General features: G+C 68.2%; 51 protein-coding genes and 2 pseudogenes. 23 read left to right on the forward strand and 30 right to left on the reverse strand.

Annotated features, from left to right (window positions below):
• Positions 1 to 133: 133 nt before the first annotated feature.
• Positions 134 to 475, forward strand: a complete 342-nt coding sequence (locus tag G6034_RS16730; RefSeq protein ID WP_343038125.1) for a MerR family transcriptional regulator — start codon at positions 134 to 136, stop codon at positions 473 to 475.
• Positions 476 to 1,493: 1,018 nt separating this feature from the next.
• On the opposite strand, the gene G6034_RS16735 is transcribed toward G6034_RS16730, so the two are convergent.
• A complete protein-coding gene (locus G6034_RS16735) occupies positions 1,494 to 2,099 on the reverse strand; it encodes a cation efflux transmembrane domain-containing protein (RefSeq protein ID WP_343038126.1) in 606 nt (201 codons plus the stop codon).
• A gap of 283 nt (positions 2,100 to 2,382) precedes the next feature.
• Between G6034_RS16735 and G6034_RS16740 the strand changes: the two genes are divergently transcribed.
• Together G6034_RS16740 and G6034_RS16745 are read left to right on the forward strand one after the other, a co-directional pair.
• Complete coding sequence (locus G6034_RS16740) at positions 2,383 to 2,598, forward strand: SRPBCC domain-containing protein (RefSeq protein ID WP_176636253.1); 216 nt, start codon at positions 2,383 to 2,385, stop codon at positions 2,596 to 2,598.
• A gap of 181 nt (positions 2,599 to 2,779) precedes the next feature.
• Positions 2,780 to 3,820, forward strand: a complete 1,041-nt coding sequence (locus tag G6034_RS16745; RefSeq protein ID WP_176636254.1) for an NAD(P)-dependent alcohol dehydrogenase — start codon at positions 2,780 to 2,782, stop codon at positions 3,818 to 3,820.
• Positions 3,821 to 3,921: 101 nt separating this feature from the next.
• On the opposite strand, the gene G6034_RS16750 is transcribed toward G6034_RS16745, so the two are convergent.
• The 5 genes from G6034_RS16750 to G6034_RS16770 form a co-directional block, all read right to left on the reverse strand.
• Complete coding sequence (locus G6034_RS16750; RefSeq protein WP_176636255.1) at positions 3,922 to 4,431, reverse strand: hypothetical protein; 510 nt, start codon at positions 4,429 to 4,431, stop codon at positions 3,922 to 3,924.
• A 4-nt stretch (positions 4,432 to 4,435) separates the two neighbouring features.
• A complete protein-coding gene (locus tag G6034_RS16755; RefSeq protein WP_176636256.1) occupies positions 4,436 to 5,767 on the reverse strand; it encodes an RNA polymerase sigma factor in 1,332 nt (443 codons plus the stop codon).
• A complete protein-coding gene (locus tag G6034_RS16760; protein WP_176636257.1) occupies positions 5,764 to 6,141 on the reverse strand; it encodes a YciI family protein in 378 nt (125 codons plus the stop codon). The genes G6034_RS16755 and G6034_RS16760 overlap by 4 nt, the downstream gene beginning before the upstream one ends.
• Before the next feature lie 287 nt (positions 6,142 to 6,428).
• On the reverse strand, positions 6,429 to 7,079 hold the full coding sequence (locus G6034_RS16765) for an alpha/beta hydrolase (protein WP_176636258.1): 651 nt from the start codon (positions 7,077 to 7,079) through the stop codon (positions 6,429 to 6,431).
• Between the two features lie 148 nt (positions 7,080 to 7,227).
• On the reverse strand, positions 7,228 to 7,491 hold the full coding sequence (locus G6034_RS16770; RefSeq protein ID WP_176636259.1) for a hypothetical protein: 264 nt from the start codon (positions 7,489 to 7,491) through the stop codon (positions 7,228 to 7,230).
• Between the two features lie 166 nt (positions 7,492 to 7,657).
• Between G6034_RS16770 and G6034_RS16775 the strand changes: the two genes are divergently transcribed.
• Together G6034_RS16775 and G6034_RS16780 are read left to right on the forward strand one after the other, a co-directional pair.
• Positions 7,658 to 8,215 carry a hypothetical protein gene (locus tag G6034_RS16775; protein WP_176636260.1) on the forward strand — a complete coding sequence of 186 codons (558 nt, stop codon included), beginning with the start codon at positions 7,658 to 7,660 and terminating at the stop codon, positions 8,213 to 8,215.
• A gap of 2 nt (positions 8,216 to 8,217) precedes the next feature.
• Positions 8,218 to 10,425: a bifunctional polysaccharide deacetylase/glycosyltransferase family 2 protein gene (locus tag G6034_RS16780; protein WP_343038128.1), complete on the forward strand. Its 2,208-nt coding sequence runs from the start codon at positions 8,218 to 8,220 to the stop codon at positions 10,423 to 10,425.
• A 19-nt stretch (positions 10,426 to 10,444) separates the two neighbouring features.
• Here G6034_RS16780 and G6034_RS16785 read toward each other — a convergent pair whose 3' ends face one another.
• The gene (locus G6034_RS16785; RefSeq protein ID WP_176636261.1) at positions 10,445 to 10,891 is read right to left on the reverse strand and encodes a VOC family protein; all 447 of its coding nucleotides are present in this window, start codon (positions 10,889 to 10,891) and stop codon (positions 10,445 to 10,447) included.
• Positions 10,892 to 10,993: 102 nt separating this feature from the next.
• Positions 10,994 to 11,698 (reverse strand): FadR/GntR family transcriptional regulator, encoded by a 705-nt coding sequence (locus tag G6034_RS16790; protein ID WP_176636262.1) that lies wholly within the window; start codon positions 11,696 to 11,698, stop codon positions 10,994 to 10,996.
• A 157-nt stretch (positions 11,699 to 11,855) separates the two neighbouring features.
• Here G6034_RS16790 and G6034_RS16795 point away from each other — a divergent pair, with 157 nt between their 5' ends.
• Genes G6034_RS16795 through G6034_RS16805 form a run of 3 tightly spaced genes read left to right on the forward strand, consistent with a single transcriptional unit; the run spans position 11,856 to position 15,189 of the window.
• Positions 11,856 to 13,175, forward strand: coding sequence for an MFS transporter (locus G6034_RS16795; protein WP_176636263.1), 1,320 nt, complete (start codon positions 11,856 to 11,858; stop codon positions 13,173 to 13,175).
• The gene (locus G6034_RS16800) at positions 13,172 to 14,389 is read left to right on the forward strand and encodes a CaiB/BaiF CoA transferase family protein (protein WP_176636264.1); all 1,218 of its coding nucleotides are present in this window, start codon (positions 13,172 to 13,174) and stop codon (positions 14,387 to 14,389) included. The genes G6034_RS16795 and G6034_RS16800 overlap by 4 nt, the downstream gene beginning before the upstream one ends.
• Positions 14,386 to 15,189, forward strand: a complete 804-nt coding sequence (locus tag G6034_RS16805; RefSeq protein ID WP_176636265.1) for an enoyl-CoA hydratase-related protein — start codon at positions 14,386 to 14,388, stop codon at positions 15,187 to 15,189. The genes G6034_RS16800 and G6034_RS16805 overlap by 4 nt, the downstream gene beginning before the upstream one ends.
• A gap of 188 nt (positions 15,190 to 15,377) precedes the next feature.
• Here G6034_RS16805 and G6034_RS16810 read toward each other — a convergent pair whose 3' ends face one another.
• Positions 15,378 to 15,674, reverse strand: a complete 297-nt coding sequence (locus G6034_RS16810; RefSeq protein WP_176636266.1) for a hypothetical protein — start codon at positions 15,672 to 15,674, stop codon at positions 15,378 to 15,380.
• Between the two features lie 269 nt (positions 15,675 to 15,943).
• Here G6034_RS16810 and G6034_RS16815 point away from each other — a divergent pair, with 269 nt between their 5' ends.
• The 3 genes from G6034_RS16815 to G6034_RS16825 all read left to right on the forward strand — a co-directional run bounded on the left by G6034_RS16815 (position 15,944) and on the right by G6034_RS16825 (position 17,828).
• Positions 15,944 to 16,561: a nucleotidyltransferase domain-containing protein gene (locus G6034_RS16815; RefSeq protein ID WP_176636267.1), complete on the forward strand. Its 618-nt coding sequence runs from the start codon at positions 15,944 to 15,946 to the stop codon at positions 16,559 to 16,561.
• Positions 16,558 to 16,965, forward strand: coding sequence for a hypothetical protein (locus G6034_RS16820; protein WP_218064007.1), 408 nt, complete (start codon positions 16,558 to 16,560; stop codon positions 16,963 to 16,965). Before G6034_RS16815 ends, G6034_RS16820 begins: the two co-directional genes overlap by 4 nt.
• 77 nt (positions 16,966 to 17,042) lie before the next feature.
• Entirely contained in the window at positions 17,043 to 17,828 is a 786-nt protein-coding gene (locus tag G6034_RS16825) for an isocitrate lyase/PEP mutase family protein (RefSeq protein ID WP_176636269.1), read from the forward strand.
• 62 nt (positions 17,829 to 17,890) lie between these two features.
• Here the strand turns inward: G6034_RS16825 and G6034_RS16830 are convergent, their stop codons facing one another.
• The 7 genes and pseudogenes from G6034_RS16830 to G6034_RS16855 form a co-directional block, all read right to left on the reverse strand.
• On the reverse strand, positions 17,891 to 18,292 hold the full coding sequence (locus tag G6034_RS16830) for a cupin domain-containing protein (RefSeq protein ID WP_176636270.1): 402 nt from the start codon (positions 18,290 to 18,292) through the stop codon (positions 17,891 to 17,893).
• A gap of 521 nt (positions 18,293 to 18,813) precedes the next feature.
• Entirely contained in the window at positions 18,814 to 18,969 is a 156-nt protein-coding gene (locus tag G6034_RS16835; RefSeq protein WP_176636271.1) for a type II toxin-antitoxin system Phd/YefM family antitoxin, read from the reverse strand.
• Positions 18,970 to 19,048: 79 nt separating this feature from the next.
• Positions 19,049 to 19,597 carry an aldo/keto reductase gene (locus G6034_RS20350; RefSeq protein ID WP_343038129.1) on the reverse strand — a complete coding sequence of 183 codons (549 nt, stop codon included), beginning with the start codon at positions 19,595 to 19,597 and terminating at the stop codon, positions 19,049 to 19,051.
• A gap of 58 nt (positions 19,598 to 19,655) precedes the next feature.
• Positions 19,656 to 20,033: pseudogene (locus G6034_RS20355) on the reverse strand (aldo/keto reductase); the annotation flags it as partial.
• Positions 20,000 to 21,472: an MFS transporter gene (locus G6034_RS16845; RefSeq protein WP_343038130.1), complete on the reverse strand. Its 1,473-nt coding sequence runs from the start codon at positions 21,470 to 21,472 to the stop codon at positions 20,000 to 20,002. The gene G6034_RS16845 and the pseudogene G6034_RS20355, both read right to left, overlap by 34 nt.
• A gap of 598 nt (positions 21,473 to 22,070) precedes the next feature.
• Positions 22,071 to 22,928 (reverse strand): aldo/keto reductase, encoded by an 858-nt coding sequence (locus G6034_RS16850; protein ID WP_176636272.1) that lies wholly within the window; start codon positions 22,926 to 22,928, stop codon positions 22,071 to 22,073.
• A 130-nt stretch (positions 22,929 to 23,058) separates the two neighbouring features.
• Positions 23,059 to 23,310: a hypothetical protein gene (locus G6034_RS16855; protein ID WP_176636273.1), complete on the reverse strand. Its 252-nt coding sequence runs from the start codon at positions 23,308 to 23,310 to the stop codon at positions 23,059 to 23,061.
• 306 nt (positions 23,311 to 23,616) lie between these two features.
• Here G6034_RS16855 and G6034_RS16860 point away from each other — a divergent pair, with 306 nt between their 5' ends.
• Positions 23,617 to 23,769 (forward strand): hypothetical protein, encoded by a 153-nt coding sequence (locus G6034_RS16860; RefSeq protein WP_176636274.1) that lies wholly within the window; start codon positions 23,617 to 23,619, stop codon positions 23,767 to 23,769.
• Between the two features lie 288 nt (positions 23,770 to 24,057).
• On the opposite strand, the gene G6034_RS16865 is transcribed toward G6034_RS16860, so the two are convergent.
• Both G6034_RS16865 and G6034_RS16870 read right to left on the reverse strand, forming a co-directional pair.
• Positions 24,058 to 25,770, reverse strand: coding sequence for an ABC1 kinase family protein (locus G6034_RS16865; protein ID WP_176636275.1), 1,713 nt, complete (start codon positions 25,768 to 25,770; stop codon positions 24,058 to 24,060).
• 5 nt (positions 25,771 to 25,775) lie between these two features.
• The gene (locus G6034_RS16870) at positions 25,776 to 26,318 is read right to left on the reverse strand and encodes a PadR family transcriptional regulator (RefSeq protein WP_176636276.1); all 543 of its coding nucleotides are present in this window, start codon (positions 26,316 to 26,318) and stop codon (positions 25,776 to 25,778) included.
• 214 nt (positions 26,319 to 26,532) lie between these two features.
• Here G6034_RS16870 and G6034_RS16875 point away from each other — a divergent pair, with 214 nt between their 5' ends.
• Positions 26,533 to 27,336: a hypothetical protein gene (locus G6034_RS16875; RefSeq protein ID WP_176636277.1), complete on the forward strand. Its 804-nt coding sequence runs from the start codon at positions 26,533 to 26,535 to the stop codon at positions 27,334 to 27,336.
• Here G6034_RS16875 and G6034_RS16880 read toward each other — a convergent pair.
• Both G6034_RS16880 and G6034_RS16885 read right to left on the reverse strand, forming a co-directional pair.
• Positions 27,251 to 28,456, reverse strand: coding sequence for an MFS transporter (locus G6034_RS16880; protein ID WP_343038132.1), 1,206 nt, complete (start codon positions 28,454 to 28,456; stop codon positions 27,251 to 27,253). The two genes, G6034_RS16875 and G6034_RS16880, sit on opposite strands and share 86 nt — an antisense overlap.
• A gap of 35 nt (positions 28,457 to 28,491) precedes the next feature.
• A complete protein-coding gene (locus G6034_RS16885) occupies positions 28,492 to 29,094 on the reverse strand; it encodes a Chromate resistance protein ChrB (protein WP_343038131.1) in 603 nt (200 codons plus the stop codon).
• A 38-nt stretch (positions 29,095 to 29,132) separates the two neighbouring features.
• On the opposite strand from G6034_RS16885, the gene G6034_RS16890 reads away from it, so the two are divergent.
• The 5 genes and pseudogenes from G6034_RS16890 to G6034_RS16910 all read left to right on the forward strand — a co-directional run bounded on the left by G6034_RS16890 (position 29,133) and on the right by G6034_RS16910 (position 31,554).
• Positions 29,133 to 29,669 carry a DUF2127 domain-containing protein gene (locus G6034_RS16890; protein WP_176636279.1) on the forward strand — a complete coding sequence of 179 codons (537 nt, stop codon included), beginning with the start codon at positions 29,133 to 29,135 and terminating at the stop codon, positions 29,667 to 29,669.
• A gap of 46 nt (positions 29,670 to 29,715) precedes the next feature.
• A pseudogene (locus G6034_RS16895) lies at positions 29,716 to 30,381 on the forward strand (hypothetical protein); the annotation flags it as partial.
• A 197-nt stretch (positions 30,382 to 30,578) separates the two neighbouring features.
• On the forward strand, positions 30,579 to 30,740 hold the full coding sequence (locus G6034_RS16900; RefSeq protein ID WP_176636280.1) for a hypothetical protein: 162 nt from the start codon (positions 30,579 to 30,581) through the stop codon (positions 30,738 to 30,740).
• A 40-nt stretch (positions 30,741 to 30,780) separates the two neighbouring features.
• Positions 30,781 to 31,032: a DUF305 domain-containing protein gene (locus G6034_RS16905; RefSeq protein ID WP_176636281.1), complete on the forward strand. Its 252-nt coding sequence runs from the start codon at positions 30,781 to 30,783 to the stop codon at positions 31,030 to 31,032.
• 114 nt (positions 31,033 to 31,146) lie between these two features.
• The gene (locus G6034_RS16910) at positions 31,147 to 31,554 is read left to right on the forward strand and encodes a beta propeller repeat protein (RefSeq protein WP_176636282.1); all 408 of its coding nucleotides are present in this window, start codon (positions 31,147 to 31,149) and stop codon (positions 31,552 to 31,554) included.
• Between the two features lie 173 nt (positions 31,555 to 31,727).
• On the opposite strand, the gene G6034_RS16915 is transcribed toward G6034_RS16910, so the two are convergent.
• The 3 genes from G6034_RS16915 to G6034_RS16925 are packed head-to-tail and all read right to left on the reverse strand — an operon-like array spanning position 31,728 to position 34,330.
• Positions 31,728 to 32,495 carry an amino acid ABC transporter ATP-binding protein gene (locus G6034_RS16915; RefSeq protein ID WP_281375514.1) on the reverse strand — a complete coding sequence of 256 codons (768 nt, stop codon included), beginning with the start codon at positions 32,493 to 32,495 and terminating at the stop codon, positions 31,728 to 31,730.
• On the reverse strand, positions 32,492 to 33,424 hold the full coding sequence (locus tag G6034_RS16920) for an amino acid ABC transporter permease (RefSeq protein ID WP_425485539.1): 933 nt from the start codon (positions 33,422 to 33,424) through the stop codon (positions 32,492 to 32,494). The genes G6034_RS16915 and G6034_RS16920 overlap by 4 nt, the downstream gene beginning before the upstream one ends.
• A 3-nt stretch (positions 33,425 to 33,427) precedes the next feature.
• Complete coding sequence (locus tag G6034_RS16925) at positions 33,428 to 34,330, reverse strand: ABC transporter substrate-binding protein (protein WP_176636283.1); 903 nt, start codon at positions 34,328 to 34,330, stop codon at positions 33,428 to 33,430.
• A gap of 323 nt (positions 34,331 to 34,653) precedes the next feature.
• Between G6034_RS16925 and G6034_RS16930 the strand changes: the two genes are divergently transcribed.
• On the forward strand, positions 34,654 to 36,057 hold the full coding sequence (locus G6034_RS16930; protein ID WP_176636284.1) for a mycothione reductase: 1,404 nt from the start codon (positions 34,654 to 34,656) through the stop codon (positions 36,055 to 36,057).
• A 159-nt stretch (positions 36,058 to 36,216) separates the two neighbouring features.
• Here the strand turns inward: G6034_RS16930 and G6034_RS16935 are convergent, their stop codons facing one another.
• Complete coding sequence (locus G6034_RS16935; RefSeq protein ID WP_176636285.1) at positions 36,217 to 36,756, reverse strand: gluconokinase; 540 nt, start codon at positions 36,754 to 36,756, stop codon at positions 36,217 to 36,219.
• A gap of 107 nt (positions 36,757 to 36,863) precedes the next feature.
• On the opposite strand from G6034_RS16935, the gene G6034_RS16940 reads away from it, so the two are divergent.
• Both G6034_RS16940 and G6034_RS16945 read left to right on the forward strand, forming a co-directional pair.
• Entirely contained in the window at positions 36,864 to 39,455 is a 2,592-nt protein-coding gene (locus tag G6034_RS16940; protein WP_176636286.1) for an excinuclease ABC subunit UvrA, read from the forward strand.
• Between the two features lie 120 nt (positions 39,456 to 39,575).
• Positions 39,576 to 40,121, forward strand: a complete 546-nt coding sequence (locus G6034_RS16945; RefSeq protein ID WP_176636287.1) for a YceI family protein — start codon at positions 39,576 to 39,578, stop codon at positions 40,119 to 40,121.
• Positions 40,122 to 40,281: 160 nt separating this feature from the next.
• Here the strand turns inward: G6034_RS16945 and G6034_RS16950 are convergent, their stop codons facing one another.
• The 6 genes from G6034_RS16950 to G6034_RS19580 form a co-directional block, all read right to left on the reverse strand.
• Positions 40,282 to 40,869 carry a TetR/AcrR family transcriptional regulator gene (locus tag G6034_RS16950; protein ID WP_176636288.1) on the reverse strand — a complete coding sequence of 196 codons (588 nt, stop codon included), beginning with the start codon at positions 40,867 to 40,869 and terminating at the stop codon, positions 40,282 to 40,284.
• Positions 40,870 to 40,920: 51 nt separating this feature from the next.
• Entirely contained in the window at positions 40,921 to 41,226 is a 306-nt protein-coding gene (locus G6034_RS16955; protein ID WP_176636289.1) for a hypothetical protein, read from the reverse strand.
• A gap of 10 nt (positions 41,227 to 41,236) precedes the next feature.
• Entirely contained in the window at positions 41,237 to 41,668 is a 432-nt protein-coding gene (locus tag G6034_RS16960; protein ID WP_176636290.1) for a hypothetical protein, read from the reverse strand.
• Between the two features lie 474 nt (positions 41,669 to 42,142).
• The gene (locus tag G6034_RS16965) at positions 42,143 to 42,355 is read right to left on the reverse strand and encodes a hypothetical protein (protein ID WP_218064008.1); all 213 of its coding nucleotides are present in this window, start codon (positions 42,353 to 42,355) and stop codon (positions 42,143 to 42,145) included.
• 25 nt (positions 42,356 to 42,380) lie between these two features.
• The gene (locus G6034_RS16970) at positions 42,381 to 42,710 is read right to left on the reverse strand and encodes a hypothetical protein (protein ID WP_176636292.1); all 330 of its coding nucleotides are present in this window, start codon (positions 42,708 to 42,710) and stop codon (positions 42,381 to 42,383) included.
• Positions 42,711 to 42,900: 190 nt separating this feature from the next.
• A complete protein-coding gene (locus G6034_RS19580; RefSeq protein WP_218064009.1) occupies positions 42,901 to 43,059 on the reverse strand; it encodes a zinc-binding dehydrogenase in 159 nt (52 codons plus the stop codon).
• Between the two features lie 189 nt (positions 43,060 to 43,248).
• Here G6034_RS19580 and G6034_RS16980 point away from each other — a divergent pair, with 189 nt between their 5' ends.
• Together G6034_RS16980 and G6034_RS16985 are read left to right on the forward strand one after the other, a co-directional pair.
• Complete coding sequence (locus tag G6034_RS16980; RefSeq protein ID WP_176636293.1) at positions 43,249 to 43,527, forward strand: ArsR/SmtB family transcription factor; 279 nt, start codon at positions 43,249 to 43,251, stop codon at positions 43,525 to 43,527.
• Positions 43,524 to 43,916 carry a VOC family protein gene (locus G6034_RS16985; RefSeq protein ID WP_176636294.1) on the forward strand — a complete coding sequence of 131 codons (393 nt, stop codon included), beginning with the start codon at positions 43,524 to 43,526 and terminating at the stop codon, positions 43,914 to 43,916. Before G6034_RS16980 ends, G6034_RS16985 begins: the two co-directional genes overlap by 4 nt.
• Positions 43,917 to 44,591 lie beyond the last annotated feature (675 nt).

Consider the following 44,591-nt stretch of genomic DNA (forward strand, 5'->3'; position numbering starts at 1 on the left):
TCTGGTGTTCAGTTCTCGCATGCCCGCCACGACCTATCGTGACTGGCATAGATTTTTTATAACACGACAGGCATACTGATGCAAGGGGCATTTCTTCCAGCAATCAAGGATGGCAACTAAGGAGCGGACTATCGTGGCACTCAATCCGAACACAGGTGGCGTGTATGCGATCTCCGTCGCGGCAGAACTCGTCGGCACAGGCCAGCAAAACCTCCGGCTCTACGAACGCAGGGGGCTGCTGGAACCGGGGCGCACCGAAGGCGGCACGCGCCGCTACAGCGAGGAGGACCTGGTGACCCTGCGACGGATCGCGGAACTGCTCGGCCAAGGGCTCAACCTCTCCGGCATCCGCCTCGTCCTGAGCCTGGAGGCCGAAAACCAGGCACTCCGGGCAAAACTCTCGAACACGACCGCCAACCCCGGGGCCGCGCCACGGCAAACCCGGAACAAGACAGGCAACCCTGCGCTCCAATAATGGCCCGGCCAGTGGCCAAAGCCGGGGAAAACGTGTCCACATGGTGATGCGCCAGTGCGCCACATTCCGGTGGCGCGGGAAACTTGGCCCGCGAAGGGGCCACGGTCATGCTCAGCCACCCCGCCGGGGTCGGGACCTTCAGGCAAGATCCTTCGTCGTCGATGTTCAGTGTCGTCGATGTTCAGTCTTGAATGGCTGCAATGGCTGCCATAAACGTGGGAGTGACCTCCGCATCCCGGACGACATGCCCGTAGAAGCTGTCACACTTGGTGCAGAAGTAGTCAACGTCCCAGAAGCCCTCCCCGCGGCGCATACGCCACCGGGCTCGCTCAACGAGAATAAACTCGTCTGTACCGCACCTCAGACACCAGATCCGATCAACAGGGGATTCCTCGACCTTTCCCAGAAATTTCGGATCCACCTTTGAAGAGCATCGATTGTCCATTTTGACTCACCCCTTGCATCAGGCCGCGCAGTCCAAAACAGAAGATGAAAAGATGCCCCATAGTGTAATTCCGGCATCGTCAATCGTCCAGCAACCGATCGGCATATCAAGCCCGAGGCTTCATCGACATCATTTGCTCCCAGGGCCCACGACCACCCACGGGTAAACGACGGATTTCGACGGTTGTCACCTGCAAGACGGTTGTCACCTGCCAGGAGGACGGAACCACGGCAGTCCACATTTTTTGCCTCGTTCGTGGGACCACCTGTTCAGCCAGCCATGGGACCGTCCGGCGAGTGTGTTGCGTGTTGCTGTGGAGACCGCGGGTAGGCGCGTTGCGTGCCCATGTACTTACTGTGAATGGTTTTTCCTTTGGGATCCTGACGTTGTTCGTTGGCGGCGCCAGGTTGACGACAGCCCTTGATTGGAGCGTCCCCGGCGGCTGCCAGAGTGCATGGATCATGACGCACCAACCGCGATCCGTGATGCACCGGTCCGGCCGCGACCGGCTCAGGGGGCGGGTCGAAATGGACGGGACCTTCAGCGCCGGGCCCACATTTCGGCCACCGGCGGTCAGTGCATGTGCCTCAGGATGTGCCAGGCCTCGCGGACCGCATAGTAGACAATGACCAGGCCTGCCACGGGATCGGCCCACCACCAGCCCGCCAGGTCGTCGAGCAACACGCCGGTCAGCACGGCCGTGGCCAGGAGACCGTCGATGAACGTCACCCGGCCCTCGGCTGCCAGCACCGGGTTTCCGAGCGTCCTGCCGGTGCGTGCCTTGCCGGCCGCCAGGGAAAACATGGCCACCGCGGTGATGGCCGTCCAGCCAATCCCCTGCGGGCTCGGCGCGGCGCGGTGCCCCAGGACGAGCGCGGCACCGGATTGAAGGAGCAGATACAGGGCCAGCGACAGGAATGCCCCCGCAATGAGTTTCAGTGCGATCACCTGCCGCCGTTCACCGCTGCCTGACAGTTCCCAGATCACCACGGTGCTGGCACCGATTTCGATAAGGCTGTCCAGGCCAAACCCCGCCAGAGCCACGGATCCGGACGTAATCGAGGCAAGCGCAAGTACGACGACGCCAATCACGTTCCAGCCCAAGGTGATCCCCTCGAGCGCGAAGCCCCGGCGGCGCAGCCGGCTGGCGTCCGCGGCCGGCACGGCCTCAGGCGGCACGGCGGGCCACCCCTTCGCGGGAAGGTGCTCCCACCAGGCCGGCCGTCAAGGTGGAGCACGTCATGAATCCAAACTACTCCACCCCACGTCCAATGGAGATTGTTGTCCCGTCCCGACTCTGCATGCCCTGGACGACAGCCGGCGAACAATGCTGGATGTGCTCAGGGACGGCCCCTCGCAGGCGTCGACGCCTGGCCCGGCCAGTACCGAAATCTGTGGGGCAGCGCATGGGAGCCCTGCACACCGAAATTGACGCAGGAAAACACGGGCACGGGAAGACACCATGACAACCCAGCACCACGGCAGTGCCGTCGTCGGCAGCATGCGCGCGGAGAACGGCAGGGGAACGATCAGGAGGGAGGATGTCTACGACACGACCATTGCGGATTTGTGGTCGGCATTGACCGAACCCGAACGGCCTGCGCGTTGGACCGGCGACGTCTCGGGAGACCTGAGGGCCGGCGGAACGATGCGGGCCAGGCTCACCAGCGCCTCGTAAGGACCTGCCCTGGTGGACGACTGCGAGGAGCCCCAGGTGTGACGCCGCTGACAGGGAATGACAGACCCTCCCACGGCATGGGCGAACCGACGTAGCGTAAGTAGTGTTGGATATTCGCAGGGAACCGCTGCTGCGGACCTCCCTCCCCGATCACCCCCTCCCATCAATACCAGGAGAAACCATGTTGACCGTCAACGCCTACGCCGCCCCGTCCGCCACGGGCGCACTCATCCCCACCACCATCGAACGACGCGACGTGGGTCCGCACGACGTCCTCATCGAGATCAAGTTCGCCGGCATTTGCCATTCCGACATCCACACGGTCCGCGGCGACTGGGGCCCGCAGGGCTACCCGCTGGCGCCGGGCCACGAGATCGCCGGCATCGTCACCGAGATCGGCCCGGAAGTCACCAGGCACAAAGTCGGCGACCGGGTGGGCGTGGGCTGCATGGTGAACTCCTGCGGCGAGTGCGCCAACTGCGTGGCCGGCGAGGAGCAGTACTGCCTCAAGGGCAACACCGGCACCTACGGGGCGGTGGACCGCGACGGAACCATCACGCAGGGCGGCTACTCCACCCACGTGGTCGTCACGGAGAACTTTGTGGTCCGCATTCCCGAGGGCCTGGACCTGGACGTCGCCGCCCCGCTGCTCTGCGCCGGCATCACGACCTATTCGCCGCTGCGGCACTGGGGCGCCGGGCCCGGGAAGAATGTCGCGGTCATCGGCCTGGGCGGGCTGGGCCACATGGCCGTCAAGCTCGCCCACGCCATGGGCGCCACGGTCACCGTCCTGTCCCAGTCGCTGAAGAAGCAGGAGGACGGGCTGCGCCTCGGCGCCGACCACTACCGCGCCACGAGCGACGAAACGACCTTTGCCGACCTGGCCGGGAGCTTCGACCTGATCATCAACACCGTCAGCGCGGCCATCGACATCAACGCCTACCTGCAGCTCCTCGCGCTCGACGGCGCACTGGTCAACGTGGGTGCCCCGCCGGAACCCCTGCCCGTGCAAGTCTTCTCCCTGATCGGCGGGCGCCGGTCCTTTGCCGGGTCCGCGATTGGCGGCATCCGCGAAACGCAGGAGATGCTCGACTTCTGCGCCGAACACGGCCTCGGCGCCGAGATCGAGGTCATCCCGGCCGGCAAGATCAATGAAGCCTACGAGCGCGTCCTGGCCTCGGACGTCCGCTACCGCTTCGTGATCGACGCGGCCACGTTCTAGGCTGGCGGGGTGGTCGGCGGACGCCACGGAATGGACGACGCCGCCACGCCGGCTCCCTCGCGCCGCCCACCTGGCGGCGGGAGCCGGCGTCGTCGGCGCCCTCAGCCCGGGGGGCGCTCCGCGAGCCGCCTGGGGCTGGGGTAGGCGTCGCGCATGTGGTCGCTGGTGAGGAAGTCGGCGACCCCGATCATCAGGACGGCGAAGATGATCTGCTCCACCACCATCCAGTAGGGATACAGGCCCGGGATGGTGGCCACCACCAGGGTGATGACGGGGAAGATCTGGCTGAACAGCCGCAGCCGCTGGTAGCCCCAGTAGTAGCCCTGCCCGGCCCGCCAGGCGAAGAAGAACAGTGTCAGCGTCATGAGCAGGACCACCACGCCGCGGAACCACACGGCGAAGCCCACCGGCGTGCCGCGGGTCTCCAGCACCAGGGCAATGAGGATGGCGCTGAAGCCCACCAGCACCTCCAGTCCCAGGATCCAGTTGACCCAGCGGAAGGCCCTGCGGGTGCGCGGGTGCACGCGCGCGGTTTCCTCGATCGCGTAGTGGCCGTGGCGCCCGCCGGCCAGTTTGTCGATGTCCAGTCCGAACACTTTCAACGCTGTCATGGGATCAGCGTAGCGGCAGCGGGGCTGGTCCATTGTCACGACCCTGGCTGTTAGGCCATTGTCCGGCGGCCCGCTGCCACAGGTACTCGCGGACGACGGGCTGCGGGGCCGCCTCCGCCGCGGCGGCAAAGGCTGCCGCCGCCTCGGACGGACGGCCGTCGCGCGCCAGCAGCTCCGCCCTGGTGGCCAGATAGGGCTGGAAGCTTTCGACGGCGGACGCTCCGGCCGGTCCCTCTCCCTCGCGTAGGTCGCGGAGGGCGTCCAGCGCGGACAATCCCGCGGCCGGCGATTCAGTGCTGCCGATGACCGCCGCCAGCGCCACCCGGGCCCCGAGGCTGGGAGCGACCGCCTCGAGGGCCGTGTACAGGGTGCGCAGGGCAGGGCAGTCGGTCCGGCCCGTCCTTGCGCGGTCGCAGTGCACCGCCTGGATGGCAGCTTCCATTTGAAAGCGTCCGGCGGCTCCGCCCGCAGCGGCCCGCCGCAGGTGGGCCCCGCCTTCGGCAATGAGCCGGGCGTCCCACAGCGAGGTGTCCTGCTCTTCAAGGGGGATAAACGGTCCGCCGCGCGCAGGCGCGCGGGCCTGCGAAAGCGTTATCAGGGCAGCCAGCCCCCACGCTTCGGGCTCGGTGCGCAGCAGGGCGGCCAGTGTCACCGCGAGGTAGAGTGCCTCGCCGGCCAGGTCCTCGGCGTCGGATCCACCGGGCACATCCGGGGCGTCGGCGAAGGACAGCGCATAGCAGCCGTAAATGGCTTCCAGCACGGCGGGCAGCCGCCCCGGCATGTCGGTCCTGCCCGGGACCGTAAAGGGGATCCGGGCTGTCTTGATGCGCTTCTTGGCCCGCACCAGCCGCTGCGCCATCGCCGTGGCCGGGACCGCAAAGGCGGCGGCGATCCTGGCGGCGTCGAACCCCAGAACCACCTGCAGCATCAGCGGCGTCCGGATCGAGGCGTCGATGGCAGGGTGGGCACAGGTGAACAGAAGTTCCAGGCGCTTGTCGCCAATGGCGTCAAGGTCGAGATCGTCCAGGGCCGCCATCGCGGGACCTCCTCCCAAGGCTGCATCCTCGAGCGGGCGCGTCGTCCTGCTCGAGGCCGACTTCCACGTGTCGCGCTGCCTGTTGCGCGCCACCGCGAGCAGCCACCCTTCAGGATTGGCGGGGACGCCGCCGGTCGGCCAGCTGACCAGCGCCTGTTCAAAGGCGGCGGAAAGCGCGTCCTCCGCGAGCGAAAGGTCGCCCGTGGAGGCGGCCAGCAGGGCCACGAGGCGGCCGTAGGAGGCCCGGGCCGCGTGCTCGGCTGCCTGCCTCGCCGCGGTCCGCGCCTCCGGGGACGTCATGCGTTGGGCCTCCAGGCACCGTCCACGGTGTAGGTGGCCCCGGGGCGGACCTCCACGGCGCCCCAGTCCACGGACGGGGCCTTTCCCGCCCACTCGATGGCGGCGTCCAGGTCCGCGACGTCAATTACGAACGTCCCGCCCAGCTGCTCCTTGGTGTCGGCGAAGGGTCCGTCCTGCACCCGCAGGGCGCCATCGGACTTGGTCAGCGTGGTGGTGCTCGACGACGGCTGCAGGACCTCGGCGCTGATCAGGACGTTGGCCTGGTGCAGCGCGGCGGCGTAGCTGCTGAAGGCCCGCTGGCCCGCGGCCAGGGCCTCCTCGCCGAGTGATCCGGCGTCCATTTCCGGGTAGTGCAAAAGCAGTGTGTAGCGCATGGTTCATTCTCCTTGATCGGGGCGATGCCGTCCACGGGCGGCATCGCATCTTGTGCCAAGCACGACGGCGGCGGGCTTGCCCGGTGGCCGTGCTTCGCAAAGATGACGATTGGACGGCAGCCTGATCGACACCCCGGGGTGAAATCGGGAGAACCTGAAGAAAACAGCACCACTTTCAGGTGGCTCGGCGGCTGCGTGCCGGGCACCGGGCAGTGCCCGCCGGAACCAAGCCCATCCCGGTGGCCCCTGTCATCGCATCGGCGGGCTGATCCGCACGGCCCGACGTCTCACGCGCCGACGACCGCCGCGGCACCCACCTCGGCCGCGAGAAAGCCGCGGACGTCGTCGAGCTCGGAATTGTTGATGCTGTGCGCGAGCCCCGGGTACACGCGCTCCACCAGCGAGGTGTGGCCTGGCAGGAACTCGGTGGTGCGGGCGATCGCCACGGGGGCGATGACCCTGTCCTGGGCGCCGCGGCCCCAGAAAAGCGCGGGCAGGGCGGCGCGCAGGGCATCGTCTCCCGGCTGCGGCGCGCCCAGCACGAAGCCGCCCAGGACCACGGGGGCCAGCACGCGTTCGGGCCGGGTGCGCAGCAGCTGGGTGGCCATGAGCCCGCCCTGCGAGAACCCGATGGGCACGATGCGGGCACCGGGGTCCACATTGTCCTCCACCCAGGCCCAGACGGCGTCGGTTGCCTGCTCCACCGGGCCGGCGTCGGGGACGCCGGGCGTGGTGATCTGGAACCACGCCGCCCCGCCGTTGCCGAGCTCGATCGGTGCGCGGAGCGATGCCCAGGGCAGGTTCAGGCCCAGCGCGGGGGCCAGGGAGGCCAGGTCGTGCTCGTGGGAGCCGAAGCCGTGGAGCAGGAGCACCACTGCCCCGGGAGCAGGTTCGGCGGTCCAGTCGGGCGGGCGAAAGTCGCGCAGCGTGGGGGTCATGCAATCTCCTTGGGAGCGGGAATCCGGACTATTGGCCAGTTTCAAGGTACACCAACTACTTGTAGCTTCAACTATTTGCTCCGAGGCGGCCGCCGTGTTTCTGCGGGCGGCCCGATCCGGCCCGTCCGTTCCGGCCCGCCCGTGCCCCTCAGCCGCCCATCCCGGCGCTGACGGGCACCAGGCCGACGGCGTTGCGGCGGTGGACCTTGGCGGGCACCCTGTCGAAACCCTTCGCGTCCAGGTTGTTGCCCAGGCGGTACGCGGACAGGGCCTGGTCATAGAGGCCGTTGAGCCGGGCGCCGGAATATTCACCCGTGCTGCCGTCGGTGAAAATGATGGAGATGGCCATCTTTTGCGGGAAGTGCCGGCTCATATGGATGAAGCCGTCGGTGTCCTGCCGGAGGGTGAGCATTGTCGTGCCGCCTTGTCATGGTGAACCTCAAGTGTCCCCCATTTCCCTGGGCTCTCAGGCGGCGGCATGCCCGGCGGCGTCGGAGTCGCGGCAGCAGGTGCATCCAGCCACCTCTATCGTTACCGTTTTGTGACAGAGGCTGCCCGTCACCTAGAATCAGTGACTGATGCCAGCTATTCATGAAGCCCCAGACCGGACACTGTCCATGCCGCAGCACGGACCAATCTTTGTCGACGCATCCGGTCGGCGCCTGCGGCGGATCAAGGTCATGGGCCTCGGGGTCCTTGGGCTGGCGGCGGGTTATGTCGTGCTCCTGCTGGTGGCGTTCATCGCCGGGCCGAATTCCGCCGCACCCTTCCTGCCACTGGGCGCCGCACCCGCCGCTGCACGGGCAGCGGCCCCGGCCGCGACGGCTGCCCCGGCGGCAACTCATCGCCCGCCAACTGCAGCGACGGCGTCATCCAATGGGGTGGCGCTGCCCGTCGGTGAACGTCAATTGGCGGCAGCCCCCGCCGTCCAGGGTCCGGACGCCACGTCCGCCGTGACCGCCGCCCCCGCAGCGCCCCCGGCTGCGAGCCCTGCCACGGGCGCCGCCAGTCCCACGCCCCAGCCCGCGGCCCCCACCTTGCCGGCCGCCGCCCCGAGCGCCCAGCCCACCGCCCCGGGCAAGAGCGGTTCGGCCCCCGGCCGGGCCGCCCGGCCGTCCCCTCCCCTGCACCCGTAAGCGTGCGCCGCCAGACCAGCCGCCGGAACAGCACCAACACCCCCGTCAGCGTCAGGGCCCACTGGCTGGTCCTGACGGTCGTGATCCTCGCCCTGGGCGTTGCCCTGGTGGTGCAGGGGTACATGAACCACCTGGCCGGGATCGGCGACGACTCGGTGGCGGGGGGCAGTTCCGCCAGTGCCGTCCCCCACGCCGTCTCGCGGGGCGGCCCGGTGGTGGATGCCCGCGGCGGGGCCGTCCGGACCGTCAGCCCGCCGGACCGCACGCTTGCCCTGACCTTCGACGACGGCCCGGACCCGGTCTGGACCCCCAAGATCCTGGACGTCCTGCGGAAGCACCACGTCCACGCCACGTTCTTCGTGGTCGGCTCAGCGGCCATCGACCACCCCGGCCTGGTGCGCCGCATCGTCGCCGACGGCAACGAGCTCGGCGTGCACACCCTCACCCACACGGACCTCGGGAGCGCGCCGGCCTGGCGCCGCCAGCTTGAGGTCCAGGGCGCCCAGAGCGCCATCATCGGCATCACCGGCCAGGCCGCGTCCCTGCTGCGCCCGCCCTACAGTTCCGAGAACAACGCCGTCACCAACGGCACATGGTCCGCCATGCAGGCCGTGGCGGACCAGGGCTACCTCACCGTGCTGAGCACCATCGACAGCGAGGACTGGCGACGTCCCGGGGTGGCCGCGATCGAGCGGAACCTCTCCCCGTCCGGCTCCCGCGGACAGGTGCTCCTGATGCACGACGGCGGCGGGAACCGGGCACAGACGGTCGCCGCCCTCGACTCCGCCCTGTCCCAGTTTGCCGCGAAGGGGTACCACGTCACCTCGGTGGGCAGCGCCGTGGGCATTGACAGCATGCGTCCGGCCACGACGGCGGAGAAGGCCAGCGGCACGGCCTTCGTCTGGGGCATCCGGCTCAGCGACTTCATTGTCACCGCCATTACCTGGGCGCTGCTGGCAGCAGGAATCGTCACCTTGATCCGGGCCCTCCTGGTGGTGGGCTTTGCCGCCAGGCACCGGCGCGCCGCCCTCCGGACCAAGGCCGCCGGCAGCGGCCGGCGCCGGGTGGACGTGCCGGCCCGCGAGGCGGTCACCGAGCCCGTCACCGTGATTGTCCCTGCATACAACGAGTCGGCAGGCATCGAGGCCGCCGTTCGGTCCATCGCCGCCTCGAGCCACCCAGTGGAGATCATCGTCGTGGACGACGGCTCCACCGACGGGACTGCCGACGTCGTCGACGCCCTGGGACTGCACGGCGTCAAGGTGATCCGCAAGGAGAACGGCGGCAAGCCCTCGGCGCTGAATGCCGGGCTGGAGGCGGCCAGCCACAATCTGGTGGTCATGGTGGACGGGGACACGGTCTTTGAACCGGGCACCGTCCACTCCCTTATCCAGCCTTTCACCGACCCGCGGGTGGGTGCGATATCGGGAAACACCAAGGTGGCCAACCGCGGCGGGATGCTCGGTGCATGGCAGCACATTGAATACGTGGTGGGCTTCAACCTTGACCGGCGGCTGTTTGACGTCGCGGAGTGCATGCCGACCGTCCCGGGGGCCATCGGCGCCTTCCGCCGCGATGCGCTTGCCGGCGTCGGCGGGGTCAGTGACGACACGCTCGCCGAGGACACGGACCTGACCATGGCGCTGTGCCGCGACGGCTGGCGCGTCGTGTACGAGGAGGACGCGCGGGCCTGGACCGAGGCGCCCGCCACTCTGGGCGCGCTGTGGAAGCAGCGCTACCGCTGGTGCTACGGCACGCTGCAGGCCATGTGGAAGCACCGCGGGGCGATGGTGCAGGGCGGGCAGGCCGGCAAGCTGGGCCGCCGCGGACTGAGCTACCTCCTGGTCTTCCAGGTGCTGCTGCCGCTGTTTGCGCCCGTCGTCGACGTCTTTGCCGTCTACGGGCTCATCTTCCTCGACCCGGTCCGCATCGGGGCGCTCTGGCTGGCCTTCCTGCTGGTCCAGTGCCTCATGGCGGCCTATGCCTTCCGGCTGGACAATGAACGGCTCCGGCCGCTGTGGACGCTGCCGCTCCAGCAGTTCGTGTACCGCCAGCTCATGTATCTGGTGGTGATCCAATCGGTGGTCACCGCCGTGGCCGGCGTGCACCTGCGGTGGCACCGGATGGAGCGGTACGGGAGCCTGCGCGTTCCGGCGGGGGGCCAGCCCGCCTCGAACCCGGCCGCCACTTCACCGGAGATTTCGGGATAGCGGCTTCGCAGGCCGCCAGCTACGCGCCCTCCCACAAGGGCTGCGCCACCTCGAGGATCAGCCCCTCCGGGCCGCGGATGTAGCCGAGGCGGAAGACGTCCCCGTAGTTCACCACCTCCCCCACCAGCCCGTAGCCGGCGGCCGCGGCCTTCACCACCACCGCGTCCACGTCCTTCACCTGGTAGGCAATGTGCCGCAGGCCGTGCGCATTGGAGGGCAGCACCTGATAATCCGCGGCCGGCGCAGGCTCCATGAACTGGCTGATTTCCATCTGGCCGCTGCCGTCCGGCGCGCTCACCATGACCATCTTCGCGTGCGCGCCGTCCAGCCCGATGACCCTGTCCATCCACCGCCCGCTGACCTCCGCGGACCCCCGACGGACAAACCCCAGATCCAGGAAGAACTGCACGGCCGCGTCCAGGTCGTGCACAATGAAACCCATGTGGTCGAACGTGATTCCTTCCATCCCGACAGGCTAAAACACCGTCCCGGCCGTTGGGAAGGATGGGATGCACGACGCCGTCACCCCCTCGCGCGGGCGGGCGGCGGTCCCCGCCGGGACGCCCCCCTACTTGAGCAGGTCCACGTCCGAGACGAGCTCGATATGCGCCTGCATCGCCGCCGCCGCAGCCTTGGAATCCTTGGCCCTGATGGCTTCGGCAATACTCCGGTGGGAAGCCAGGGATTGTTCTGGCCGGCCCGGCTGCCCCAGGGACTCCATGCGCGTCTCGAGGACCATTTCCGCGATGAACGTCATGAGCTGTGCCAACACCGCTGAATGCGCCGCCGCCGTGACGGCCTGGTGAAAGAGCTCGTCGCCGTTGAGGCCCTTGCCGCCGTTGGCAATCTCGGCCGCCATGACGTCCAACGCCGCATCCATCGCCTCCATTTCGCTGTCCGTGCGGCGCGCGGCCGCGAGGCCGGCAAGCTTCACCTCAATGGTGCTGCGCGCCTCCACAATCTCGGGGAGCCGGTTCCTGTGCTCCCGCAGCCCCTTGATGACCGTGGCAATGCTGGGGCGGTAGACCAGTACGGCGCCGTTGCCGTGCTGGACGTCGATGACACCGAGCACTTCAAGCGCCACGAGCGCCTGGACCAGGGTGGCCCGGGACACGCCCAGGCGCTGCGCAAGCTCCCGCTCCGCAGGAAGCAGATCCCCCGGCCCCAGCTGGGCAGACTCAATGTACCCCAGCAGCAGCGTCACCAGCTGCTCGTACAGGCGCGGCTTAGCCACCCGCCCCAGCGGATCTGCCTCTGCCGCTTCGCTCACCATTGACTCCTCATGACGTTCACCTGTCACCAAGAATACATGCCGGCGGTATTGACAAAGTGACCCAGTGCGCTAGAGGCTAGTCCAGTGGAATGGTTAGCTACATCACATTCGGTCCCACCGGGCGCCCAGCCCGAATCATCAGAGCAATGGAGTTGCAATGACAGTTCAAGAAGTGACCCGGAAGCAGGCTGCGCGGCGGGCGACCGTGGCCAGCGTGGTTGGCACAACAATTGAGTGGTACGACTTTTTTCTTTACGGGACGGCGGCAGCCCTGGTCTTCCCGCACCTGTTCTTTCCCGGCCAGTCCGCCTTTGCCGGCATCCTGGCGGCGTTCGGCACCCAATTTGTGGGCTTCGTGGCCCGCCCCGTCGGAGCGGCCATCTTCGGCCACTTCGGCGACAGGATCGGACGCAAGACCACGCTGATGGCCACGCTGTTCCTCATGGCCTTCGGAACTGTCCTGATCGGGCTGCTGCCCACCTGGCAGAGCATAGGTGTGGCCGCCCCGGTGCTGCTGGTGCTGCTGCGCATCATCCAGGGAATCGGCGTCGGCGGCGAATGGGGAGGTTCGGTGCTGCTCAGCATGGAATGGGGCAAAGAGGGACGGCGGGGCCTGTCTGCCAGCTGGCCCCAGCTGGGAGTCCCCCTGGGGCTGGCACTGTCCACCGGCGTCGTCCGCCTGACATCCGGATTGACAGGCAGCGCGGGCTTTGCCGCCTACGGCTGGAGAATCCCGTTCATCCTGAGCATCGTCCTGATCGGGGTGGGCGTCTGGGTGCGGGCCCGGGTGGTGGAGAGCCCGGAGTTTGAGGCCATGCGGAAAGGGCAAAAGGTGGTCAAGAATCCCATTCTTGAAGCCATCCGGCGCCAGCCGCGGCAGATCCTGCTCTCCGCCCTGGTCAGGACATCCGAGCAGGCACCGTTTTACCTGTTCATCACCTTCGTCCTCACTTACGCGGTCAAGCACCTGAAACTGGACAGCAACTCCATTTTGGACGACACGCTCATCGCGGCCGCCCTGGGGCTCATCAGCATCCCCGTCTTCGGGCGGCTCTCGGACAGGTTCGGCCGGCGGAAGGTCTACGGGACGGGCATCGTGTTGACGGCCCTGTTCGCCTTCCCCTACTTCGGCTTGCTCAACACCGGCAATGCCCTGCTCGTCGCCGTTGCCATCATCATCAGCCTGGCGCTGCACGACATGCAGTACGGCCCGCAGGCAGCACTCATTGCCGAGGGCTTCGACGCGGACATCCGCTACACGGGCGCAGGCCTGGGCTACCAGCTGGCGAGCGTGGTGGCCGGCGGCCCGGCGCCGCTCATTGCCGCCGCCCTCCTGGCGCACTACGGCAACTCCACCGCCATTTCCGTCTACATCATCACCTGCGCGGCGGTCAGCATGGCCGCGCTGATCCTGCTTCCCCGGGCCGCGGGCGCCCTGGCGGGCACCACCCCCGAGGCCGTCAGGAGCGCCGCATGACGATTCACGGAGACCAGCTCGACGACGGCGGGGCCCTGGCGGACCTGGTGGTGCTGGACCTGACCCGCATCCTGTCCGGCCCGTTCGCCACCATGACCCTGGCGGATCTTGGCGCGGATGTCATCAAGGTCGAACAGCCGGGGCACGGGGACGACACCCGCCAGTGGGGGCCGCCGTTCCAGGGCGAGGAGGCAGCCTACTTCCTGTCCGTCAATCGCAACAAGCGCAGCCTGGCCGTTGACCTGAAGTCCCCCGACGGCCTTGCCGCCGTGAAGGAGCTGGCATTGAAGGCGGACGTGCTCGTGGAAAATTTCCGGCCCGGCACGGCCGCCCGCCTGGGCCTGGGCTATGACGAACTGTCCGGCCTGAACCCGGGCCTGGTCTACGCCTCCATCAGCGGGTACGGCCAGACGGGGCCGGATGCGCACCGCCCCGGCTACGACGCGATCGCCCAGGCCCGCAGCGGCATCATGAGCGTGACCGGCGAGGCGGCCGGGCCGCCTGTCAGGGTGGGCGTCAGCAGCGCCGACCTCACGGCCGGCATGTGGGCCGCCATAGGCATCCTCGCGGCGCTTCACGAGAAGGGCCGCACGGGGCGCGGCCAGTGGGTGGACATCAGCCTGCTGGACGGTTCCGTGTCCTGGCTGACGTACGTGTCCAGCGGCTACTTCGCCAGCGGCCGCACGCCCCGGCGCCACGGATCCGCGCACCCCACCATCGTCCCCTACCAGGCGTTTGAGACGGCCGACGGATTCGCCATGGTGGCCGTGGGCAATGACGGCCTGTGGCGGCGCTTCGCCCACGCGATCGGCCGATCGGACCTCGCCGCGGATCCACGGTTCGCGGGCAATCCGGACAGAGTGGCGCACCGGGACGCCCTCATCCCCCTCCTCGAGGGAATCATGCGCACCCGGACCACGGACGAATGGATCAGGGAGCTGGATGCCGCCGGCGTGCCCGTCGGCCCCATCCAGACCGTGGACCAGGCACTCGCGGATCCGCAGGTCATTGCACGCGGCATGGTGGCGAAGGTGCAGCACCCCACGGAAGGGGAACTCAGCATGGTCGGCTGCCCTGTCAGGCTGTCCCGGACCCCCGCCACGGTCAGGACGGCCCCTCCCCTGCTGGGCCAGCACACGGACGGCATCCTCGCCGGCCTGGGCTTCAGCGGGAGCCGGATCGCATCCCTGCGCCAGGAAGGGGCGGTCCAGTGACGCCCACCAGCCAAGTGGACCTTGACACCGTCACCCCGGGTGGCGAAATAGCTTTGGGTGGCGACGGTCCCGTCGCAACCCTGACCCTCGGGACGGGCCAGCGGCTCAACGTCCTGCGGCGGGACGATTGGGCCGCCCTGGAACGCGCGGCCGTTTCGCTCGCAAGCCGCGAGGAGCTGCGGGCGGTGGTGGTCCTGGGCCGGGGCGGGGTGTTCTGCGCGGGCTCCGACCTGCGGGAGTGGGACGGGGCCACGCCGGAAGACGTCAGCGCAAGCTTCGCCGGCATGGAAGCCGCGCTTCAGGCCATCGAGGACCTCCCGGCCCCCACCGTGGCCGTGGTGGAGGGCTTCGCGGCCGGCGCCGGCTGCCAGCTGGCGCTGGCCTGCGACCTCCAGCTGGTGGGCCGGTCGGCCAGGATCGGCATGCCCATCGGCCGGCTGGGCCTGCTGGTCCCGCCCACCTTTGCCACCCGGATGTCGCTGCGGATCGGCCCCGGACGGACCAAGGATCTGCTCTACGGCGGCCGGCTGCTGGCTGCGGGCGAAGCCCACCGCATGGGCCTCATCACCACGGTGGTGGACGATGGCGCCGTCGATGCCGCCCTGGCCGAACTCCTCGCCCACTGGGACGGACTTTCCGCCGCATCCCTGCGGGCGTCCAAGGCCGCGGTGAATTACGGGCTGGACGCGCTTGTGCAGCCCGCCCGGCGCGCACCGCAGGGACGTGCCTGCGACCCCTCGGAGTTTGCGTGGCGGCTGGACACCTTCCTCCACCGCCACCGGACACTCCCGCCGAGGTAGCGGAACCGGGTCGAGACCGCCATAAATTTCTCGCGGTATCGGCGCGGACCAACTACCCGACTACCTCAGCGCTGGAAGCACGACGCTGGCCCTCCCCTCTCGTGGGCGGGCAGCGGTCACGCCGGGGCCGGGTGGGCGGCGGCCCCAGCTACAGGGATCGGACCGAACCGGAGCGGTGCGAGAAGACGCTAGATTGCCGTTGCATGAAGCAGCGACCAGCTGTAGGCAAACGCGTTGATCAGGGCCAGCGTGCCCAGGCCGTACCCCACGGCGAGTGCCATCACGGCCAGCCAGCGGCCCCTGCACCCGCGCAGCTTGATCTGGTTCAGCGAAACATGCCCGGCTCCCACGGCGAAGACGGCAAGGACGCCGATACCGAAAGTCGTCATGCCGGCTGCGGCAACCGCCGCCAGAATTACGGCCACGACCGACAGTTTGTTCAGCCGGCCGGCGTCCGGCAGGGCTGGCATGGCATTCGCACTCATGTGGCTCCCCTTGCCTCGTCGATAGGAACCAAGTCTAGGCGAATCCGCTTTGGCGAGACGGCGGCATCACGACGAGACCACATGGAATCTCCCGCTGTCTCGACGCGGACCCGCTGCCTCGGCGGTCGAGGCAGGACTCCGCCTTCGACTGGCGTCGACGGGCGCGACAACTCCTCGATGGGGTGCCCCGGGACCATTGCATTGCATTGCGTGACAATACATATGTATCGTTGTGCAATACGGAAAGTCCGCTAATGAAATGGAGGCTGATGGTGGATTTATCGGCACCGTTGTCGTCATTCATGAATGGCTTGGACGCCGTGGCCCTGCGCGTCGTGGCCAGAGCCGGCACCGGGCTCACTGGTCGACAGGTTGCGCGTCTCGCCGGGACAGGAACGCCTGCCAACATTCGGCTGGCCCTTCTCCGACTCGTCGAGATAGGCCTCGTCTCGGCAACTCCTGCACCCCACGCAACCATGTATTTAGCCAACCGCTCGCACATCCTCTGGCCAGCCGCCGAGCTTGCCATGAACGCACGCCAGGAATTGAACCGGCGCATAGCTTCGTTTGCTGCCGCGAGCGCTCCGGTGGGCGTTACTGTTGCCTTGTTTGGCTCCGTGGCCCGGGGCGAGTCGAACAAGACGAGCGATGTTGACCTGCTCGTGGTTTTTCCCGATACCGTTCCGCTTGATGACCGTGACCAATTCGTCACCCAGTTAAGGAACAACGTCCAACTATGGACGGGGAATGACGCGCAGGTTTACGACCTCACTGATTCTGCGCTGGACGGGCAGCGCCGGGAAGGCGATCCAATCATCCAGAGTTGGGCTTCTGACGGGATTGTAGTCTTCGGGAAACGCAGACTGGGGATGCGGAAGGCCGCATGAACGCGCGGATTAAGCGGATGACAGTAGCGGAAGTTCGCGTACGAGCCGAACATGCCCGTGATTCCCTACTCACCGCGCAGGCCAGGTTCGAGCCCGGAGGGCCCATGGCCTCGAACAATACTACGGGGCTGAACGCAGTGAACGCCGGGATCGCGGCGGCCGACGCCATTTGCGGCTCCAAACTCGGATATCGATCAAACGGCCAAGACCATAGGCAGGCGATTCAACTTCTCACCCAAGCCCTTCCCGAAAAGAAGACTGCCGCGAGAGACTTGGGCCGGCTCCTGGAAGCAAAGACTTTGACGTCCTATGGTTCCAGCCACATCACGGCGTCCAGGGCAAGTGAACTCCTCAAATACGCCGCCAGACTTGTCGATGAAATGGAGGCGGCCCTCTCCTCCTGACGCCTGCCACGCCCTCCACCGCGAAGGTACGCTTGGGGGGAACGCGCTGTTTCGCCTGGCCCGGGAGGGGAATGGACATGCCCACCTTTAAGGAACTCCACCACGCAGGAACCCCGCTGGTGCTGCCGAACGCGTGGGACCTCGGCTCCGGCCTGGCCTTTGCGTCGGTGGGCTTTCCCGCCGTCGGCACCACCAGCTTTGGCATCGCGGCGAGCGCCGGCATGCCCGACGGCGGTCGCGCCAGCCAGCGCGCCACGGTCGCTCTCGCGGGGCAGCTGTGCCGCCTGCCCGTGCACGTCACGGCGGACATTGAGGACGGCTACTCCGCGGATGCGGCCGCCGTGGCGGACCTCGTGGCCGAGCTGGCAGTGATCGGCGTGGCTGGTGTCAATCTCGAGGACAGCACGGACGGGCACCTGGTGGATCCGGCCGCGCACGCTGCCAAGCTGGCGGCCGTCAAGCTCAGCGCCCCGGGCGTATTCGTCAATGCGCGCGTGGACAACTTCTGGTTCGGGCAGGAGACAACGGTGGACGCCGTGCTGCGGCGGGCCCGCGCCTATGCCGACGCCGGGGCCGACGGCATTTTTGTCCCCGGCGTCGCGGCCGCGGGAGACATCCGGGGCATCGCGGCGGGGACCGCCCTGCCGGTCAACGTGCTGGCGCATCCCACGCTGACCGTGGCCGAGCTCGCCCAGCTGGGCGTCCGGCGCGTAAGTTCCGGCTCGCTGCCGTACCGGTGTGCCGTGGACGCCGCGGTGGCCGCGGCCAACGCCCTGCGCGACGGCATGCCGGTGCCGAAGGCCACCTCCTACTGGGACATGCAGGCCCGGCTGGAGGCCTTCCAGCAGGGCCCGGAGGCTTGAGCGGTTCCGGCACGTGGCCGTTGGCCGGCGTCCGGACCTCCCTGTGCAGGCGGCCCGCGGTGTTACTTCCCGTTGAAGTCGGCGTCGGTGATGTGCTCGGCCCAGGTGGTGGTCGTGGCCGGGTCCTCGGCGTTTTGCAGCATGGCGATGTGCTCCATGAAGCAGCCCGGCGCCGCGGCGTGCCAGTGCTCCTCGCCGGGCGGGGTGTAGAGAGTCTGGCCGGGGTGGACGTCGACGACCTTGCCGTCCCGGGTGCCGAAGCGGCCCACGCCCTGGGTGACGCGGATGTACTGGCCGTGGGCGTGGGAGTGCCAGGCAGTCCGCGCGCCGGGGGCGAAGCGGACGGTGGCCACCACCATGGTCTGGTCGCTTTCGTGGGGCACGGCGATGGGGTCGAGCCAGACGTCGCCGGAGAACTGGGCCGGCGGATTCTTGGCGGTGGGGACTGCGGGTTCGATGTTCATCGTCTGCCTTACTTGTTGTTGGTGAAGGGTTCCTTGGCCACGCCCATGGCCGCCCTGCCGTTTTCCACGGCGCGGCCCGGGTGGAAGCCCAGCTGTCCGGTGTTCCGGCCCGCGGCGAGCACGTCGTCGGTGAGCCCGGCGAGCCTCGGGCGAAGCCGCCTAACATGTTGCGGCCGCCGCCCACCTGTTGGGGTTGTTCAGTCGTGGGGTTCCTTCTTCCGGAGCTGTCGAGACTGGTCGGATGGTGCCGTGGGTCGGCGATGGCGGTAGACGTCGGACCGATGGTCGATGCGGTGAATGTGGATCGCCCGGGCCCCCCGTCCAAGGAAAAGAGAACCCGGTAATCGCCGCGTCGGGCCGTGCGCATCCCGGCCAACTCGTGGCTCAGCGGTTTGCTCAGCCGGTTGTGGTTGTCGCGGAGCGGGCCGGTGATGAACGCCGCAACAACGGCAGCTGTTCTTCCCGGCAACCGGTCGGGCCCGCGCATGGCCGGACCGGTTGCTTCGACCGTCCAGGGCGTTTCAGCAATCACTTCTGCGCCAGCCCGAACCGCGGGCGCAGCGCGTCACCGCCGGGTGCCCGTGTTGGGTGATCTGGATGATCTCGTGCGTGCTGCCTGCCTCCTCCACCAGTGCGGAGAGCTTGTCCTTGGCCTCGCTCAATGCCATCGACCTCATTCTCGTATTTTGGCCTGATGTTTGGGCTCTGACTAGCCTGGAATCTAGCCGATATACCCACTCCTACGAAGCTAAACGATTACGCGAAGTACGTGGGCGTGCGCGGCACGTATGGCGCCTCCAGCGCCTTGACCTCGTCCCCGGTGAGGTGCAGGTCAAGGGCGGCAACGGCGTCGTCCAGGTGGTGCGGCTTGGTGGCGCCGGAGAGGACCGAGCTGACCACGGGGTTGCGCAGCACCCAGGCCAGGGCCACCTGCGCCATGGACACGCCGCGCCCGGCGGCGATGCGTTCGACGGCGTCGACGATCGCCTTGTCGCTCTCCAGCCAGAGCGGGTTGCCGAACATGTCCGTGCCGGGATTGCTGCCGGCGCGCGTGGTGCCTTGCATGCCCCAGGGGCGGGCATTGCGGCCGGCGTTCAGCGGGCTCCACGGGATGCTGCCCTCGCCCTCGTCGGCGAGCAGGCCGAACATCTCCCGCTCCTCCTCGCGCTGGGTCAGGCTGTACTGGTCCTGCATGGAGATGAACCGGGTCCAGCCGTGGAGCGCGGCCGCGTGCTGCAGCTTGGCGAACTGCCACGCCCACATGGAGGACGCGCCGAGATAACGGACCTTGCCGGCCTTGACCAACGTCGTGGAGGGCCTCCATGGTTTCCTCGGCGGGGACGTCGGGGTCGAAGCGGTGGATTTGGAGGAGGTCGATGTAGTCGGTGTCCAGGCGGGCCAGGGATGCGTCCACCTGCTCGAGGATGGCCTTGCGGGACAGTCCGGAGCCGCCGGGGCCGCCGTGCATGGGCCAGAACAGCTTGGTGGCCAGGACAGTGTCCTCGCGGCTGCCGAACTTGCGGAGGGCGCGGCCGGTGATCTCCTCCGAGCTCCCCCGGCCGTAGACGTTGGCGGTGTCCCAGAAGTTGATGCCGAGGTCCACGGCCTGGCGGAAGAGGGGCTCCGCGGCGTTGTCGTCCAGGGTCCAGTCGCGGCCCGTGCCGGGCGCGCCGAAGCTCATGCAGCCGAGCGAGATCCGGCTGACCTTCAGTCCTGAGTTGCCGAGGCGGGTGTATTCCATGGTTGCTTCCTTTCGGGAGGGGTTTTGGCTGGCCGGGCCGCGATTTCCGCCGGCACGACCAGGGCCAGTGAGGCGGCGAGGCAGAGGGCCAGCATGATGCTGCCCGCGGTGAGGGCGGCGCTGACGTGGCCGGCCATGGCCGCCCTGTCCGTGCCGTTTCCTGTGGCGGTGGCCGCGGCGGCCGTGACAAGGACGGCCAGGCCCACGCTGCTGCCCAGCTGGTGGGCGGTGTTGACCAGGCCGGAGGCGGCACCGGCGTCGGCCGAGGTGACCCGGGCAATGCCGGCGGACGTCAGCGGCGCGAAGGCCAGCCCCTGCCCGGTGCCCAGCAGCACCATGGGCAGGGCGACGCCGGACATGTAGGAGCTGTCCACGGCGACGCGGCTGAGCCACACCATGCCGGCCAGCGTCACGGCAACGCCCGCGGCGAGCAGCGCGGCGTTGCCGAAGCGCGCGGTCAGGCGCGGGATGGCCATTGCGCCGGCGAAGTTGACCACGGTCATGGGGAGGAACGCCATGCCGGCCTGGAGCGGGTTGAAGCCGAGGACGTCCTGCAGGAACTGGGTGGTGAAGTAGAAGAAGCCGATCATGGCGCCCATGTAGAGCATGCGGGCCAGGTACGCGCCGGAGCGTTCCCGGCTGGCGAAGAGCCGCAGCGGCATGACGGGCTGCCCGGCCCGCCGCTCATTGGCCACGAACACGGCGAGCAGGACTGCGCCGGCGCCCAGGGCGAGGACGGTCCGGGGAGCCAGCCAGCCGGCGTCGGCCGAGCTGATGATGCCAAAGACCAGGGCGCCCATGCCGAGGGTGGCGGTGATGGCGCCGGCGCCGTCGAAGCGGCCGGGGGTGCGCGGGGACGCTGGGATGAAGCGGGGCGCCAGAAGGATCATGGCGGCGCCGATGGGGACGTTGATGAAAAAGCCGGCGCGCCAGGAGATCCAGTGGGCCAGCGCTCCGCCGATGACCAGGCCCAGGCTGGCGCCGATGCCGGCGGTGGCGCCGTACCAGGCGACGGCGGGGGTGCGCTCGCGGCCGGGGGCGAAGCTGGCGGTCAGCAGGGATAAGGACGACGGCGCCACGACGGCCGCGCCCACGCCCTGCAGCGCCCGGGCGCCGATGAGCCATTGGCCGCTGGGGGCCAGGCCGATCAGCAGGGAGGCGGCGGAGAAGACGGCCAGGCCGATGATGAAGATGCGCCGGCGGCCCAGGAGGTCGCCGGCCCGTGCGCCAAGGAGAAGCAGGCCGCCGAAGACGAGGGTGTAGGCGTCCTGCACCCAGACCAGGCCCGTGGCGGTGTAGCGCATCTCCGCCTGGATGCCGGGCAGGCCGGTGAAGATGATGGAGTTGTCGAGCAGGATCATGAAGTAGCTGACCAGGATGATGGCCAGGATGGCGGTGCTCTTGGTTGCTGGTGGGGCTGCGGTTGCGGTGCGGGGCACGCGGGTCCTTCGGGTTCACGGCCCGATTTTGGGGCCTTTTCGGAATCATTGGGCCGTTGCGTGGCGCCTCTTTACTTGGGCGCCTTGCTTTCGGCCTTGATTCCAGTGAACACTCTGGCGTGCCGGCGTGGCAGTGGCTGTTGGTGCAGGTACTGGGAGTACCCCTTTGAAGATCATTTGGCAGGATGGGGCATTTAGACAGCGCCATCGGCCAGATGGCATAGCTCTCAAGCGCGAACAAACCGGGGGACGCTGAATCCCCCATAATGCATATCCGCCGAATGTTAGATGTGCTCGAACATTTGGGGGAAAGATTAAACGGGGGCTTCAGAATCCAGAGTGTAGTTTCGGTCTGAATCGGTTGGATGCTGGGAGTGGCCCGGCGACATGGTTGGCGAGTTCCGGTACGCCCGCGCCGATCTGCGAAGGTCTTCCAGGCGGCCGGTGATGGTCCCTTTGCCGACCCGCCGGTTTGTCGCCATTCGGACACTATTGAGGCCACTCCGCCCCTGACCATGTCACCCGGCGTATTCGTCGTCAACGCTGGGAGGAGGTCCCGCCGTCGCACTTCATCCACGCCCGGCCGACGCACGGCGGCCTAGCTGTTCCGGCGTCCGCCCAGCCAGCTGACCATGGCGGGGTCGCGGTGGTCGAAGAAGAGGCTCGCGCCGGTGTCCAGGGTGGCGATCCGGCCCATCTGCTCCGCGGTGAGGGTGAAGCCGAAGACGTCGAAGTTCTGCGCGATGCGGTCCGGGCGGACCGACTTGGGGATGACGACGACGCCGCGCTGTGTCAGCCACCGGAGTACCACCTGGGCAACGGACTTCCCAAGGGCGTCGCCGATTTCGCTGAGGATCGGGTTGGTGAACAGGCCGTTCCTGCCCTCGGCGAAGGGGCCCCAGGACTCGATCTGCATGCCGCGCTCAATCATCAGGGCCTGGTCGCCGGCACGCTGGTGGAAGGGGTGGGTTTCGATCTGGTTGACGGCCGGGACGATCTCGTTGTGGTCGATGAGGTCGACCAGCCGGTCGGGGTGGAAGTTGGACACGCCGATGGCCCGGGCCAGTCCTTCCGCGTTCAGCTTCTGCATGGCGCGCCACTCGCTGTAGTAGTCGCCGAGGGGCTGGTGGATCAGGTACAGGTCGACGTAGTCCAGGCCCAGCCGGCGGAGGGAGTTGTCGAAGGAGAGCTTGGTGTCCTCCTCAACGCTGCCGGCGGGGGCGTGCTGGATCCACAGCTTGGTGGTGACAAAGAGGTCCTCCCGGGCAATGCCGCTGGCCTTGATCGCGGCACCGACGGCCTCCTCGTTGCCGTAGGCGGCCGCTGTGTCCAGGAGGCGGTACCCGGCCGCGAGCGCGGCTTCGACGGCGGCCTGGGTTTCGGCGTCGGGGATCTGGTAGACGCCGAAGCCGAGGATCGGCATCTGGACGCCGTTGTTGAGTGTCACGTTTTGCATGGTTTTCCCTTGATCGCGTGTGAACATGTCCTCCATCAAGAAAACCAGCCCCGGATCCCGCTGGGAAGTATCTGCCGTGCGGTGTACTGCCAGTTCCTGCTGGGCCCGGCACAACGACCGTTCCCACCGCTCAGCCACCACGACGCTGCGCAGCCAGCTGGAGCGAGGGGTCTTTGCGACCGGCACCCGCGGACACCCACGCCGACGCGGGCGCGCCGGCGGCGCCCAGGAATTTCCCGGTGCCGCCCCTGATGGTCGGCGTGAACGACGGGTCCATGCTGACCAGTCCGGCGAGCTGGACGGTGCCGCCGTCCCGGACCATGGTGGCGTTGGACTCGCTGAGCTTCTTCTGGTGGTCAACCACCACGGAGCTGACGTGCACCTGACCCGCCATGTTGCCGTCGACGTCGCTGGCAACGAAGGTGAGCGTGCCCGTCTTGTTCGACGCCGCCCGGACCCCGGCGGGTGCGGCGCTACCACCCCGGAATGGTCAATCGAGCGATGGACGACACACCGGCAGCGGCGGGCCAACCCTTGGCCTCATGAAGTTCTTGGGCCGCCACGGGCTCGACATGTTCCTTGTGGCGCTGGCCGCCGGCCAGGGTTCCGCAATCGTGATCGGCGACGCGCCCGCGGGATTCTCCGGCGGCGGCGTTGAGGGGGGGTCCCAAGTGTGGGAGCCCGGGGTGTGGGCGCCCGGGGTGTGGGCACCTTGGGTGTGGGCACCTTGGGCGTGGGCACCTTGGGCGTGGGCGGGCCGGGCCTGCTGGGGATGCGCGACAGGGCGCAGGCCGTGGTTTACGCGTACGGGACCGGGTTCATCCTGGCGGCAGGGCGTTAAGGTTTCCGTGGGCGGCTCCGTCGGCGCCGGAAAGTGGCAATCTCCTGAATATTCACCTTTATTCTGCGGGTAATCGCGTTGGCAGGCCCGGTCTCCCGGGTCTCGACGCGCTCGCAGGGCTCGCTGCTCGACCACCGGGGCGGCTCGACCACCCGGTCTCCCGGGTCTCGACGCGCTCGCAGGGCTCGCTGCTCGACCACCGGGGCGGCTCGACCACCCGGTCTCCCGGGTCTCGACGCGCTCGCAGAGCTCGCTGCTCGACCACCGGGGCGGCTCGACCACTGGGGCTCACCGCCGGCGGCGGCCCTCCCACAAACCGACCAAGAGCGGCACGATTGACCCCACCATCAGCACGCTGCCCAGCACGGCGTCGCTGGCCCTGACCACGGCGCCGGCGATGAGCAGGGCGCCGAAGACCAGCGCCCACCCGGCCCGCTGCGCCGAGCGGTTGAGCCGGACCAGCTGCCGTTCCAGGCGCGGGACGGTCACCGACAGCGAGCCGTCCTCAAGCCGGGTGACAAGGCCGTCCAGGCGCTTGGGCAGGCGCAAGGCGACGGACGCGGCGTCGAGCGCCTGCGCGGCCACGTCCTGCACAATGTTGCCGCGCTCGTCGTGCAGGAGCTGCGCCGCAAAGGGCTCCACCGAGTCCCACAAATTGAAGCGGGCGTCCAGCGAACTGCAGACGCCGGACGTCAGGGACATGGCGCGGACGATGAGCAGGAAATTCTCTGGCAGCTGGAACGGCAGGGAGCGGACCACGTCCCCAAACTCCAGCCCAAAATCGCGGAACTCCCGCGGGTCCACCTCGCGCAGCTCCGCAAAGCCCATCCCGCCAAACCGGGCGAAGAGGTGCGTCATGGCGCGCTCGAGCCCGGCGGTGTCGGCCGACTCCACCAGCACGCCCACCTCGCTGATGGCCGCCACCAGCCCCTTGCCGTCACGCGCGGCGGCCGCGATCAGCAGCTTACGCAGGCCGCTGCGTGTCTTCGGCGGGACCTCCCCCATCATGCCGAAGTCGATGAACGTCAGCTTCCACGGATGCTCCGCGGACGCATCCACGGCGGGGGTGATGAAAATGTTGCCGGGGTGCGGGTCGGCGTGGAAAAAGCCGTTCGTGAACAGCTGGTCGAACATGACGGACGCGAAAACCGGGGCAACCTCCGCCGGGTCGATGCCCGCCGCCAGCAGCCCCCGCGCGTCGGTGATCTTGATGGCCGTGACGTCCTCGAGGGTGAGCACGCGGCGGCTGGTCCGTTCCCAGACGACGGCGGGCACCGCCACCCGTGCGTCGTCCGCGAAGTCGACGGCAAAGCGCTCGGCGCCGGCGGCCTCGTGGTGATAGTCGATCTCCTCCAGGCTGGTCTTCGCAAACTCCTCGACCAGGGCTGGCGCGTCGGCGCGCCTGGACACGAAGCGGATGCGGCTGAGCCAGCCGGCCACCTTGCGCAGCGCGGCCAGGTCGACGTCCACAATGGCGCCGATGCCCGGCCGCTGCACCTTCACCACCACACTCTGCAGACCCGTGTCCGCGGCATCGCCGGGCCGCAGCTGCGCCCGGTGCGCCTGGCCCAGGGACGCGGCCGCGAGCGGCACCTCCTCGATCGAGGCGAACACGGCATCCAGCGGCGCACCCAGCTCCGCCTCCGCCAGGGCGCGGATGGCAGGGAACGGAACGGGCGGCACCTCGTCCTGCAGCCCGGCCAGCTCCTCGGTGATCTCCGGCGGGAGCACGTCCAGCCGGGACGACATGAACTGGCCCACCTTGATCATCAGCCCGCCCAGCTCCACCGCCAGCACATGAAAGCGCTCGGCAAAACGCCGCATCCTCGCGGGCCGCGTGCGGTTGGCAATCCGTACCAGCCCGATCCGCGGGAGCAGCAGCTCATACCACCACGTCACGGCCAGATGCCACGCCGCGAAGCGCAGGATGCGCCGGTACCGGGCCCGGGTGTCCCCCGCCCCAAGGCCCGGATCCGTGCGGCCGGCAGACTCCGACGCCAACCCCTTCAGTCCTGGGCGAGGATCGAGTACAGCCGCCGCCGGGCGTCTTCGAGCACGGCCACGGCCTCCTCGACCTGCTTCTTCGTCCCGGTGCGGCCCACCTGTGCCGCTGCCTGGGCAAGTTCGACGCCGGCCCTGGGCAGTGCGGCAAACCCGCCGCCCGACGCCGGCCCCGTCGACTCCCAGGGTGCCGTGCCCTCGGAATGGGCCACTTCTTCCCGGCCGGCGTCCGTCAGCGAGTAGACCTTGCGCCCGTTGGATTCCTCGGCAGTGATGAGGCCCTCGTCGGCCAGCAGCTGCAGTGTTGGGTAGACGGAGCCCGCGCTGGGCTTCCAGCTTCCGCCGCTGCGCTCCTCGATTTCGTGGATGATCTGGTAGCCGTGCATCGGCTGCTCCGCGAGCAGCGCCAGCACCGCGGTCCGCAACTCGCCCCGCCCCGCCCGGGTGCCGGTGCGCTTGTCAAACTTGGACCGCAGGTCCTCAACGGCCTGCCAGAGTCCGTCGAAGCCGGGCCCGCCAAATCCGCCTGTTTGGAATGAATTGTGCATCACGCTCTCCTTCATCAATCGCGAACGATATACAGCGATAGTTAACGATACGTCCGACCCCGGCTATAAATCCATAGTTTGTTTCACTCAAGTTTGAGGCACCGGATGATCCGTGATTACTTGCGATAGCGAGCGACATAGTCACTTGGTGCAGTCGCCCGACGGCTGGAATCACGCCCCTTGACATGCCCGGTGGCGTTGCCACCGTGGGGCCATGGCGGACACCGGCGGGTCCATCCCGTCCAGGCGCACCGTTCGCGTCCGCAGGATGTCAATCGCCTGCCAGCTCACGGCGGCCGGCCTGTTTGTGGTCCCGGCCGCCCTTCAGTTCGTTGCCTCGCTCCAGCGCGGGGTCTGGTTCAGCGGATCACGGGCGCCCGCCCAGGTCTCGATTGAGGACCACCGCTTTGACTACTACCGTGCGTGGGATCCCTGGGAGCACATCGGGACCGCGGGCCAGTTCTTCGGATCAGGGATCCTGCTCCAGGTGCTCGGCTTATTGGCCATGGCGGCCGGTGTCCTGGCCCAGCCGGTCGCGGCTGCTCGGCGTGTGACAGCAGCAGCCCTGGCCGCCGTCGAGTCGGTGCTCGTCCTCCTCGTCGCCGCGACGTTCGGGGTCATCGGGACGCATGCCCTCGTCTCGGGGATGAACGGCACGCCATCTCAGCTGCAAGGATCATCGGCACTGTTCCGGGCGCTGATGGTGGTGGGATCCGCCGGCCTGGTTTCCCTTGGGCCGCTCTGGCGGGCCAAGCTCCGCGCGGCCATGGCCGCGTGCGCCTTTCGGTTCGGCTCAACCGTGATGGGCTACTTGATAGCCACCTACGTCATGGCGCCCGTCATCAGCGGTGGCCAGCATGACACGGCCCCCGGGCCCGAAACGGTTGTCGCGGCGTCAACGGGCCTGGCGGGTGTGGCAATGCTGTTCGCCGTCAGCGCGCTGGCTGGCCGGGGGCCGGCGGTTCCGCCGGCCTTCGGCGCAGCAGGAAACCGCTCAACACCGCCGCCACGGCTATGAGGAGCGCGAGCGTCCCCAGCCCGGCGGCGAGGCCGGCTGCCGTGGCAACGGCGCCGACTATCAGCGGTCCCCCGGCGTCGCCGACTTCCCTGCCGATTTCGGCGGCGCCCATGGTCCGGCCCATCCGCTCCGCCGGCGTCGTGCTGGCGAGATGCGCGAAGCCAAGCGGCGTGGTGATGCCAATCCCGAAGCCGACGACCACCGCGGAAACGTACAGCGTTGCCGGCAGCGGAAGTACGGCCAGCAGCCCGAGTCCCGCCGCGATCATGGCCAGCCCCAGCCCCATGCCGCGCGGGGCGGAAAGGCGCCCGCGGTCCCGCATCCTGCCGGCCAGCGGCTGGGTCAGCGTGGAGGAAAGCGCGAGGAGGGCCACCACGGCCATGCTGGCGAACAAGTTCAGGTGCAGGCCGCTGCCCAGCAGCGGCAGGAAGCCGACGGCCGCGCCCAGTGCTCCCGTGGCGCCGGCCAGCGCCAGGGTGGGCACCAGGAAGGAACGCCGGGTGCTTTGGCGCAGCAGCTCGGCCACGGTGTAACGAGGGCGCGGGAGGACCGGCAGCCAGGGCATGGCAATCCAGACCCACACGGCAGCCACGGCCGAGATGACGGCCATGGACCAGAACAGTGCCGGGAAGCCGCCGGCCCAGATAAGCCCGGCGCCGATCAGCGGGCCCAGCACATAGCCCATCCCCTTCCACGAACCGTACCTGCCGAAGTAGCGGCCCGCCGCTTCCGGGCCCGCCAACCGCGCCACCGCCGCCGAGGAGGCCGGGGAGAACGCGGAGGCGGCCGCGCCCTGGCCCAGACGGGCCAGCCCCAGCATGAGGGGGGTGGCCGACGTCGTACCCAACAACGACGCGAGCGCGAAGCCCACCAGGCCGGCGACGATGACCGGCTTGGCGCCGATCCTGTCGCTGAGGGATCCGAAGAGGGGCTTGAGGACCACCTCCGCGACGTCGTACAGGGCCAGCAGCACTCCAAAGGTGAGCAGCCCCAGCCCGATGCCGCCGCTTTCCGCACCGAGCCCTGCGGCTATGCTGTGGGCGCCGAAGGCCGTGGTGAATCCCGCGGCGTAGAGCGGGGCCAGGGTCCGGGCCGAGGGGCTGGTCCCTGGTCCCGACACCGCGCCGACGGCAGCTTTTCTGCGCAACGGGGCGCTCATTCGGAGGGGTCCCGGGGTCCGCCCGGCGAAGCGGCACCTGAAGGGCCGCCACCACCCGCCGCGCCGTGCACGGCCTGGTACACCTGCTCGGCATAGCCGTCCAGGGCGGAGACGCAGGCGCGCAACCGGGTGTCCGCGGCCCTGGCCTGCGGCAGTTCCAGGACGTCGCGCTTCTTCAGGTCGCGGTACCAGCGGCGCAGTCGTTCCAGGCTCTGCTCCTCCTCCTCGAGCTCGGCGAAGGTGAACTTCCGCTTGTCGATCTCCTTGGCGATCTCGGCCTCGAACTTGCCGCAGTCGGCCGTGAACTCGGCCCATTCATCCACGCGCACCGCGGTGAACGCGTCGCGGAGCATGGCGGCCGAGGCCTCATCGCGCGGGGACGCGTCCAGGACGGCCAGGGTCCCGCCGCCCTTGCGGCACAGCTCGCCGGCGCGGTCCAGGTCCGCCTGGAAGGCCGGGCCCGCGGGCAGCGCCCAGGCCCCGGAGGCGACCGGCACGGCGCCGGCCTTGCGAAGCTGGCGCCACACGGCCACGCGGTGCCGGGACGGTTCGGAAGGAACCTGAGGCAGGATCAGGACCCACCGGATATGTTGTGTCACAATGGGAATTGTAACAGTCGTTACGATTCGGAGGAGCGATGGCCAAGTCAATTTCCAAAAGCACGCCCCTGAACACAACGTTCAGGGTCAGTCTGGTCTTGAAGGGACTGGACGGCGTGCTGGAACTCGTGGGCGGGATGCTCCTGCTGCTGGTTTCGCCCAGCCACATGAACTCGGTGGTCCGGTTCCTGACACAACACGAACTCTCCGAGGACCCCCACGACCTGGTGGCCACAACGCTGGTGCACCTGGCAGGAAGCCTGACCGTCTCCGCCACCTTGTTCGGGGCCATCTACCTCCTGCTGCACGGCCTGGTGAAGGTGGCGCTGGTTTGGGCGGTCTTGAGGGACAAGCTCTGGGCATATCCGTGGATGGTCGCGTTCCTGCTGGTCTTCATCGCCTACCAGGGCTACGAACTGGTGGTTTCCTTCACCTGGGGCATGGCGCTGCTGACCGCCTTTGACATCTTCATCGTTTGGCTCACGCTGCACGAGTACCGCGAGCACCGGGAGCGGAAGGCCCACCGCAGGGATGAACGACAGCCGCCCACCCAGAATTTACGGGAATACCCCTAGGGGGTATTGTATTTTTATTGTCAATGAAGTAGTCCGTCCCCGGCCAATGCTCGTTCCGGCCGCCGCCACCGTTCAACCCGCAACGCATGAGTTCACCTCGTTCAAGGCCGGTGTGGCTACGCCCGGGAAATCCGCCTCCGGGAGTGGAAAGCACGCCGCCCAAGCGGACCACGGGAGCGTCATGGACCACGACGACCATGCCGGGCACACGGCCGGCCAGCATGCCGGGCACAGCACGGCCATGTTCAAGAACCGTTTTTGGCTGACACTGCTCCTCTCCGTCCCGGTGGTGTTCTTCAGCCCCATGGCGGGGCACTTGCTTGGCTACGCCACACCGCGGTTCCCCGGCTCCGCGTGGATCCCGCCGCTGCCCGGGACCGTGATCTTCGTCCATGGAGGCCAGCCGTTCCTCAAGGGCGGTTGGCAGGAGCTCAACGCCCGGCAGCCGGGCATGATGCTGCTGATCTCCATGGCCATCATGCTGCTGGGCCACTGGATCGAAATGCGCGCCCTGGGTTCCGACCCCGGAGCCCTTGACGCCCTCGCCGTGGGCGACCCTGTGGTGGCGGGGACCGTCGCCACGGACAATTCCCTGCGCGTCAGGGTCACCGCCGTCGGTGCCGGGACTGACGTGGCCATGGAATCAGCCGGGGTGGCGCCGGCCGGCAACGACCCCCGGGCCGTTCTGTCCATGGCGGACCTCTCCCACGCCAGCTACCGCAAGTGGTGGCAGAACCTCGTGTGGGCCACGGGCTACGAGGCCATCTCCGTGCCCCTTGGCCGCCGGTGTGCCCGCCTCGGCCGGAGTGGGGCTCTCCCCGCGGAGGTCCGGTAATTCGGCTTGGTGCAGCCGGCCTCGTAGAGTGCTCGACCAGCCGACCCCCTTGCCTCCCACGGAAAGGATCCGCCGTGCCCGCACTCCGTCATCTGCCCGCGGCGGGGTCCGTGCTGCGCTTGGGCGGCCTGCTGGTCAGGGTCCTTGCCATGATCGCGGGGATCCCGGGCATGCACGTGACCGGCGGTCCGGCAGCGGCCATGGTTCCCGCCGGCCGCTGTTCCCACCCGAATTGAGATAGCGTCCAGCTGCGCGCCGTCCGGCAGCCCCGGCCCCATGGCAGTGCACGGCGCCTGTGTGCTGTCCTTCGGAGTCGGGGCTGTGTCCGTGTCCCCGTCCGGAACCATCGCCAAACCCGCTGACGTCATGTTTGCCCAGATGATGGCCAACCACGAGGGCGCCGTTGAGATGGCCACAACCGAGGTCGGCGGCGGCACGAACGCCGACGCCGTCGTGCTGGCCAAGGGCATCGTTGCCCCGCAGGAAACTGAGATCAAGGCCATGAAGCACTTGCCCGCCGCACTCTAACGGCCCCATGCGGTCCTCTTGAGGTGGTGGTTCCGCAACCGTGTGGAGCCACCACGTCGCATCCATTCCAAGCCCCCGGGGGGCGCACAGCTCGGTCATGTCCACGGCATCAGCGTGGATCCGGCCACGAGCAGGATCTTGCTCGCCACCCACAACGGCCTCTTCGACGCCGGGAAAACCTGGCATGTCGTGTCCCGTGCAGGCGAGCAGGACTTCCAAGCCCCGCCGGTCAGCGGCAACGGCCTGGCCGGCTTCGACGGGCAGCTGCGCACCTCCGTTGACGGGATCATGTGGACGAAGCCCACAGCAACGTTTGCCCTGGCCGTGCTGGCGGGGAGCCCGGCGTCCGCCGTCGTCCTGGCCACCACACACGAGGGCCTGCAGAGGTCAACCGACCACGGAAACGCGTGGCACCTTGCCGAAGGGGCCCCGTCATGCAGTTTGTTGCCTTCGCTTCCGGCAGCGACACGGCTCCCGCGATCGCCGCCGGCCGGGACTGGATCCGCGGCGAACTGCCCATGATGGAGTCGCGCCAGCGGGCGCCTCGGTTCCGGCCGCGGAGGCCGCCCGGTCCCGGGCCATGGAGCGGGAGTGGCAGCGAGCGCAGCTCCCCGCGGCCATCCGCGAACTGGTGCTCGGGGACCAGCAAAACCGCAGCGCCATCTGCTGGCACGCCTTCGACGGCTGAGTGGGCCCTACAGCACCTTGGACAGGAATGCCTTGGTGCGCCCGTGCTGCGGGTTGGAAAGCACCTCGCGGGGGTTGCCGGATTCCACCACCACGCCGCCGTCCATGAACACGAGCGAGTCGGCCACCTCGCGTGCAAAGCCCATCTCGTGCGTCACCACGATCATGGTCATGCCGGTGCTGGCGAGTTCCTTCATGACATCGAGCACCTCCCCCACCAGCTCGGGGTCCAGCGCGCTGGTCGGCTCGTCAAAGAGCATCAGCTTGGGGTCCATCGCCAGCGCCCGGGCGATGGCCACCCGCTGCTGCTGGCCCCCGGACAGGTGGGCGGGGTAGTGTCCGGCCTTGTCGCCCAGCCCCACCCGCTCCATGAGTTCGACGGCGCGCTTGCTCGCCTTTGCCTTTGACATCCCCTTGACCCGCATGGGGGCCTGGATGATGTTCTCCAGCGCCGTCAGGTGGGGGAAGAGGTTGAAGCGCTGAAACACCATGCCGATCTCGCGCCGCTGGAAGGCGGCCTCCCTGGGCCTGAGCTCATAGAGCTTTTCGCCCTTTTGGCGGTATCCCACCAGCTGCCCCTCGACGGACAGGCGGCCGGCGTCCACCCGTTCCAGGTGGTTGATGCAGCGCAGGAAGGTCGACTTGCCGGACCCGCTGGGGCCCACCAGGCACAGCACTTCGCCGGTGTTGACGGTCAGGCTGATGCTTTTGAGCACCCGGTTGGATCCGAAACTCTTGGAGACGCGGTCCGCGTGGACCATGGGCGTGCCGTTCATTGCTTGTCTGCCTTCCGCTGCCCGGAACCGCGGGCAAACCGCTTTTCGATGAAATGCTGGCCCACCATCAAGACCGAGGTGAACAGCAGGTACCACAGGGAGGCCACAATCAGCAGCGGCACCGGCGTGAACGTCACGGCGGAGATGCCCCGCGACACCCCATACAGGTCGATGCTCAGTGGAATGGCCGCCACCAGGGACGTTGTCTTGAGCATGGAGATGACCTCGTTGCCCGTGGGCGGAATGATGATCCGCATGGCCTGCGGCACTACCACGAAACGCATCGTCTGGCCCCACGACATCGCCAGGGCCCGTGATGCCTCCTCCTGTCCCTCGTCGACTGAGAGCAGGCCCGCGCGGACAATCTCGGACATGTAGGCGGCCTCGTTGAGGGCCAGGCCAATCACCGCCGTGACGAACAGGTTCGTGAAAATGTCGTTGTGGAAGGAGACCCACGGCGCCATGAACGGCACGCCGATGGTCAGGACGGGGTAGATCAGCGAAACGATGCCCCAAAAGACCAGCTGCACATAGACCGGCGTGCCGCGGAAGATCCAGATGTACAGCCAGGCGACGCTCTTCACCACGGGGTTCGGGGAGAGCCGCATGATGGCCAGCAGCAGGCCAAGGACAATGGCAATGACCATGGCGTAGACCGTCAGCTGGAGCGTGACCAGGGCGGCCTGGCTGATCCTCTTGTCGAAAACATACTTGCCGACGTCGGCCCAGCCAAAGTCTTCGCGCTGGGCCGCGTCCAGGACAAACACGGCCAGCATGAGGACCAGGACCACCGCGACCAGGACCCGCCACGGGTGGCGCAGCGGGATCGCCTTGATGGCCTCCCCCTCCTGGTCGGCAGCCAGCGGCCCGCTCCCCGCCGCGGCCGGGGCGCCCTGCCCGGGAGCATCCTGCCCGGGAGTATTCAGCACGGGCTAGCCCTTCGCAGCCACGTTGATGGTTGCCGTTTTCACGCCACCGCTTTCCACGCCCCACTTCGCGAGGATCCGGGCGTAGCTGCCGTCGTCGATCAGGGACTGCAGGGCCTTCTGAAGCACCGGCTTGAAGGCGGAGTCCTTGGCCACCGGCATGCCGTACGGGGCAACCTCGAATGCGTCGCCGGCAGTCTGGAGCTTCTTCTTCGTCTGCGAAATCGCATACAGGGTGACCGGCGAATCGGCGCTCATGGCGTCAACCTGCCCCACCACCAGGGCGTTTGTTGCCTGGTCCTGCGCATCGTACTTGAACACGGTGATGGCGGGCTTCCCGGCGTCGGTGCAGGCCTTGGACTTGGCGGGGACCTCATGGGTGTCCTCATAGGTCGTGGCCTGCACGGCCACCTTGAGTCCGCAGGCGTTGTTGGGGTCGACGGTCTTGCCCGCCGGGGACGCCCACTGGATGCCGGCCGAATAGTAGTTGACGAAGTCGACCTGCTTTTCGCGTTCCACGGTGTCCGTGAAGGATGACATGCCCATGTCGTCCTTGCCGGCCTTGATGGCGGGCAGGATGTTGTCAAAGGTGCCGATGTCGAAGTTGACCTTCAGGCCCAGGACCTGGCCCAGGGCATTCGTCAGGTCCACCGACCACCCTGCGGGCTGGCCGTTGGCGTCCTTGAATTCATTCGGCGGGTAGTTGTTGGCCATGCCAACGTTGAGGACGCCGGCGCTCTTGATTTTCTCCGGAAGGGCGGCCGCGATGGCGCTGTCCTTCTGGACGACGGCGTCCTCCGGGGCCGCCGCGCTGCCGCTGCCGGGCGCGGACGCGCTGTTGTCGACGCAGCCCGTCAGCATCAGGGCGGCGACCGCGGCTGCGGCGGGAAGGAGGTAGATGCGGCGCATGGTGAAGTCCTTAATTCTTGGTGTTGCCGGACAAGCCGGAGGGTGGGTACGCTTCCGCCCGGACCAAAAAATGATGGTGCGGGACCGAACCTCTCCCCCAGGGTTCGGCGTTAGGTGAAGCATCTCCACGGATCACGGTGCGCGGCGCGTCGGCGAAATTGCCTGTTGTCCGGGTCACACCGGGCCACCCGTTGAATCCAAACATACAGGCATGGCCCATCAACCGGGCCCCAGCCACTGGGTTTCGACAGGCTCAACCACCGGGCGCGGTAGCCTGACAAGCAGGTACGACCACCATGCGCAGCTGACGAAAGCAGGCACCCATGCCCCACTTCGACCTGGTCATCATCGGCACAGGCTCCGGCAACTCCATCCCCGGACCGGAATTCGACGACTGGTCCATCGCCATTGTCGAGGACGGCCTCTTCGGCGGCACCTGCCTGAACGTGGGCTGCATCCCCACCAAGATGTTCGTCCACCCGGCGGAGCTGGCCGACGCCGCCCGCCACGGCAGGGCGCTGGGCGTCAACGCTCAGCTGAACTCCGTCGACTGGCCGGGCATCCGCGACAGGATTTTCGGCCGCATCGATGCCATCGAGGCCGGCGGGCGGCGGTACCGCGAGGGCCCCGAGTGCCCCAACACCACCGTCTTTGCCGGGCGCGGGCGGTTCACCGGGCCCAAGGCGCTCCACATTGACCTGCACGACGGCGGCACCTCCTCGGTGACCGCGGACAGGTTCGTCCTGGCGGCAGGTTCGCACGCCGTGGTCCCCGACATTCCCGGACTCGCCGACGGCACGGTCCCGTTCCACACCTCGGACACCATCATGCGCCTGGACCGCCTGCCGGCGAGCATCGCCATTCTGGGCGGCGGCTACATCGCCGCCGAGTTCGCGCACGTGTTCTCCTCCTTTGGCGTGGCCGTCACCCAGATCGCCCGGGGGGCCAGGCTGCTCAAGTCCCAGGACCTCGACGTGTCCGCCCAGTTCACCAAGGAGGCCGCGGCGCGCTACCAGGTCCTGCTCAACACCAAGGTGGGCGGCGTGGCAAAGGCGGGTGACGGCGTCGAACTTCAGGTGGAGGGGCCGGACGGCCAGCACGCCATCAAGGCGGAGCTGCTGCTCGTGGCCACGGGCCGACGCCCCAACGGGGCGGGCCTGGACGTGGGGAAGACCGGGGTGGGGCTGGACGGGCACGGCCGCGTGGTGGTGGATGAGTTCCAGCGCACCTCCGTGGACGGAATCTACGCGCTGGGCGACGTCTCCTCCCGGTACCAGCTCAAGCACGTGGCCAATCACGAGGCGCGGGTGGTCAGGCACAACCTGGCCCACCCGGACGCGCCCATCAGCTCCGACCACCGCTTTGTGCCGGCCGCCGTGTTCTGCGACCCGCAGATCGCGTCCGTCGGCATCACGGAGGCGCACGCGGTCAAGGCGGGCATCCCGCATGCTGTCAAGACGCAGCTGTACGGGGACATCGCGGCGGGTTGGGCGCGTGAGGACACGGGCCACTTCCTGAAGGTGATTGCGGACCCGGCGACGGGACTGCTGCTGGGCGTGCACGCCATCGGCCCGGAGGCCGCCACGGTGATCCAGCCGCTGATCCAGGCCATGCACTTTCGGCAGACGGCCCACGATGTGGCGCGGAAGCAGTACTGGATCCACCCCGCGCTGTCCGAGCTCGTGGAAAACGCGCTGCTGGGCCTGCCGGAGGCGACCGGAAGATGACGCACAGCACTGCCATGCCGACGCCTGCCCGCGAGCGCCTCGCACAACTTCTTGCAGACGTTGGGCCGGGCGGCTCGGACAGCGCCGTAACGTCAAGGTAGCCGCGAGCGCGCACCCCGGCCGCACTTTGCCACCCGATTCTGCGCTGACGTGCCGGAGCTAGGCCAGGCCGAGGGTGTCAATGATATTCCGGGCAATGTCCGCGGGGGCGGGGCCAATGTCGAACCGGGCCCCGGGTTCGTCCGGGCCCGGTTCCTCGAGGGCGGCGAACTGGCTTGCCAACAGCTCCGGAGGCATGAAATGGCCGTGCCGCGACGCCAGCCGGGCCGCAATGGTCTCCTGCGTCCCGGCCAGGAAAACAAACTCGACCCCGGAGCCCCGGCGGTTGATCACCTCCCGGTAGGAGCGTTTAAGCGCCGAGCACGTAATGACGCCGTTTTCCCGCCGGTCGAGGCGCTCCCCGACCCACTGCGCCACTTTCTCCAGCCACGGCCACCTGTCGTCGTCATTCAGCGGGTGCCCGGCAGCCATTTTGTCGATGTTTGCCTGGGGATGCAGGGCATCGCCTTCCTCAAACGGCCAGCCCAGGCGGTCGGCCAGGAGGGCCGCCACCGTGGTCTTGCCGCAGCCTGAAACGCCCATGACCACCAGCACCACGGGTTCGGCTGCATTTTCGTGGACGGGCTCCGGGATCTGCATGCTCCGATCATTGCACCACGGACCCGGCGGTGTCTGCACCAGGCGTGTCGGCCCGGCGCCGGAGGCAAAGGCCACGCACACCCGCCCCGTGCCATAGGGTGGGGACAATGCACACTTTTGACGCCGCCCCGCCCACGCAACCGGCCGCCGAGGACGCACCTGACGGATTCGTCCGGGTACGGGGCGCGCGCGAGAACAACCTGAAGAATGTCGACGTCGATGTTCCCCGCGATGCCATCGTGGCCTTCACCGGTATTTCCGGCAGCGGCAAGTCCTCCCTGGCCTTCGGGACCATCTTTGCCGAAGCCCAGCGCCGCTATTTCGAGTCCGTGGCGCCGTACGCGCGCCGGCTGATCCAGCAGGGCAACAATCCCAGGGTGGAGGCGATCACGGGACTCCCGCCCGCCGTGGCATTGCAGCAGCGCCGCGGCACGCCGAGTGCGCGCTCCTCGGTGGGAACGGTGACCACGCTGTCCAACTCCCTGCGCATGCTCTTTTCCCGGGCCGGCGACTACCCCGAAGGCGCCGGGATCCTGTATTCGGATTCCTTCTCCCCCAACACGGCCACCGGCGCGTGCCCGGTGTGCCACGGCCTGGGCACGGCACACACGGTCAGTGAACAATCTCTCGTGCCGGATCCGACGCTGAGCATCCGCGACGGGGCGGTCGCCGCCTGGCCGGGCGCCTGGCAGGGGAAGAACCTGCGGGACATCCTCAGCCACCTCGGCTACGACGTCGACGTGCCTTGGCGGGAGCTGCCGAAGAAGGACCGGGACTGGATCCTTTTCACCGAGGAACGGCCCGTCGTGGAAGTCACGCCGAAGCGCGACAGGGTGGAAAAGCCCTACAAGGGACAGTTTTGGAGTGCCCGCAGCCACGTCCTGCACACCCTGGCGGACTCCAAGAGCGCTGCCATGCGCGACCGCGCCCTGTCCTTCATGCATTCCGGCCCGTGCCCCAACTGTGCCGGCAGCGGACTCAAGCCCGACGCCCTGGCCGTGACGATCGACGGGCGCAACATCGCCGCCATGAATGCGCTGTCCCTGACGGAGCTCGCGGCCGCCCTGCAAACGTCCGGCACCGCCGGTCCGCACGCGGACGGCTCCCGGGAGGCCGTTGCCGACGCCATTTCCAAGGACCTGCTCCAGCGCGTGGGCGTGCTCGTGGACCTGGGGCTGGGCTATCTCAGCCTGGGACGCGCCACTCCCACGCTCTCCCCCGGCGAGATGCAGCGGCTGCGCATTGCCACCCAGCTGCGCTCCGGGCTTTTCGGGGTGGTCTATGTTCTGGACGAGCCTTCGGCCGGCCTGCATCCCGCCGACGCCGAGCCCCTGTTGGAGGTGCTGGTCCGGCTCAAGGCCTCCGGCAACACCGTGTTCCTGGTCGAGCACAACATGGATTTGGTGCGCCGTGCGGACTGGCTGGTGGATGTGGGCCCCCGCGCCGGGGACGACGGCGGCCAGGTCCTCTACAGCGGGCCGGTGGCGGGCCTGGCTGATGTCCAGGAATCCGTGACCCGGCCCTACCTGCTTGGGGGGCCCACGCCGTCGCTTCCCCCTCGCCCCGCTGACACGGACGACGACGGCACCCCGCCTTCCCCGGACGACCGCGCCGAAGGGGACCGCCGGGCCGCCCGCGGCGGCCTCCAACTCAACGGCATCACGCTGCACAACCTCCAGGACCTTGACGTCACCGTCCCGCTGGGCGTCCTCACGTCCGTGACAGGGGTGTCCGGTGCGGGGAAGTCGACGCTGTTGGAGGTGGTCTCCCGCGCCGTCGACCCGCGGCCGCGCCCCGGGGCGGCAGATGGACCGGAGGAGCCGTCCGGTCCGGCCGGTCCGGCCGGCGTCGCGCGGCAGCTTCCCGTTGCCGCGGTGCCCGGTCTCGAGGTGGTGGACAGGCTGGTCCAGGTGGACCAGCGGCCCATCGGCCGCACCCCCAGGTCAAACCTGGCAACCTACACGGGCCTGTTTGATTCCGTCCGCCGCGAATTCGCGGCCACGGAGGCGGCCCGCGCCCGCGGCTTCACGGCCAGCCGGTTCTCCTTCAACGTTGCCGGCGGCCGGTGCGAAAATTGCCTTGGCGACGGATGGGTGGCGGTGGAGCTGCTCTTCCTGCCGGGAAGCTACGGGCCGTGCCCGGTCTGTCACGGCGCCCGGTTCAATGATGAAACCCTCGAGGTGGAGTACCGCGGCAGGAACATAGCCGGCGTGCTGGGCCTGAGCGTGGACGCAGCCTCCGACTTCCTGACGGACATCCCCGCCGCCGCCCGCAGCCTGGCAACCTTGCGCGAGGTGGGCCTTGGCTATCTGCGCCTCGGCCAGCCCGCCACGGAACTGTCCGGCGGCGAGGCACAAAGGATCAAACTGGCCACGGAACTCCAACGGGCCCGCCGCGGCCACACCCTCTACCTGCTGGACGAACCGACCACAGGGCTCCACCCGGCCGATGTCCGCCTGCTGCTGCGCCAGCTCAACCGCCTGGTCGATGCCGGCAACACAGTGGTGGTGGTGGAACATGACATGGACGTGGTGGCCGCTTCCGACTGGGTGCTGGACATGGGCCCGTCCGGAGGCGCGGCCGGGGGCCGGGTCATGGCCGCCGGCACGCCGGAAGACGTAGCCGCCGACGCCGGCAGCCGAACCGCGCCGTACCTCGCCAAGGCGCTGGCGGACGGTGGCGCGGGACGCGGGGCGTAGTGTGGCCGCAACAGTCCTGACGGCCACGGCTCTGGTGCGGCGCGGGCCGGTGTGTTTTGCTTGTCTTGGCCCATGCGGACCGCGCCGTTATTTGTCCATCCGCACCAAAGGAGAACACCAATGACCCTGCCCACAGAACTCACCGCAGGTACCTGGACGCTCGACCTTGCCCACAGCGAGATCGGCTTCACGGTCCGCCATGCGGGCATCAGCAAGGTCCGCGGCCGCTTCACGGACGCCACGGCCGAGGCCCGGGTGGGCGACTCGCTGGCCAATTCGACCCTGCACGCCGTAGTGAAGACCGCCAGCTTTGATTCCGGCGACGCCAACCGGGACCAGCACGTCCGCGGCGCCGACTTTTTCGACGTCGACCAATACCCGGAAATGAAGTTCCGGGCCACCAGCATCGAAGGCTCCGGTGAGGAGTACACGCTGACCGGCGACCTCACCATCCGCGACATCACCAAGCCCGTGGAACTGGAAGTGGAATTCACCGGCGTGGCCGTGGATCCCTTCGGCGCCACCCGCGCCGGGTTCACCGCCGAAACCGTGATCAGCCGCAAGGAATTCGGCCTGACCTGGAACGCCGCCCTCGCAGCCGGCGGCCTCCTGGTCAGCGACAAGGTCAAGATCGAACTCGACGCCGCGCTGGTCAAGCAGGCCTGACGGCGGGCGCCATCGCCATCAACTCCGAACTGCCCGAGGCAGACGCCGGGGACGCCTTCAAGGCTTTCAATGGAGGATCCTGACACCGGAGAACTGGGACCTGGCCTCACGTCGGCGGCTGAGGTGTCCGCCTTGGCGGCAGCGAGCCGGTGCGCGGCAATTACGCGGGAGTTCGGGCGGTAAGGGACTTAATGGTGGCGGGAAGAGCCTTTGCCGCGTCGGACTCCGTGAGCCGACCTGCCCGAATTTCCGCCGCCGCGCCGTGAAGCAGGGAGAAGAAGCACCCGGTGAGCCACTGGGAGGTCAGGTCGGTCCGAAAGATGCCGGCCTCCTGGCCCCGTTCGATCAGCGCCCTGACGCGCAGCAGGGTGGCGTCATGGTGCTCGCGAATGCGGTCGGATCCCAAGTCATCGTCGGCCACCGCCAGCAGCCCGTGGAAATTGTCCACTATCCGCCAGGAGGACCGGACGAGCAGGTCGAGCGCTTCGGAGGGGTCGCCGTCGAGCTTCAGCGGAGCAAGTTCCTCCTCAACACGGCGCATGGTTTGGGCCGCGGCCGCGTCAAGCAGTTCCCCGCGCGACGAGAAATGGCCGTAGAGGGTCACCCGGCCCACCCCCGCCGCCTGCGCGATTTCGGTCATGCTGGCCCTGGCATTGGCTGCGAGGCAGGCCGATGCTGCGTCGAGGATTGCCGCGCGATTGCGTTGGGCGTCGGCCCGGCGGTTCTGGCCGGCCGGTTCTTCGGTCATGGACTCCAACTCCTCTCCAACTGTCCTGCAGGTTGTATCACCGCGGCGGAGCTACGTTGTGCCGCCGTGGCCCAGAAAGGCGCGGATTGTGTGGGCCATGGCCTTGGACTGCGTCCAGTGCAGGTAATGCCCGCCCTTGAGGACAACCAGTTCATGGTGCCTGACGTTGGCCAGCTGGCGTTGGTGCGCGCCGAGCCGGTCCGCATTCTGGTCAATGCTGTCCTGGGACAGGAAGTCCAGCACGGGAAGGCTGTCGGCATACCGGACATCCCGGAGTTTCGCAGCGTTCTCTCCCACCCTAAGGGTTTCGCCGGTGACGGCCTGGTTCCCAAAGGTCCAACTGGTCAGCTGGCGCATTTTTTGGCGTTCAGTTTTGGTGAAGCCCCCTCCCGCTGGCTCTCCATAGCCAAGGGCGGTGGACCAGCGGACCAAGCCCGTGGTCGATGGGATATGTGCCCAGGAGTACTTCCGGGCCGGCGCCACGGGTGCGGTTGGCGTTTTGCCTGTGGTGGTTTTGCTGGCCGGAACGGTGGGGTCGAGGCCGACGACGCTGGAGACTTCCCACTGTTTGGAAGCCGCCCAGTTCCCGGATCAGCGGGGCAAAGTCCAGCGCCGGGGCCGGGGTCCCCAGCCCGCTGAGGAACACTATCGTCGGACCGGTGCGGCCGCTCCGGGAGACGTTGATGGAGCCTTCCTTGATCTGGACCTTCTCCCCGCAGGGGGCGGCGTGGGCCTTCCCACCCCCTTCCAACATGAGGTTTGCAGCGGTGGAAAGGAGCAGCAGTGCGGCGAGGGACATCGCCACAGCCCCTGCCGCCTTCAGGGTCCGGCGGCGCGGACGCGGGTGGGGACGTTGATCGGGGGCCAAGGGGGTGCGGTGGGAGAGTGGGCGCGATGGCATGACAGGACTCCAGGAAGTACGGGGGATTTAGGTGTGCGGTGCGATGTCTCCGCGCTGAAATGCCGTCCGGTGGGCCGTTTGCGGGCATGGATAAATCACACAATGGTGTTTGAGTAAATAAAAGTGTCCCTACTCCACGCTTCGAACCCCGCGACACCAACCGGGTTACGGGCACCGCTTGGCGTCCCAAGCTGGCGCATCCAGGCCCACCAGGTCCGCGCTGACGCGCCAAAGCCGCGCCGCCGCCCCCTCGTCATGGGACCGGACGAAGGATTTGCGGCCCTTTCCGTGGGCGAAGCAGCAGCCCGTCACCCCCTCCAGTTCGGGCGCGGTCGCCAGCAGCACCGAAGTCGCCGCGCCGCGCCGGGGAGTTCATGAGGGGCCGCAGGAAGGGATCCGGCAGACGTTGGATGGTGCCGGGATCCCCGGCCCCGCATTGGAGTGTTCGCCCTGCAGGTCGCCGAAGTCAATCCGCCCCAGCGCCTGCGCGTTGGGCGCCACCGTGTCGACCCGCGCTGTGTCCGCTTCCAGCATCCGCTCCATCAGCAGGTTCGCGAGCGGGAACGGCGCCAGGAGCTCCCCCACCAGGCGCCGCACAGTTCCGCCCGGCTCAGGCGGCTTCGGGCCCCGCCACGCGGGCTGGAGGATCGAACGGCCCCTGGTCCAGGCGGAACGTCGGGTACTTGTCCGTCATCATCCACCGGGACAGCCCCGGGTCGAGCTGCCCGGCCAGTTGTGCGGGCATGGAGACCCCGCTTCCGGTCCTCCCTGCCTCCGTCGGCGAGCCCGGGCTGATGCCCCGGCCGAGCCAGGCGGCCCCGAGAAGGATCACGGTTGCGCCGAGGGCCATTCCGAGCAACGTCCAGGGAAGGGGAAGGGACGTGCCCAGCGCCCCCAGCGAGGCCGCACCCAGGAGGGCGCCGGCGACGAGTGCGAACATGTGCATCCCCGGCATGCGGCCCGCAGGCGGGCCCGGCTTTGAGGGGTTTCAAACGGAACCGATGTTGACATGGCTTGCTTCTTTCATGGGGTGTTGGGGGTGCAGGCACGAAAGGCCTGCCGTTGGACTGCCGTTGCATGGCTGTTGACGCGCCGAGTGGACAGCCGTTCTTGGCGCGCCGGGCAGCGGCCTATTGAGGTGGCGGGATGGTGATGGCGACTTTTCCGCGCACCTGTCCGGACTCGAAATAGCGCATGGCGTCCTGCACCTGGTCTAACGGGAAGGCCCGATCCAGGCACGGCCGCACCTTTCCCGCGACGATCAGTTCCGTGAGCTGTTCACGGTCCACGGCCCGGCCAAACCACTTCTCAGCTGGATCGGCCGAACCCCCGGTACCTGCGGACCCACGTGCGCCCAACCGTCCCACTGCCGTTTCGCACGATGGACGACGGCGGACGGCACCAGGATGAAAACCTTGTTGGCGGCGCCAGCTTCCTGCCCGTTGACATGCAAGTGGCTGCTTGCCTAAGCTGGGGCCATGGGCGACGTTTTTAAGGCATTGGCAGACGAAACACGCCGCGCCATCCTTGATGAATTGGCTGAGCGGGACGATCAGACACTGTTTGAGATCTGCTCCCGGCTGGCCATGAACCACGGCCTGGGGTCCACGCGGCAGGCGGTTTCGCAGCACTTGGACGTGCTGGAGGAAGCCGGCCTGATCCACAGTGAACGCCGCGGCCGCTACAAATTCCACACGCTTGACACCTCACCGCTCGCGCAGATCGCCGAGCGCTGGCACCCAAAGGACTCGCCATGAAAATCACCCTCTTGAGCATCTTTGTCGACAACCAGGATGCGGCACTGGCGTTCTACATCGAAAAGCTCGGCTTCCTGCCGGCCGCCGACGTCCCGATGGGTGAGCACCGCTGGCTCACAGTGGTCTCACCGGAGGCCCCGGACGGCACGCAGATTGTCCTGGAGCCCTCCGACCACCCGGCCGTCAAGCCGTTCCGGGACGCCATCGTTGCCGACGGGATCCCGTTCACGTCGTTCGGTGTGACGGACGTGCAGGCCGAATACGACCGACTGCTCGCGATGGGTGTGACGTTCACGCAGGCGCCCCTGGTCCAGGGACCGGTCACGACGGCGGTCCTGGATGACACCGTCGGCAACCTCATCCAGATTGCTGCCATGGCCGGCGCGTAGACGTTCCGGTGATCGATCTGGTCCCGTTTGCCGGGGGCCGCCCGTCCAAGCATCGCTCGGTTGCAAGCGGGGCGCTTTCCTCCACCGCTCGGTTGCAATCGGGGCACTTTCCTCCACCGCTCGGTTGCAAGTGGGGGTGAATGCTGGAACGCTCCCGCAATCGCTGTGAGTGCAGTCCCTGGTGGGTGGGCCCGGCGGACGGGCCTGTCGAGATCCCGTGGCCGGGCTTGTCGGATGCCCCCGGTTGTACACGTCCGGCGGGCGGGGCCCGCCGCACCCTTGCTACAGGTGGCCGGGCCCGGTGACCAGCAGCGTCGAGGTCCAGGCCAATGCCCCGAAGATTACGCCCGGGACAACCGGGCCGGGCGGGCCGGGGCCGGCGTGGCCGGGCCCTGGACGGGGCTTTTCTGGTGGTGCTCCCTGCACAGGGGGACCCACACAAAAGGTAGTACACATATTCGAATAATCATCTGGTTTTGTCGGTGGCACCCCGTAATGTGGGGGACATGGAAGCAACGGCACGGACACCGGGACACCCCGGATCCACACGGGAGGGCAGGGACGGCGGCGGGCACGTCCGCCGCCTCATCGCCCTGGCCGAAACCCTGGCCCGCGCCGCCACCACCCCGTCCACCGGACCGTCCCCCCGCCCCGGCGCCGGTTCCGGTCCCGGCG

This window comes from Arthrobacter wenxiniae (genome assembly GCF_013376105.1).
GTDB lineage: Bacteria > Actinomycetota > Actinomycetes > Actinomycetales > Micrococcaceae > Specibacter > Specibacter wenxiniae.

Bases quoted from the DNA above. Each gene is read 5' to 3' on its own strand.
- G6034_RS16945 (WP_176636287.1), top strand. From the start codon at position 39,576: ATGACCCTGCCCACAGAACTCACCGCAGGTACCTGGACGCTCGACCTT.
- G6034_RS16740 (WP_176636253.1), top strand. From the start codon at position 2,383: ATGACAACCCAGCACCACGGCAGTGCCGTCGTCGGCAGCATGCGCGCG.
- G6034_RS16820 (WP_218064007.1), top strand. From the start codon at position 16,558: ATGAACGCGCGGATTAAGCGGATGACAGTAGCGGAAGTTCGCGTACGA.
- G6034_RS16950 (WP_176636288.1), bottom strand. From the start codon at position 40,869: ATGACCGAAGAACCGGCCGGCCAGAACCGCCGGGCCGACGCCCAACGC.
- G6034_RS16985 (WP_176636294.1), top strand. From the start codon at position 43,524: ATGAAAATCACCCTCTTGAGCATCTTTGTCGACAACCAGGATGCGGCA.
- G6034_RS16835 (WP_176636271.1), bottom strand. From the start codon at position 18,969: ATGAGGTCGATGGCATTGAGCGAGGCCAAGGACAAGCTCTCCGCACTG.
- G6034_RS16750 (WP_176636255.1), bottom strand. From the start codon at position 4,431: ATGACAGCGTTGAAAGTGTTCGGACTGGACATCGACAAACTGGCCGGC.
- G6034_RS16960 (WP_176636290.1), bottom strand. From the start codon at position 41,668: ATGTCCCTCGCCGCACTGCTGCTCCTTTCCACCGCTGCAAACCTCATG.
- G6034_RS16955 (WP_176636289.1), bottom strand. From the start codon at position 41,226: ATGCGCCAGCTGACCAGTTGGACCTTTGGGAACCAGGCCGTCACCGGC.
- G6034_RS16745 (WP_176636254.1), top strand. From the start codon at position 2,780: ATGTTGACCGTCAACGCCTACGCCGCCCCGTCCGCCACGGGCGCACTC.
- G6034_RS16755 (WP_176636256.1), bottom strand. From the start codon at position 5,767: ATGACGTCCCCGGAGGCGCGGACCGCGGCGAGGCAGGCAGCCGAGCAC.
- G6034_RS16795 (WP_176636263.1), top strand. From the start codon at position 11,856: ATGACAGTTCAAGAAGTGACCCGGAAGCAGGCTGCGCGGCGGGCGACC.
- G6034_RS16810 (WP_176636266.1), bottom strand. From the start codon at position 15,674: ATGAGTGCGAATGCCATGCCAGCCCTGCCGGACGCCGGCCGGCTGAAC.
- G6034_RS16790 (WP_176636262.1), bottom strand. From the start codon at position 11,698: ATGGTGAGCGAAGCGGCAGAGGCAGATCCGCTGGGGCGGGTGGCTAAG.
- G6034_RS16850 (WP_176636272.1), bottom strand. From the start codon at position 22,928: ATGCAAAACGTGACACTCAACAACGGCGTCCAGATGCCGATCCTCGGC.
- G6034_RS16760 (WP_176636257.1), bottom strand. From the start codon at position 6,141: ATGCGCTACACACTGCTTTTGCACTACCCGGAAATGGACGCCGGATCA.
- G6034_RS16940 (WP_176636286.1), top strand. From the start codon at position 36,864: ATGCACACTTTTGACGCCGCCCCGCCCACGCAACCGGCCGCCGAGGAC.
- G6034_RS16935 (WP_176636285.1), bottom strand. From the start codon at position 36,756: ATGCAGATCCCGGAGCCCGTCCACGAAAATGCAGCCGAACCCGTGGTG.
- G6034_RS16815 (WP_176636267.1), top strand. From the start codon at position 15,944: ATGGTGGATTTATCGGCACCGTTGTCGTCATTCATGAATGGCTTGGAC.
- G6034_RS16870 (WP_176636276.1), bottom strand. From the start codon at position 26,318: ATGCACAATTCATTCCAAACAGGCGGATTTGGCGGGCCCGGCTTCGAC.
- G6034_RS16875 (WP_176636277.1), top strand. From the start codon at position 26,533: ATGGCGGACACCGGCGGGTCCATCCCGTCCAGGCGCACCGTTCGCGTC.
- G6034_RS16770 (WP_176636259.1), bottom strand. From the start codon at position 7,491: ATGCTCACCCTCCGGCAGGACACCGACGGCTTCATCCATATGAGCCGG.
- G6034_RS16785 (WP_176636261.1), bottom strand. From the start codon at position 10,891: ATGGAAGGAATCACGTTCGACCACATGGGTTTCATTGTGCACGACCTG.
- G6034_RS16980 (WP_176636293.1), top strand. From the start codon at position 43,249: ATGGGCGACGTTTTTAAGGCATTGGCAGACGAAACACGCCGCGCCATC.
- G6034_RS16775 (WP_176636260.1), top strand. From the start codon at position 7,658: ATGCCAGCTATTCATGAAGCCCCAGACCGGACACTGTCCATGCCGCAG.
- G6034_RS16890 (WP_176636279.1), top strand. From the start codon at position 29,133: ATGGCCAAGTCAATTTCCAAAAGCACGCCCCTGAACACAACGTTCAGG.
- G6034_RS16905 (WP_176636281.1), top strand. From the start codon at position 30,781: ATGGCAGTGCACGGCGCCTGTGTGCTGTCCTTCGGAGTCGGGGCTGTG.
- G6034_RS16765 (WP_176636258.1), bottom strand. From the start codon at position 7,079: ATGACCCCCACGCTGCGCGACTTTCGCCCGCCCGACTGGACCGCCGAA.
- G6034_RS16925 (WP_176636283.1), bottom strand. From the start codon at position 34,330: ATGCGCCGCATCTACCTCCTTCCCGCCGCAGCCGCGGTCGCCGCCCTG.
- G6034_RS16800 (WP_176636264.1), top strand. From the start codon at position 13,172: ATGACGATTCACGGAGACCAGCTCGACGACGGCGGGGCCCTGGCGGAC.
- G6034_RS16970 (WP_176636292.1), bottom strand. From the start codon at position 42,710: ATGTTCGCACTCGTCGCCGGCGCCCTCCTGGGTGCGGCCTCGCTGGGG.
- G6034_RS16930 (WP_176636284.1), top strand. From the start codon at position 34,654: ATGCCCCACTTCGACCTGGTCATCATCGGCACAGGCTCCGGCAACTCC.
- G6034_RS16915 (WP_281375514.1), bottom strand. From the start codon at position 32,495: ATGAACGGCACGCCCATGGTCCACGCGGACCGCGTCTCCAAGAGTTTC.
- G6034_RS16825 (WP_176636269.1), top strand. From the start codon at position 17,043: ATGCCCACCTTTAAGGAACTCCACCACGCAGGAACCCCGCTGGTGCTG.
- G6034_RS16830 (WP_176636270.1), bottom strand. From the start codon at position 18,292: ATGAACATCGAACCCGCAGTCCCCACCGCCAAGAATCCGCCGGCCCAG.